Raw genomic sequence first — 57,671 nt, 5'->3', positions numbered from 1 at the left:
TTGTTAATCAAGACTGTCAAAATACCTATAAAGGTAAAGTTATTTATGGGAAAGATGCCTTTGCAGATTTACATTTTATGGACAAATTAATGGCGGCTAAAACTAACAATAATTGGGATAATTTTAAGGGCTTTTTAGATGAGAAAGAATCTCCCCTAGCTCCCCTTAATAATCATGAAATAGAGGAAAAAGAATCCCCCCTAACCTCCCTTAATAAGGGGGGAATAGAAGTAATAGATACCAGTCGTAGTGAAGCAGTAAGTTTAGAAATTGAAAGACCAAATCCTCCTTTTTGGGGTACTAAAATTTTAACTCCAGAAGATATTAATTTAGAAGAAATATTCAATTATTTAGACTTACAAGCCTTATTTGTGGGACAATGGCAATTTAAGAAACAAAGGGAACAAACTAAGGAAAAATATCAAGAGTTTTTAACTCAAAAAGTTCATCCTATTTTAGAACAATGGAAAGCCAAAATTATTGAAGAAAAATTATTACATCCAACGGTAATTTATGGTTATTTTCCCTGTTTAGCAGAGGGGAATAGTTTATTAATTTATGATCCAGAAAAACCCGATCAAAATCATCCTATTACCACCTTTGAATTTCCCCGTCAAACTAAAAATAAAAGATTATGTATTGCTGACTTTTTCCTACCAAAAGAAAACGCAAAATCTCATCAATTTGATGTATTTCCAATGCAAGGGGTAACGGTGGGAGAAATTGCCACAGAATACGCTAAAAAACTGTTTGAAAGTGATGATTATACCAATTATTTATATTATCATGGAATGGCAGTACAAACAGCAGAAGCCTTAGCAGAATGGATACATCAATTAATCAGAAAAGAATTAGGTTTTGGTCATCTTGAACCTGATAATATGAGAAATATTTTACAACAAAAATATCAAGGTTCACGGTATAGTTTTGGTTATCCTGCTTGTCCAAATATTGCGGATCAATTTAAACAATTAGAACTATTAAAAACTGATCGAATTAATATGTATATGGATGAGAGTGAACAACTTTATCCAGAACAGTCTACAACGGCGATTATTTGTTATCATCCTACTGCTAAATATTTTAATATTTAGTGAATAAAAAAGGTGGACAAAAATTTAAAATTTTTTATAAAAAAGTCTTAATTAATTTTGTCCACTTTAGTTGAATAATTCAAGTTACAATTTAAAATTATAATCATTCTATAAAATCGGGTATATCACTTGTTGGTTCATCTATATCTTCTCTCCAACCAAAAGCATTTAGTTTTGGTAAAAATTTAAACTTTCCTGAAATAAAATATTTATCATTATGAGTTCTATTAGAAAACGGTTTACAATCTTCTCTTTTCATTTTTATCGGTAGATGTATTGGCTTTATTTTCTCTTGTTTGTGTGAATTTTTATTTTGATATATTGAAAGTACAGGAAATTTATAATTTGGTATAAATTGCCAAATTCCTCTTAAAGTGAAGAAACTAATAGTTTCTTGTTCTCCGTTAGAATTTACAAAAGGTTCTTCTTGCCATTTTAATAAATGAAACTGAATATTCGGTAAATTATCAGACCAAATACATTGTGGGTATACCCGAAGATAAAGATAAATATAATCATTTAATGATCTTTTCAATTCTAACATTTTATGTAAATGAACTTTGATAATAGGATTATTAATTAATAATTCAAAAATTTGATCTTGCTGTTTAATCCAAAATGTTTCCTGAGAATAATAAACATAACCACCTAAATAACCTATTCCCTGAAAAAAATAATGCGATTTATCCAAATATTTTTTCTTTGATTTTAAATTTACATTTTTGTGTCTAGGAGTATGAGAATTATTAGATTTTGACTGAGATAAGCTATTTTTTACAACAGATGAACGTCTTTTATCTCTATTTTTTTTCTTTGGTAGATAATAAGTGTCACCATCATGATATTTTTGAATACCTTTATTTTCCCATCTATCTATAGTTTCTACATAGCTCTTGAGATTGTAGCTATTAAGATAAACTATATAAAGATTTTTAAAGCGCAGTCTAAAATCATCAACACAATACAAAAAAAATTGATGAGCTAACTTTTTTGTTAAATTTTGTTCTGTCGGATATTTAGTTTGATCTATAACTTTTTTTAAAATGTCTAATTTTTCCCAAATTTCTTGACCTTGTTTAACAATATTTTCTTGTTGTTTTATTGGTAATTCGTTAATTTTTAGACTATCTATAGTCAAATTTATCATTGTGTTTATAGAAATAGTTACATTATGGGCAATATCAGTGTTGTGAGATTTTTTTCGACTCCAATAATCTTGCCAACAAGAATGAATTTGCCAAGGGTATCCTAATTCATCGAATAAGACACAATCACCATAACCATTAGTATGATAAAAAACCTCAGCCCCACACCACCAACAGATAGTAGGATAAGTTTTTGACTCTCCAATTTCTTTACAACGATCAAGTTGTAATTGATCAAAAGATTGTTTTTGTGGTTTACTTACCTCAAAAATTTCAGGCTTGTTTTCTTGAATAAACTCAGTGAAATTTTCTGTGTAAAAATTAGAACTTTTATTGAGGAAATGCCCTCTATTATTATACCCTCCGTTTGTGGTGATTCTTCCTGAAGACCGTCCCTGTCCTCCCCACCCACAATTGCAATTGGGAGGATGATTATAAGCGTTACAACTCATATATCTATTTGAGATCATTTTAGATTACTTTAATACTACTATTATAATCTAAAAAACGGTAAAATGGCAATATATTTGATGTTTTGTTCCGTACACATTAATAATTTAGTGTTTAAAAAGCTTGTAGGTTTGGCAATCTAAATTTACATTTGTATTTTTATTAATAAATTTTATGATTGCTCACCATAATAAATATTATAATTAATATTGTACCTTATCCCTAGAAAAATATGAATTACAATCAAGAATTTTATGTAATTATTGAAAGAGACGAAGATGGCTATTATGTGGGGGAAGTTCCTCAATTAAAAGGCTGTTATAGTCAAGGTAAAACTATTGATGAATTAATAACTAATATTAAAGAAGTTATTGAAATGTGTTTAGAAGAATTAGAAGAAGAAGATAAATTAGAATTTGTCGGTGTACAAAAGGTGGTTTTATAATGCCAAAATTACCTATAGTTAACGCTAAACAAGTAATAAAAGCTTTAGAAAAAATTGATTTTCAAATTGTTAGACAAAGAGGAAGTGATATTCAAATGAAACATAAAGATGGTAGATTTGTGACGATAGCATCTCATAGTAGTCAAACTATTGGTAAAGGTTTATTACTTAAAATTTTGCGTGACGCGGTAAAGTATGACTAACTAATGTTAGGATAAAAGTCGGAGATTTTTGAGATAATTTGAGGAGAAACTTCATTTTTTATGAAAATCCCTGACTTTTAAAAATTAAAAAATCTCTCTGACATTTTTATATTCACGATTATTGGGGAGCTTTTTAACCCCAATTAGCTATTTGATCTGTCAGACAGTCGAATTGTCAATAGAATTGACCAATTACAAGTATAATTGATTCTTATAGTTAATTATAAAATAGAAAATGACTGATACTAATTTTGAAATTTTAACCCAAAATGATCCCGCCGTTGCCCAAATTATTAACCGTGAATTACAAAGACAACGGGATCACCTAGAATTAATTGCTTCAGAAAATTTCACCTCGGTGGCGGTGATGGCCGCACAAGGTTCAGTTTTAACCAATAAATATGCGGAAGGTTTACCCAAAAAGCGTTATTATGGCGGTTGTGAATATATTGATCAAGTTGAACAATTAGCGATCGATCGCATTAAAGAGTTATTCGGGGCAGGTTTTGCCAATGTACAGCCCCACTCCGGCGCTCAAGCGAATTTTGCGGTATTTTTAGCTTTACTTAAACCAGGTGATACCATCATGGGCATGGATCTGTCTCATGGTGGGCATTTAACCCATGGCTCCCCCGTCAATGTTTCCGGTAAATGGTTTAAAGTGGTGCAATATGGCGTTAGCCCCGAAACCGAACAATTAGATTATGATTTAATCAGAGAATTAGCCCTAAAAGAAAAGCCTAAATTAATTATTTGCGGTTATTCTGCCTACCCTAGAATCATTAATTTTGAGAAATTTAGAGCGATCGCTGATGAAATTGGAGCTTATTTAATGGCAGATATAGCTCACATTGCTGGATTAGTAGCCACAGGTCATCATCCAAGCCCCTTCCCCCACTGTCATGTGGTCACAACTACCACCCACAAAACCTTAAGAGGGCCTCGTGGTGGTTTAATTATGACCAATGATCCCGAATTAGCCAAAGACTTTAATAAAGCGGTCTTTCCGGGTACACAGGGAGGCCCCTTAGAACACGTTATCGCCGCCAAAGCAGTGGCTTTTGGGGAGGCTCTGAAACCGGAGTTTAAGGAATATGCCGGCCAAGTGATCGCTAATGCTCAAGCTATGGCCAATCAATTAGGGTCAAGAGGCTTTAAACTGGTGTCTGGTGGCACTGATAACCATTTAATGTTGGTGGATCTGCGCTCCATTGGCATGACTGGCAAACGGGCGGATCAGTTATTAGGGGAAATTAATATTACCGCTAATAAAAATACCGTCCCCTTTGATCCCGAATCTCCTTTTGTGACAAGCGGTTTGCGTTTAGGTACTCCTGCTATTACCTCCAGAGGCTTAAAAGAATCTGATTGTGCGCAAATTGCCAATATTATCGCCGATCGCCTCTTAAAACCTGAAGATGAGGGCGTTACAGCCGATTGCATTAACCGAGTCAAAGCTCTGTGCGATCGTTTCCCTCTTTATCCTCACTTATAAACTGAAATTATAATCAGGTGGGCAAAATTTTGTAATTAATCAATTTTTGCCCACCTTTGCACTTTTTTAATTGACGAAAAAAACAGAAATTAAAACAAAAAATCATTTCAAAAATAGATTTAATCAATTAATTTTGAATTTGTAAATTATTATCACCACTAGAATATAAATTAATTTCCCATTGTGTTAAAAATGGATCATCAAAATCACGAGTTAATTGATAAGTAGCTAAACATTCTTGATATTGATTAATAATTCTTAAATTATAATTATAATTTCTGGCAACTGTACCAAATTGATTAATAAAACGATAACGATCTAAATAATTCATTAATGACCAAAGTTGACGATTAACAACTAAATCAATTCTACGTTGATCGCCGTAGGCTAACCAATTTCTAATTAATTTTCCTTTAAAGGGATCAAATTGTTGTTTTGCCCACCATAAACTAGGAATAGATAATGATTCCTCTGAAATTGTATCGGCGGTAATAATATTTGAATTTTGATCTATTTGTTCATTTTCTAATAGTTCTAATTCGATTGGTAGATTACACAAATTTAATAAAGTGTCTATATCTTCTTCTGTTTGTGCTAAAATATTTTGATTAATACCAATGGCACAAAAACTTAAAGTAAGACAAAAAATAATTTTTAAGTTGAGTTTTTTTAACATAATAATTACCTACAAATCACGAATAACCAATAACTAATAATTAATCATAATAACTAAACAATATGACTCCATAAAGGGCTATTTGTTTCTTCTTCCCATAAACGTCTACGGGGTTTTCCATTTAATCTTTGATGGGTATTTTCTAATAATTTTGGGATGTCTAAATGCTCAGGGCAACGGGGTAAACAGTCTCCACATTGAGTACAGCGATCGCCTTTATTGCCCCAAAACCAATGGCCGGCATTTTCAAACATTCGATAACGATATTGACCATAATCTGTCATATCATAACCCACCGCTAAATTTCTTAATCTTAAGACTTCTGGAATATTTATCATTTCTGGGCAGGGTAAACATTGATAACATTGACTACATAAGTCAGGTTTCAGAGTTTTGTGAAGGTGATTTTCAAGTTTTGTGAAAACTTTAATTTCAGAGGGAGTCAGAGGATAATCTTTATCAGCCACCGTCAAAGGATCTTTTAATTCATCGGGGTTACTTGCCCCCACACTTAAGGTAGTAATACGGCGATCGCTCAGTAAAAAGCGATAATTTAACTCAAGGGGAGAAAAAGGATAACATAAGTGTTCAAGGGTAGGAGGGGGGGTATATAAACGCCCCCCTTTATCCGCCGGAGAAATAATAAAAATTCCTAAATCTTTTTGATTAGCCAACTCAATAGCTGGTAAATTTCTCTGAAAAAAATAATAGTAATGAAGATTGATAAACTCAAAAAGCTCTGTTTTAATCGTATTTAAAATTAAATCTAAAGAACCATGAGTAGAAAAACCTAAATGTTTAATCAGACCTTGATCTAAAGCGTTGATAACGGCTTTTAAATAATCTGAATTAGTTTGAAAAATGGTTAAATGTTCGGGGATATTAATGCCATGAATAGCTACAAAATCCAAATAATCTAACTGTAATTCCACTAAAGATTGATCTAAATTTTTACGAAAAACATCACCATTTTGATGGGGAATAAATTTAGTAGTAAGATAAACTTTATTTCTAGGAATAGATAATTGTTGAAGGGCATTACCTAAATAAATTTGACTTTTACCATAAGCCCTAGCAGTTTCAAAATGATTAATTCCCTGTTGAAAAGCTTGTTCAATGGTGTTTAAGGCTTGTGTTTCTGATGCCAAACAGCGCATCAGTCCAAGGGAAAAAACTGATAACAATTTTTCTGTTTTACCAAACCTTCGATAACGCATTGCAAGTTAAGTAATAAGTAATAATTAATAAGTAATAAGTGGGAAGTGAGAAGTGGGAAGTGGGAAGTGAGAAGTATTAATTATTAATTATTAATTAAAAACTATTGATCTAAATAACTTTTTTTCATCGTTCATACTTCATCGTTCATACTTCATCGTTTGTTCACTGATCACTGTTAAGTCCGCCTTTTTTAATTAAATCTTCAGGGCAAAGATTAGAGACAAAATCTCGAAAAGCCCGTCTTTCCCTCTCATCAGCCTCTCGATCCACCGGAATGGAAGCATCCGCCACCACTTCCTCCATCACCCAGATGGGGCTATTCGTTCTTAAAGCAACGGCGATCGCATCGGAAGGACGACAATCAATTTCCTTTTTAATTTCCCCTTTACTCATACATAAAACCGCATAAAAAGTATTATCCTGTAGAGCGTGAATAATAATGCGATCTAAATTCATTTCCCAAAGATCAAACAGATTAGCGATTAAATCATGAGTTAAAGGACGAGGAGGCTTTTGAACTTCTAAAGCATTAATGATAGCCCTTGCTTGTTCTTGCCCGATATAAATAGGTAAGGCACGGCGATCGCTACCATCTTTTAATAACACAATGGGACTGCGACTAACAGCATCAAGGGCAATACCAGCAACTTTCATTTCAATCATAATTTTAATTGTTTTGATTTGGGAATCTTAACTATAACAATTATCATCTTACCATTTTATCACTTTTTCGTCATTATATGTTAATTTAGAAAAATTTTGTAATCTAACTAATATCAAGATCAACGGTTATTTATGGTAAACTAACATCAAAATACCAAACAAAAATAATATTATCAATTGACAGTTAATAATTGACAATTAACCATTATTTAACCCACAGAAATTATCAATAAATAAGCTTTAACAATAAATAAGCTCTAATTTCAATCCATAACATTCTAAGCTAATCTTCCCCTTTTCCCATTTAGAGAAATCTTTTTTATTTTGTTCAACAAATTGATTAAATTTGATCAAATCTTTAGACAAATAATTCTATGGCTACTGAGTCCATCATCTAACTTTTAATTTGGAGAATTACCTTAACTATTGTAGGACAGACTAAAGGTTTAAGTAGCATCAAGCCCTAGTGATAATTATGAGCTTTCTTTGAAGACAAAATTGGCGATGGCCTGATACTTTTCCAAACCGTTTTTGATCTTTCTCAAAAAAATTGATTGTATATCTTGTCACAATAGCACAGAAACTGTTATAATGGCAGTTCGGTATAAAATTAACTATCACAATTAAAGATTAAATAGGGTAGGGCATACCCGAATTTACGCTTGGACAGTAGTTTTAGTAACATAAAACTAATGGAGATCAAAAGAAAAACTCTTATAGATCCTTCCAAGAATCTCCAGACTAATCAAATAGAATGGAGAATGTCAATGTCAACCTTATCAATAGTTAAAAGATCAGACTGTGGCTAATTGTAAATCTGCACTCAAAAGAATCCAAATCGCAGAGCGTAACCGTTTACGCAATAAATCCTATAAATCAGCAGTAAGAACCTTAATCAAAAAATATTTTACTGCGGTGGAAGCTTATTCTGCCAATCCTAACGAAGATAATATTAAGTTAGTGAATGAAAGAATGAGTGAAGCTTACAGCAAAATAGACAAAGCAGTAAAACGCAATGTTCTACACAAAAATAACGGTGCTAGAAAAAAAGCTCGTTTAGCTAAAGCCTTAAAACAAGTAACTGCTACTGCTAGTTAAAAACTGGTTCAATCTTCCTGCGTTAACTGTTAATTAATTACAGATAACTGTTAACTGATTACTGATTACTGAAAACTGTAAAAAAATGCAATTAATTGACACCCATGTTCATTTAAACTTTGATAATTTTCAAGGACAATTATCACAAGTGCGAGAACGATGGCAAAAAGCAGGGATTGTTCATTTAATTCATTCCTGTGTTGAACCGAGCGAGTTCCAAAGTATCCAAGCGATCGCTGATCAAATACCGGAAATTTCTTTGTCAGTGGGTTTACATCCCTTAGATGTGGACAAATGGACAGATGAAATGGCCTCGGAAATATACCGTTTAGCACAAAGCGATCCTCGGGTGGTAGCCCTTGGAGAAATGGGACTTGATTTATATAAAGGAGAACAAATTAAAGAACAAATAGAAGTATTAGAAACCCAATTAACGATCGCTCAAAAATTAAATTTACCTGTCATCATCCATTGTCGAGAGGGAGCGTCACTATTGCGAGATCTTTTCAAAAAAATGATCTCCCAAACAGGCACGTTAACAGGGGTAATGCACTGTTGGGGCGGAACAACAGAAGAAACTCAATGGTTTTTAGACATGGGTTTTTATGTTAGTTTTAGTGGCGTTGTCACTTTCAAAAAAGCCGAACAAGTACAAGCATCTGCTAAAATAGTGCCAAGCGATCGCCTCTTAATCGAAACCGATTGTCCCTTTTTAGCCCCCGTACCCAAAAGAGGAAAAACCAATGAGCCTTCATTTGTGCGTTATGTAGCAGAATATGTGGCTAACTTAAGACAAACACCTTTAGAAATTCTTGCTCAACAAACTACAGCCAATGCCTGTAGTCTTTTTGGCTTGAAATTAAGTTAAAGCCCATAAATCTGAACTTCTGAACTCCTGAACTCCAGTATTCTGTATTCTGATAAAATATGACTAAATTAATTCAAAATCCTCTGCCCGATCTAATCGAAATTCAACGTTCTAGTTTTCGCCGTTTCCTTGAAGAAGGATTGATCGAAGAACTCAATAGCTTTTCTCCTATCCGAGATTATACCGGAAAACTTGAGCTACATTTTATTGGAGAAGACTATAAACTTAAAGAACCGAAATATGATTTGAATGAGTCAAAAAGACGGGATAGCACCTATTCCGTTCAAATGTACGTTCCCACTCGCTTAATTAACAAAGAAACGGGTGAAATTAAGGAAATGGAAGTCTTTATCGGTGATTTGCCTTTAATGACCGATCGGGGTACATTTATTATTAATGGAGCAGAAAGGGTCATTGTTAATCAAATTGTCCGCTCACCGGGAGTTTATTATAAGTCAGAAACGGATAAAAATGGACGTAGAACCTACAGTGCTTCTTTGATCCCCAACCGAGGTGCATGGTTAAAATTTGAAACCGATAAAAATAATTTAGTTTGGGTCAGAATAGATAAAACTCGTAAACTGTCTGCTCAAATTTTATTAAAGGCCATCGGTTTAACTGATAATGAGATTTTTGACGCATTAAGACACCCTGACTATTATCTCAAAACCATCGAAAAAGAAGGTAATCCTAGTGAGGAAGATGCTCTTTTAGAATTATACCGTAAATTACGGCCGGGTGAGCCTCCCACCGTTGGCGGTGGTCAAAGTTTGTTGAGATCTCGCTTTTTTGATCATAAACGCTATGACTTAGGGCGAGTAGGGCGTTATAAACTCAATAAAAAATTAAGACTCTCTACCCCTGATACCGTCAGAATTTTAACCCCTGAAGATATTTTAGCGGCGATCGACTATTTAATTAACCTTGAATTTGATATTGGAGAAGTGGACGATATTGACCATTTAGGTAATCGTCGAGTCCGTTCTGTGGGAGAATTGCTCCAGAATCAGGTTAGAGTGGGTTTAAACCGTTTAGAAAGAATTATCAGAGAAAGAATGACCGTAGGTGAGGCCGAAAGTTTAACCCCAGCTTCCCTTGTCAACCCTAAACCCCTTGTGGCCGCTATTAAAGAGTTTTTTGGCTCATCCCAATTATCTCAGTTCATGGATCAAACTAATCCCTTAGCTGAGTTAACCCATAAAAGACGTATTTCCGCATTAGGGCCTGGCGGTTTAACCCGTGAAAGGGCAGGTTTTGCGGTGCGTGATATTCACCCCTCCCACTATGGGCGGATCTGTCCTGTGGAAACACCGGAAGGGCCTAATGCTGGTTTAATTGGTTCATTAGCTACCTATGCAAGGGTGAACGAGTTTGGCTTTATTGAAACTCCTTACTATCGGGCGGAAAATGGACGGGTTTTATTTGAGGAAGGCATTAAATACTTAACCGCCGATGAGGAAGACGATATTCAAGTAGCCCCCGGAGACGTGGCCACCGATGAAAATGGCTATATTGTAGGGGATATGATCCCTGTGCGTTATCGTCAGGAGTTTTCCACCACCACACCGGATCAAGTGGACTATGTAGCGGTTTCACCCTTACAGATCGTATCGGTAGCGACTTCCTTAATTCCCTTCTTAGAACATGACGATGCTAACCGTGCTTTAATGGGTTCTAATATGCAACGTCAAGCCGTACCTTTATTACGCCCTGAACGGCCGTTAGTGGGTACGGGTTTAGAAGCCCAAACCGCGCGTGACTCTGGGATGGTGATCGTCTCTAAAACCGCCGGAATAGTTACCCATGTAGATGCTACCTTAATTAAAGTACAGGTGAAAGAAGGTGAGGAGTTAACCGATCAGGTGATCGAATATCCTTTACAAAAATATCAGCGATCGAACCAAGATACCTGTTTAAACCAACGCCCCCTTGTTTGGGAGGGTGATGATGTGGAATATGGTCAAGTTTTGGCCGATGGCTCCGCCACAGAAGGAGGCGAGATCGCTTTAGGACAAAATATCCTTGTGGCCTATATGCCTTGGGAAGGTTACAACTATGAGGATGCGATCCTAATTTCCCAAAGACTGGTTTATGATGATGTTTACACCAGTATTCACATCGAAAAATTTGAAATTGAAGCCCGTCAGACGAAGTTGGGACCTGAAGAAATTACCCGTGAAATTCCTAATGTTGGGGAGGATGCCCTCAGAAACTTAGATGAACAGGGTATTATTCGCATCGGTGCTTGGGTAGAATCTGGGGATATTTTAGTAGGAAAAGTAACCCCTAAAGGTGAGTCAGATCAACCTCCTGAAGAAAAATTATTACGCGCTATTTTCGGTGAAAAAGCCCGTGATGTAAGGGATAACTCCTTACGAGTTCCCAACGGTGAAAAAGGCCGGGTGGTTGATGTGCGGGTCTTCACCCGAGAACAGGGTGACGAATTACCCCCTGGGGCTAACATGGTAGTACGGGTGTATGTAGCTCAGAAACGCAAGATCCAAGTGGGAGATAAAATGGCAGGTCGTCACGGTAATAAGGGGATTATTTCTCGCATTTTACCGATCGAGGATATGCCCTATTTAGAAGATGGTCGCCCCTTAGATATTGTGCTTAACCCTCTGGGTGTACCCTCACGGATGAACGTGGGTCAAGTCTTTGAATGTCTTTTAGGGTGGGCTGGTTTACATCTTAATGCCCGTTTTAAAATGACACCTTTCGATGAGATGTATGGAGAGGAAGCCTCCCGTAATAGTGTTCATGGCAAAATTGAAGAAGGTTCACATAAAGCGGGTAAAGATTGGATTTTCGATCCGGAAAATCCCGGAAAATTAACGGTTTATGATGGTCGAACAGGTGAAGCCTTCGATCGCCCCGTTACGGTGGGTATGGCCTATATGTTAAAACTGGTTCACCTTGTGGATGATAAGATCCACGCACGTTCCACTGGCCCTTATTCTCTCGTAACTCAACAGCCTTTAGGGGGTAAAGCCCAACAAGGTGGTCAGCGTTTTGGAGAAATGGAGGTATGGGCATTAGAAGCCTATGGTGCGGCCTATATTTTACAGGAACTCTTAACCGTTAAATCTGATGATATGCAGGGACGTAATGAGGCTTTAAATGCGATCGTTAAAGGTAAACCGATTCCTCGTCCGGGTACACCTGAATCCTTTAAAGTATTAATGAGAGAATTACAATCATTAGGTTTAGATATTGCAGTCCATAAAGTGGAAAGTACGGAAGATGGCTCAACTCAAGATGTGGAGGTGGATTTAATGGCCGATGATAGTCGCCGCCGTACTCCTTCCCGTCCAACCTACGAAGCCTTTAGTAGTGAGGATTTTCAACTTTATGAACCCGCCGGTTTTGATGATTAAATAAATTGTCATTGGTAAGTGGTACAGGCATCGTGCCTGTGACTGGTAACTGTAACAGGCAAGATGCCTGTATCACGGTTGACTGTAACAGGTAAGATGTGTGTATCACGGGTGACTGATGACTGATGATTGATCAGAGCTAACAAGTGATTTATTTTTAATTTTGAATTATAAATTATAAATTTCCAATGAAAAACCCGACAGAACAAAGATTTGACTACGTTAAAATTGGTTTAGCTTCTCCTGAAAGAATCCGCGCTTGGGGTGAAAGAACTCTCCCTAATAATCAAGTGGTAGGGGAGGTAACAAAGCCCGAAACGATTAACTACCGTACCTTAAAGCCCGAAATGGATGGCCTATTTTGCGAGAAAATATTTGGGCCTGCCAAAGACTGGGAATGTCATTGCGGTAAATATAAAAGAGTGCGTCATCGTGGGATCGTATGCGAAAGATGTGGCGTAGAAGTTACTGAGTCAAGGGTGCGCCGTCATCGCATGGGCTTTATTAAACTGGCCGCCCCTGTTACCCATGTTTGGTATTTAAAAGGTATTCCCAGTTATATGAGTATCCTTTTAGATATGCCCTTAAAAGATGTGGAGCAGATCGTCTATTTTAACTCTTATGTGGTCTTAAATCCGGGGAATGCGGAAAATTTAACCTATAAACAACTTTTAACTGAAGATCAATGGTTAGAAATTGAAGAACAGTTATATAGTGAAGATAGCGGTTTAGAAGGCATTGAAGTGGGTATTGGGGCTGAGGCGATCAGTCAGTTATTAATGGATCTGGAGTTAGAGGCCGAAGCTGAAAAATTAAGGGAAACCATCGCCACTTCTAAAGGGCAAAAACGCGCTAAATTAATCAAACGCTTAAGAATCATTGATAATTTTGTGGCAACCGGATCACGCCCTGAATGGATGGTATTAGAAGTAATTCCCGTTATTCCCCCCGATCTACGTCCGATGGTACAGTTAGACGGTGGCCGCTTTGCTACCTCTGACTTAAACGATCTTTATCGCCGTGTGATCAACCGTAATAACCGTTTAGCACGTTTACAGGAAATTTTAGCGCCTGAAATTATTGTGCGCAACGAAAAACGGATGTTACAGGAAGCGGTAGACGCTTTAATAGATAACGGCCGGCGTGGGCGTACCGTTGTGGGTGCAAATAACCGCCCCTTAAAATCTTTATCCGATATTATTGAAGGGAAACAAGGGCGTTTCCGTCAAAACTTATTAGGAAAAAGGGTTGATTATTCCGGTCGTTCCGTGATCGTGGTAGGGCCAAAATTACAGATCTATCAATGCGGTTTACCCAGAGAAATGGCGATCGAACTGTTCCAACCCTTTGTTATTCACCGCTTAATTAAAAATAATATTGTTAATAATATCAAGGCGGCTAAAAAATTAATTCAACGTAATGATCCCCTTGTCTGGGATGTGTTAAAAGAAGTGATCACTGGCCACCCCGTGTTATTAAACCGTGCGCCTACACTGCACAGACTCGGGATCCAGGCCTTTGAACCCATTTTAGTGGATGGCCGCGCGATCCAACTTCATCCCCTCGTTTGTCCCGCCTTTAACGCTGACTTTGACGGAGACCAAATGGCGGTTCACGTTCCCCTATCCCTAGAGGCACAAGCGGAAGCACGGTTATTAATGTTAGCTTGTCATAATATTCTTTCTCCTGCTACGGGTAAACCGATTGTTGCACCTTCTCAGGATATGGTATTAGGCTGTTATTATTTAACGGCGGAAAACCCCAACGCTACCAAGGGAGAAGGGATGTATTTTGCTAGTTTAGACGATGCCCTCAAAGCTTATACACAGGATCTAGTTGATCTTCATGCTTGGGTGTGGGTACGTTTTAACGGCAATGTGGACACCAAAGAGCCTGATCATGAAGTAGAGCGGGAGGAAATTTTAGAAGATGGAACGGTTACGAAATATTATAAATGGCGTACCGTCCGAGAAACTTCTGATGGCCAATTAATTACCCAGTATGTTAAAACTACTCCAGGCCGAATTGTTTATAATAAAACAATTCAAGACGCACTAAAATAGTTATTTGTTATTGGTTATTTTTCTTAATTCAAACTTAAACTGTGGAACGGGCATCCTTGCCCGTTACAGGCTATAAGCCCATTCCATAAGTTATTTAAAACTTAAATAGAATTATGATCAAAAAATAACTAATTACCAATAACTAATCACCAATAACTAATAATCAATAACCAAATATTTTTAATTATTATTATCATGGAATCTTTAACATTTTATAACCGCATCGTTGATAAAGGTCGTCTTAAAAAACTGGTAGCATGGGCTTACAGTAATTATGGTTCGGCTCGTTGTGCTGTCATGGCCGATAAACTCAAAGATCTGGGTTTTCGCTATGCCACTAAAGCAGGTGTTTCCATTAGTGTGGATGATCTAACCATTCCCCCCATCAAAAAGGAAATGTTAGCTAAAGCTGAAGCGGAGATCGCCACCACTGAAGAACGCTATTCTAAAGGGGAAATTACTGAAGTTGAGCGTTTCCAGAAAGTTATTGATACTTGGAATGGTACTTCCGAGGCTTTAAAAGATGAGGTGGTAGTTAATTTTGAAAAGACTGATCGCCTTAATTCCGTTTATATGATGGCCTTTTCGGGTGCGCGGGGTAATTTATCTCAGGTGCGTCAGTTAGTGGGTATGCGGGGCTTAATGGCCGATCCTCAAGGGGAAATTATCGCTTTACCCATTAAAACTAATTTCCGTGAGGGTTTAACCGTTACTGAGTATATTATTTCCTCTTACGGTGCGCGTAAAGGTCTGGTAGATACGGCTTTACGGACTGCTGACTCTGGATATTTAACCCGCCGTTTAGTGGATGTTTCCCAAGATGTGATCATTCGGGAAGTTGACTGTGGCACTCAACGTAGTTTAACCATTCGCCCCATGAAAGACGGGGAAAGAACTTTAATTGCTTTAGGCGATCGCCTATTTGGGCGGGTTTTAGCGGAAGATGTGGTTGATCCTCAAACGGGCGAAGTTATTGCCACCCGTAACCAATATATAGATGAGGATCTAGGTCATAAAATTGGTAAAGCAGTAGATGAAGTTAAGGTCAGATCTCCTTTAACTTGTGAGGCCGCGCGTTCCGTCTGTCAACATTGTTATGGTTGGAGTTTGGCACATGGTAAACCCGTAGATATGGGTGAAGCCGTTGGTATTATTGCCGCTCAGTCCATCGGTGAACCCGGCACCCAGTTAACCATGCGTACCTTCCACACTGGTGGGGTATTTACAGGGGAAGTTGCCCGTCAATTTAGTGCGGATTTTGATGGTACGGTGTCCTATACTAAAGGTTTAAGAACTCGTACTGTGCGAACTAATCACGGGGATGAAAGACAACAGGTAGAGGTGGCCGGGACTTTAGTGGTAACGGGTGCAGGTAAGAAAAAAGAGTCTTACCCTGTGGCTGTGGGAAGTTTACTCTTTGTGCCGGATGGTGCGGAAGTGAAAAAAGGTGATACTTTAATTGAAGAAGGTAGTAACCGCCCGAAAAGTACGGAAAGAGCCGCTAAAGACGTGGCCACTGATATTGCGGGAGAAGTTCTCTTTGCTGATGTTGTACCTGAAGAAAAAACCGATCGCCAAGGTAACATGACTCGGATCGCCCAAAGAGGGGGTTTATTATGGGTGTTGTCCGGTGATGTGTATAATTTACCGCCCGGTGCTGAACCTGTGGTTAAAAACGGCGATGAAGTTAAACAGGGTGATACATTAGCGGAAACTAAGTTAATTTCTACCCAAGGTGGGGTTGTACGCCGTCAAAATTTAGAAAGTCGGGAAATTGAAATTATTACCTCCTCCGTACGTTTGGATCAGGCTAAAGTCTTTTTAGAAAGTAGCGGTGGCACTGAACATTATGTGATCGAAGGTGCAACGGGCGATCGCTTCTCCTTAAAGGCTACCCCCGGCACGAAAGTGGTTAATAACCAAGTGGTGGCAGAATTAATTGATGATACTTACCGCACTAATACGGGAGGTATTATTAAATATGCGGGGATCGAAACTTCTAAAGGTAGCCGTAAGAGTGGCTATGAAGTGGAAAAAGGTGGAACTTTACTGTGGATCCCTGAAGAAGCCCATGAAGTTAATAAAGATAGTTCTTTATTAATAGTTGAACCGGGGCAATATGTGGAGGCAGGAACTGAGTTAGTTAAGGATATTTACTGTCAGTCGGCCGGTGTGGTGGAAGTGATCCAGAAAAATGATATTTTACGGGAAATTATTGTTAAACCTGGGATCTTACATTTAATTGACGGCGATCAATACCATGAACAATTAATCGAACCCGGCACCGAGTTGGGTGAAGGGGTGATCGTAGAAGAATTATACTATGGTGAGTCCGTAGATACGACCCTTGGTTCTGGTTTATTATTACGTCCCGTTAAGGAATATCCCGTAGCGGATCAACCTGCTGTTCCTTCCCAAAGTCCAATTAACCAAGATGGCGGTCGTAAAATTGAATTGCGATCGGTTCAACGCCTCTTTTATAAAGATGGAGAGCGAGTTAAATCTATTGATGGAGTTCAATTACTTAGCACCCAATTAGTGTTAGAAATTGAAGAAAAAGAAGGGGATCATTTTACTAATTTAAGTGCAGATATTGAGTTAAATCCCGATGTGGATGAACCCGATGTTTCCCGTTTACAATTAGTAATTTTAGAGTCTTTAGTGTTACGCCGTGACTTAGATAATGATCCTTTAGGTGGTCAGATCCAAACTAAAGTTTTAGTCAAAAGCGGTGATGAAATTCCCCCTGGGGCGGTAGTTGCTCGGACGGAAATTCAATGTAAAGAAGGCGGAATTGTGCGCGGTGTGGGCAGTGGTGAGATCGTGCGCCGTCTTTTGATCATGCGGGAAACTGATTTAATCAAAGTTCCCCTTGATGGTAAAAAAGCTCTAGTGGCCGAAGATGATCTGATTGTGGAAAAATCAGAGATTTGTGAGGGTGTGAAAATTGACCATTCTGCCCAAATTTTACAAGTTGATGACGAAACGATCACCATGCGTAAAGCCCGTCCTTATCGAGTTAGTGCGGGGGCGGTGTTACACATCAATCACGGCGATCTAGTGCAACGGGGTGATAACCTTGTACTATTAATCTTTGAACGGGCAAAAACTGGGGATATTATCCAAGGTTTACCTCGGATTGAGGAATTATTAGAAGCCCGTAAACCTAAAGAGGCCTGTGTCTTAGCACGTCGTCCGGGTACTTGTCAAGTGGTTTATGCTGATGATGAAAATGTGGATGTGAAAATCATTGAGGATGATGGCACATTGAGCGATTATCCTATTTTACCCGGCCAAAATCTGATGGTAACTGATGGCCAATGGGTTGATGTGGGTACGTCTTTAACCGATGGTCAAGCTAACCCCCATGAAATTTTAAGTAATTTCTTTGAATATTATCGTGAGGAAAAAGGCTCTTATGAGGCGGCCTTAATCGGTTTAGAGAAGGCTCAGTCTTTCCTTGTGGATCAAGTTCAGGCGGTTTATCAATCTCAAGGGATTGATATTAATGATAAACACATTGAGGTGATCGTGCGTCAAATGACCAATAAGGTGCGCATTGATGACGGTGGTGATACCATTCGTCTGCCTGGGGAGTTGGCTGAGTTACGGGAAGTGGAAAGGGATAATGTCACTATGTCCATTACTGGAGGCGCTCCGGTTTGTTTTACTCCCGTGTTACTAGGTATTACCAAGGCTTCCTTAAATACAGATTCCTTTATTTCGGCGGCCAGTTTCCAAGAAACCACCAGAGTGTTAACGGAAGCGGCGATCGAGGGTAAATCTGACTGGTTACGGGGCTTAAAAGAAAACGTCATTATTGGGCGTTTAATCCCAGCTGGAACGGGATTTAATAATAATGCTGATGAGGTGGCCGATGTTGAAAATAATCAAAATGGTTATGTCACCGAAACCCCAAGCCCAACCCCTGAAAAACAACAAAAAACACCTCGGCGGTCTCGTAAAGTTTTAAAAGAGGATGTGATTTTGGATGATCAAACCGCCCGAGAATTAGCAGGTGAGGCTATTTTAGACGATGATGATCTCAAATTAATTGATGATAATTCTTTTGATTTGTAATCTATTCTGAGTTTTTTTTTGATTATTAAATAAATTTAAACCCCTCTCTTTATCAAGGAGAGGGGTTTTTTTATAATTTTAGGTGATCTAAAAAATACGGTAGGGATCAACGGCCGTTGATCCCTACAAAATTAAGATTATCGCCATAAATAAGGAGAAACTTAAATTTTTATTTTTTAAGGCTTTAATTGTTAAGATTAATCATTATCCCAATCCTGAGCAGGAATTAAATCGCCGATTTGATCCCTTAATAAATAATCACATTGTTCTAATTGACATTCTACATAGACCCATTCACGAGCGGGAATATATTTACAAAGTGTATAAATTGGTTGATTACGACTAACCGTTCCCATTTCCACAAGATGACGAGCTTCATCTTGGATCATCTTGATGGTGTAATGACGTAAAGTCGGTTTGGTTAATGTTTGAACTGCCATAACTATGTACCTCGATTGTTAAGTTGATAAGTGGAATAATTGGAGTTTAAGTTGAAAACTTAAATATTCGGAGTAAGATTTTAAATTTAGATTTTCTTAATCTTAGCGAATTATGGCTAACTTGTGAAGATTGTTCTTTCAGTATACTAGATTACATCTAATTAATTTTTTTTGGAGTGAATTATCATATTTGTTTAAGTTTCGTTACAATTCATCATACTTTTACTTGATTTGAGAAACTGACAAAATGACCATCAATCTTTACAATAGTAACAGATCAGACCTTTATTTATTTTTATTATCCTTCCCTAAAAATCTTTATGCAAATTTATCTTGATTACAGTGCAACCACTCCTCCCCGTCAGGAAGTTATTGATAAAGTTCAAGAAATCATGACAAATCACTGGGGTAATGCGTCTAGTCTTCATGAGTGGGGCAACCGTAGCGCCACGATTTTAGAAATGGCTAGAATGCAGGTGGCACAGTTAATTAATGCGTCTGATCCTAATGGAATTATTTTTACTTCGGGGGGAACGGAAGCTGATAATTTAGCAATTATGGGGATCGCTGAACAATTTTCCACTCCTCAACATTTAATTATTTCGATGGTGGAACATTCGGCGATCGCCGAGCCTGTGAAATTTTTAGAACAAAAGGGATGGGAAGTTACCCGTTTACCCGTCAATAGTACGGGGCGAGTTGATCCGCTTGATCTTAAGGCCAGTATTCGGGATAATACGGTGTTAATTTCGATTATTTATGGTCAAAGTGAAATTGGTACTTTACAACCCATTGAAAGATTAGGACAGATCGCAAGGGAACATCAAATTTTATTTCACACTGATGCGGTGCAAGTGGCCGGAAGAATTCCCCTTGATGTGCAAAAATTACCCGTAGATTTATTATCCTTATCTAGTCATAAAATTTACGGTATTCAGGGTGCTGGAGCTTTATATATTAAGCCTCAATTATCTGTTTTTCCTCTATTGCGTGGGGGTGGCCAAGAAAGAAAATTAAGATCGGGTACGGAAGCAATACCTGCGATCGCCGCTTTTGGGGTAGCATCGGAATTAGCCTTAGAAGAATTAAAAACCGAAAGTCAAAGATTGATGGAACTAAGGGATCGTTTATTTGATTTATTGGCCAATTGTACTTATTTAAAGCCAACGGGCGATCGTTTACATCGTTTACCCCATCATATTAGTTTTTGTTTAACTAATTTACCCCCAAACTCAGAGATTACGGGAAAAACCTTAGTCCGTCAACTCAATTTAGCCGGAATAGGCATCAGTGCGGGATCCGCTTGTCATAGTGGAAAATTAAGCCCCAGTCCCATCTTATTAGCGATGGGTTATAATGATCAAGAAGCATTAAGAGGAATCCGTTTAACTTTAGGGAAAGACACTACAATTAAAGATATAGAATGGACTGCTGTGGTCATTCAACAAATATTAAACCGTTTAATTCCACAATTAGCAATTGTTAGTTAAAATTAAGTTGTAATCTGTTAATATCAAAATTGAAAAAATATAATATTAAATTTTAACAAAATATCAATGAGATTTAATCTCAAAAATTTTTTAAGTTTTTAATAAGGACTATTTTTAATAATGGACAATCATAACAATAATAAACAGTATCCCACAATTTTAGCAGTAGACGATTGTGATATTACTCTTAAACTGGTCAAAAAAGTTTTAGGGGATGATTACCGTGTATTAACGGCCAAAAAAGCAGAGGATGCTTTACAAGTCATTTATCGTGAACCTGTAAAATTATTATTATTAGATGTGGAAATGCCGGGGATAGATGGCTTAGAACTTTGTCGTACGGTGCGCAATTTATCTCAATTTAGTCATTTACCTATTATCATGTTAACGGCGAAAGATGGAGCTTTTGATAAGGTACAGGGTAAAATTGCTGGGGCGAGTGAATATTTAACAAAACCCTTTGAGAGAGATCAACTTCGTCAAATGATAAAGGATTTTTTAGTTGATCAAGCGATAATTTCGGTCAACGGTAATCAGTAATTAGTAAATAGTATTAAAGGTATTTTTCTTATTAATTATCAATGATCAATTATTTATTATTTATTATTTATGACTCCAGCACAAGAAGCGATCGCCACATTAACAGAATTAGCCGAAAAAGGGGAAATAGATCCTTGGAATATTCAAGTAATTGAAGTAATAGATCGTTTTTTAGAAGAATTGGGCTTAACAGATGATCAAAGTATACCTGAAAATTATCAAGAAACAGATTTACCAAAATCAGGTCAAGCCTTTTTATGGGCTTCAAAATTAGTATTATTTAAAGCAGATACCTTAGAAAGATTAGGCCAAATTGAAGAAGAAATATTTGAAGAAGAAATATTTGAAGAAGAAATTGATCCGATTACGAGATTACCTTTAAAATTAGAAAATCATCTTAAAAGAAGACCATCTGCACCCCCTTTAAAAAAAAGACGAGTTACGTTAGAAGAATTAATTGAACAGATTAAACAAATTGAAAAAGAACTTGAAGCTAAACCGATTAAACCTCGTCAAGTTCAAGCACGTCAACAGTCAAAAAGAGAAGCTACCCGTGTTATTACCCAGTTAGCTCATGATGAAAATTTAACACAAATAGCTAGTCATTTAGAACATTTTTTAGCCATCAAATTACCCCAATTAATACCAGGAGAAAATTCAATTAAGTTAGATCAATTAGTAGAATGGTGGGCAGATCCTCAATTATCTAGTGATCAAACTTTAGCCCTATCAAATGTTAGTAATTCGGAAATTAATCATCACCAAGGGAAAGATAAAGTTGGGGTTTTTTGGGCTTTATTAATTTTATCGGCACAGTCAAAAGTAGAATTATCTCAAGCTGAATTTTATCAAGATTTAACAATCTGTGTATTAAATTAACTGCATTAATCATTTGCGATTTTTCCATATTTAGGTAAAAAACGATTAGGTAAAATCTTAATAATCAAAAAGTCTATAAATTATGTAGGGGTCAATAGTTTTGACCCCTACATTTTAATTCAATGTTAAGCAATTTTAATTAATTTTGTCCTTCTATTTGATTGGTTGGAGTTTCGGTTTCCGTTGTGGTGTTAGTATTTTCCACATTATTATCAATATTAACCTCATTATTATTACCATTAACATTAACTTCAGTATTATTATTGATGGTGGTATTATTGATCGTAACATTAGTAGCCACTAAACCCTGATCTTGTAATACTTCTTCGAGGGCTTGGGCAAAACCTTGAGGTAAATCTTCAAGATTTATTTCAACGATCGAAACTTGACCCGGAAAGATACGAGAAGAAGGCCCGATCTGTTTAAACACCACCACTTGATCACGATCACGGCGACCTAAAGCCAGACCACGGCCGTGTCCCCGTCCCCGAGTACCAGGAACTGGGACAAAGTAGCGATCGCCCCCTAATAAAACCACCACAATACGAGGTTGATCAGCAGTGGTTAAACTTAATAAATAAATAGTTTGTCCAACTTCAGAGTTATCACCGCCGATCACTTCAACATTAGTATTATCATCATCTCGATCATCATCCCGAATGCGATCACGATGACGATGACGATCACGCTCATTAATGATAATACCAGAAGCATCGTCCTCCGATGCTTCGCCAATTAAATCAGAAAATTCAGGATTTAATTCTCCTAATGAACAAACCACACAATTATCGGGATCTAATGTACTAAGAACAGATTGGGCATCTAACGCTTCTAAACTTTGTCTGAAATTCTCGGTTTCGGGTAAACCAGCAAAGGCAACAAAACCATCACTACGCCCTTGTAAACTTGCACCTGTGGACAGTTGTTCAAAACTAAATTTAGTATCGCGCCGTGCGTTACCTAAAGTTGCGACAAAAGAATCATCTAAAAGATTGAATACGCTTAAAGCTTCCCCTTCAATTCTGTAATTTAAAGGTTGAGTTAGATCAAATTCCCCATTTAAGTTAGATTGAGAAATATCACCAATAGCGATCGCCACTGTTCCAGTGGCATTAGCAGGAGTTTTAAATTCTGGGATGCCTCTTGTGCCAACAGTTTGCACTTGGAATTTATCATTGGCTTCACCTATAAAGACGATCCCATTCTCTTGTTGTTCAGCTTCAGTGCCGCTCATGGGACTATTTGGGTCTAATTGAGTACCTTCTTCGGGGGTAACATTAGTACCTCTAAACTGAAATCTAACTCTTAAAGCTGAACCTTGAAGATTATTGTTATTACTAATAGCCGTACCATCAGAAAAACGATAGCTATTAGGTAAACCAATTGAACCACCATCTAAATTAGCTCCAAAATTACCCAATTGAAGAACACCTTGATCCCCTTCATATTGAAGAGGATCGGGTAAAAATAGTTTTGAATTAAAATTTTCGGGGGATGCTAAAGTTCCATTAAAATTTAAAAGAGAATCAAAAGAATTTAAAGTAAATTCTAACTCGGTGGGACGATTGGTAAAACCAACGGGAGAACCATTTAAAAAGGCAACTCCCGATAAATTACCCTGTAAAATGCCCGTATCGTTGCGATCGGGTAGTCCATTGGCGTTGACATCCGTAAAACTAGAATTAACTGCATTAAAAACAGCCCGACTGGTATGGCCTTGATCTGTTTGTAGGTTTAATCTTTGAACACTGACACCATAAAGACTAATACCATTGCCACCTGTAATTTGATTGGGTACAAAAAAAGCGGCTTGACCCGTCATTGAGCCACCCGTCACACTAATTTGAGCATTAACTCCCGTTAAACCAAAGGAAACAGAACTAATTAAACCTAAGCCTAAAGCGTAAACATTTGATTTAGAAAACATAATTGAAGACTCCAAATAACTATAAAAAATGCAAATTGAGTACAACAAAAAATCGGTGGCAATCAATATTTATTTAGTTTCAAATTGAACTTGCTCACTTTGTAAAAAGTTTTTTGTTAATTTTGATTAAGTGTTAAATTCTTGAAGGAAGAAAAACTTTTTACGATCTTTTTTTTTGTTTTCAGGAACTTATGATTCCGTATTTCTGTCTATCAGAATAACTTTTAACCGATTGCCTAAGTAAATTTACTGACTTGATTAAGTCTAATTAAAAGTTAATTAATCTAGCAGAAAATGATCTTGTCAGATGCAATTTAAAATTAATTTTTGTGAAGAAGCTTCCCTAACTTATTAGATCACCATTTAATGGCTAGGGACGTTTCTTTTATTTTTAGAGTTCCCTTTTTTGAGAAAAAATTTTTCATTTTATTCAATTTAAAACAAAACTACACATTTGAGAAACTGACTAAATTTGATTAAATCAAAATCAAATAGTCAGTTTAGGCAATTTTTAGAAGGTGAAAGTAGTGCGAATTGCACCAATGGTAATGGTATCATTCGCACTATTATGACCCGGATTTAAGACCACGATCAAACCGGGGGTGATACTAATATAATCACTAACTTTAAAACGGTAAAAGGCTTCGATGTGGGTAGCCGTAGAGGGTTGGCCTCCGGGAGCAGAAGCAAAATTACCATTATTGAGAAAATCAGGCACATTGACACCGAGGGGGAGGTTACTTTCGGTAATTTTAGGAGGTTGACCGACAAAAATCGCTCCGAGATTACCTTCGGCAAATAAATCAGGAAAAGTTAAATAACTCATCCAGTTGAAAGTATCCACATCTGCGGCGGCACTTTCTAAAGTTGAGGTGGTATAGCCTACCCAACCGCCTAAAGTGACTTGAGGGATGATGCGCCAGTCAACTGAGCCACCAAAAGCATCGGTATTAATGGGCGCACGACTGCCCCCTGTAGAATAGGCCACGGGATCATCTCCCACAAATGTACCCAGAAAACCCAAGGGTGAATAGGCATTGACATATTGAAAGGCAAGATCGAGATCATCCACAGGGGTGGCAATTAATTGTACGCCTAAAGTGGTTGTGCCGTTATCCCCTCCAAATAAACCTGCTTGGGTGGAATTATTAGCTGTTCCGGTGGAGTAAACCCCTTGCATACTCAATCTTTCGCCCATCTGCCAGTCAAAACCAACTCCCGCACCCCCCGATCCCACGTTAATGATCGGGTTTCTTTGGGCAAAACGGGATAAAGGCCCAAAACCTGAACTTTCCACTCGGTTAGGGCCTCGGAAGACGTTAACACTGCTAACTCCGGCCGCGCCTACTACCATTGAAAAGTCATTCCCGATTAAATGACGGTAAGTTAAATCACTAAGGCTAACTTGATTTCCACTATTTCCTTCATAACCTAAGCGCACAAAATTACCAAGGGCTGGCCCATTAATGACACTAGCACCCGATCCCCCACTTAACCCTGTTAATAAGATACTGCGAGGGCTAAATTGGGTAAATAAACTTAACTGGGTGTTGGTAATGGTGTTAATTTCGGTGTCGCCATCATCAAAGCGAAAAGCACTGGTAAAACTATTATCGGTGCGGCCTTGTAAGCCTAGAATGAATTGGCCAAATAGTTTAGTCGTAGTGGAAAATTGTTCTTCTTCAAGATTAGCGACTTTTTCTTCTAAATTATCTACTCTTGTGCCAAGGGTATCAAGTTCGCTTTGAAAAACTTGAATTAATCTAGTTAAAGTATCTAAATCTTGCTCTGAGACTCCTTCTTGGGATGGTTGAATTTTATCTAAACAAGCATTCAAGCCGGCCGCAAACTCATAACGGGTAATGGTGCGATCGCCTCTAAAGGTGCGATCGGGATAACCTTCTAAACAATCATAATTTTCAACTAAATTTCTGAGTGCTTGATAAGCCCAGTCTTGAGGGGTGACATCTCGTAACTGATTAACACTATTAACTTGAGCCATTGAATTGTCAGTTTCAAAAGCGTTAAGGGCTTCTTGTAAGGAAATAGGCTCAAAATTAAAGTTAAGATTTTCTGTGTTAACCGTTTTAATCTCAGAATTTGGGGTTAATTCTTCTGATGCACTAGCTAAATTGGGGAAAATCCCCAGACTAAAAAGAGAAAAGACGACAAGGGAAGATAATCGTTTTTCGATTAATTTTGATTTCTTCATAAAAAATGAACACTCCTCAATTTTAATTTAAGTGGATCAGCGTTTGATCTTACGTTACACCTTACTTACAATTAAATATATATAATAATTCTCAACAAGGATCAAAAATTATGGCCATTAAAAAAGAATTTTCTTCTTTTCACGAAATGATCTCCCAGTCTCAAATTCCTATCTTGGTTGATTTTTATGCAACTTGGTGCGGCCCTTGTCAAATGATGGCACAGGTATTAGAACAGGTTAACACCGTGATGGGATCAAAAGTACAGATTATAAAAATTGATACGGATAAATACCCGAAAATTGCTTCTGCTTTTAATATTAAGGCTTTACCTACTTTAGTTTTATTCAAAAATGGTCAACCGATTAATCAGATCGAAGGGGTGGCTCAAGCTCATCAGATTATTCAATATTTACAAACTTACATTTGATTGATTTGTTTTTTTTTCCCCTGATGCCAAGCCCCTCTTGCCTTAGAGGGTTTTTTTTGTGAGATGACCCCAAAAAAAATGTAAAGAAATGTTGCACTTTTTTTATATCTATGTTAAGTTAAATAACAACAACTTGACTTAGGTGACATTTAATAGTAACTCTTGGAGGTTCATCTCATGGATAATCAAAAAACCAAATTCGGCTTTACCGATCTTGCTGAAAATTGGAATGGCCGTTTAGCAATGCTAGGTTTTACCATTGGCTTATTAACTGAGTTAATTACTGGAAAAGGCATTTTAGCCCAATTAGGCATTATGTAATCTTTCCAAAGATGTTAAGAGTAAAGTGAAGAAATCGAACTTTGAAACCTTTTTAGGTAATTGTCATTATTCTCTTTTTATTTATTAATTTTTTCTTTACTTTTTCTTTTTTACATCTTAATTAACTATCAGTCGTCATAAATTTTTCATCAATAAAATTTTTCTCCTCTCCTATAAAAGGGTTTTGTTCAGGCAAAACTCTTTTTTTGTTGTTAATTGATAAGTCTGTTTTAAACTATCAGTAAATTGACGAAAATTAAGCTAAAATGTAGGGACTCAATCCAATTAAATTATTAGAAAAACTATCAACCAATGACTGTTTCTATTTCTCCCGTCACAGCAAATTTAGCTGAACTAAAAGAATTTTTATTAGATTTATTCATTCAAAAAGCTTATCAAGAAGGAGATTTTACTCTTTCTTCTGGTCAAAAAAGTTCTTATTATATTAATGGTAAACAAGTTACTTTAGAGCCTCAAGGGGCTTTAGCTTTAGGGCGTTTAATTTTAGCAATGTTACCTGAAGATACGGCGGCCGTAGCGGGTTTAACTTTAGGGGCTGATCCCATTGTCTCGGCGGTGAGTGTGGTTTCTGCCTATGAAAATCGCAATATTCCGGCTTTAATTATTCGTAAACAGGCCAAAGGCCATGGCACACAGGCTTATATTGAGGGGCTAACTCTGGCTGTGGGCGCGAAAGTTGTGGTATTAGAAGATGTTGTCACCACCGGCCAGTCGGCGTTACAGGCGGTGGAACGGTTACAGAATGCGGGTTATCAAGTAGAACAGGTGATCGCTTTAGTTGATCGTCAACAGGGAGGGGCTGAGTTATATCAGTCAAAGGGCTTAAAGTTTGAGGCTCTTTTTGCGATCACTGATCTTCAAGCTAGGGCAAAAACTTTGAAATAATTAATTAATAATAAGTAATAAGTATAGGAATTGACAATTAATTTGAAATAAGAAATAATTAAGATAATTAAATTTTTATTAAAAATAAATATAGAGAAAAATAAATGTTAGAAAATCAACCAAAAATAATTGTTCTTGATGATGATCCTACAGGGTCTCAAACTGTTCATAGTTGTTTATTATTAATGCAGTGGGATGTGGAAACTTTACAGTTAGGATTGAGAGATTCTTGTCCTATTTTTTTCGTGTTAACTAATACTAGATCTATGACTCCTCAACAGGCTGAAAGTACCACCAGAGAAGTTTGTCACAATTTAAAAATTGCGTTAGAAAAAGAAGCAATTAAAGATTTTTTAGTTGTTAGTAGATCTGACTCAACTTTAAGGGGACATTATCCGATCGAAACTGATGTTATTGCAGAAGAATTAGGTCAATTTGATGCACATTTTTTAACTCCGGCTTTCTTTGAAGGTGGTAGAATTACTAAAGATAGTATTCATTATTTGTTAATAGATGGAGTTCTAACTCCTGTGGAAAAAACTGAATTTGCTAAGGATTCAGTTTTTGGATATAATAATAGTTATTTACCGGATTATGTAGAAGAAAAAACGAAAAGTAGAATTAAATCTAATCAAGTTGAAAGATTTTTATTAAGTGAAATTCGTCAAGGAGTCAAAGAGCGTTTATTAAAATTAAATCATAATCATTGTGGGGTAGTTGACGGGGAAAAACAAGGTGATTTTGATCAATTTGCTAGTGATATTTTATCAGCTACGGCGCAGGGTAAACGCTTTTTATTTAGGAGTGCGGCCAGTTTATTAACTTCCTTAGCAAAATTAGGAAAACAACCCATTTCTGCGGAAAAAATGGCCGAATATAAACCCACAAATAAACCCGGAATTGTATTAGTTGGCTCCCATGTTCAAAAAACAACTAAACAGTTAGAATGTTTATTAAAAGAACCTGATGTAAGAGGGGTTGAAGTTGAAGTGATTAAACTTAAAGATCATCCTGAAAATAGACAAAGTTTACTCGATGAAGTTTTAACAAAAATAAATCAAGTTTATCAAGAAAATAAAACTCCAGTTATTTATACCAGTCGAGGAGAATTAACTTTTGAAAATATCCAAAAAAGGTTAGATTTTGGGGTAGAAGTGTCTAATTTTTTAATGGACATTGTGAAAAATTTACCTTCAGAAATTGGCTTTTTAATTAGTAAAGGAGGTATCACTTCTAATGATGTTTTAAGTACGGGTTTAAGCTTAAGAAAAGCCCGTTTATTAGGGCAAATTTTAGCAGGAGTTTCCGTAGTTCGTACAGAAAAAAATCATCCTTTATTCCCTAATTTACCTGTGGTTTTATTTCCGGGAAATGTGGGGGATGATCAAGGTTTAGCCACTGTTTATCAAAGGTTAAAATAGCTTTTTTTCAACGGTTTAAAACCCTTTGCCTCACTCAAAAAAAAATGCTATTATAAATTCATACCTTATGGAAAAAATATTATGACAACTGCCGTTTTAGAAAAACCAAAAACTTATACTATTAATGAATATTTAGATTTAGAAATTAATAGTAGTGAACGTCATGAATATATTAAAGGAGAAATTATTAAAATGACTGGTGGTACACCTAATCATAATAAAATAGCTGGAAACCTATATGCGGCTTTGAATTTTGCCCTCAAAAAACAGCCGTTTCAAGTATTTGTTGCGGATCAGCGTCTTTGGATTCCTGATTATCAAATTTATACCTATCCTGATATTATGATTATTAAGGATGATTTACAATTTCAAGAAGGTAGAAAAGATACTTTAATTAATGCTTATATTATTATTGAAGTTCTCTCTAAATCTACCCGTAGTTATGATAAAGATGATAAATTTTCGGCCTATCGTAGTCTTGATAGTTTCTCTGAATATTTATTAATTGATCAATATAAATTACAGGTAGAACATTATAGCAAAACTGACAAAAATCAATGGTTATTTAGGGAATATAAAACCGAACAAGATGTAATTAATTTTGATAAAATTAATTTTGAAATTTCTTTAATTGATATTTATGATAAAGTGGATTTTTCCTGATGAGTAAAATTAGTTTAGATCAAAATAAAATTATGATCTAAACTAATTTATCTAATTTTTTTGATCAGCAATGACCAATCATATTTGATCATTTTGTCTATTTAAAGTTATAATGATCATAATTCTTATTAATCCTTATTTAAAATTAATATTATGTCTTCAACTCTTTTAATCGAAAAGAAAAAACTAGAAAATCCCCCCCTTGATATGCACTATCTCGGCGATCGAGTTTTACGTCAACCAGCAAAACGGGTGGCAAAAGTAGATGATCAAATTCGTAAGTTAGTGCGCCAAATGCTACAAACCATGTATAGTCGTGATGGGATCGGCTTGGCCGCTCCTCAAGTTGGCATCAATAAACAAGTTTTAGTCGTAGACTGTGATCCCCAAAATCCTGAAAATCAACCTTTAGTTTTGATTAATCCTCAAATAGTTGGTTATAGTAAGGAAATGTGTGTAGTCGAAGAAGGCTGTTTAAGCATTCCGGGGGTTTATTTAGATGTTACTCGCCCTAAAGTAGTTGAAGTTAGTTATAAAGATGAAAATGGCCGCCCTTGTAAGTTAAAAGCGGATGATTTGTTATCCCGTGTGATTCAACATGAAATGGATCATTTAAATGGAATTATGTTTGTCGATCGAGTAGAAAATGACCTTCTTTTAACTCAAGAATTGACGAAAAAAGGCTTTTCAGTCAATGCGGTAGAAAAAGTAAAAAATTAAAATTAACATTTAACAAATAACCAATAACTAACCACAAATAACCAATTATTTAGGAGCAAAAAATTATGGGAATGACTCCCAAAAGTGGCCTTTTATTATTAATGTCTTGTATCAGTGCGATCGCCGCCGTTGGTTGTGTTTTTGAATTAACGTCTGGAACTCCAGATTTAGGAAGTAATAATACTATTTTCATCCTAATTATTACCATTCCTTTAACAATAATTTTCTTTTGGACTGCTGTTATGGATGCCAGAGCCAATCAGTAAACAGTAATACAGGCATCTTGCCTGTTCATTATTCTAAATAACCAATGACTAATCAAGACAGAATTTATTGGGTAGCATGGACGAAAATTAAAGGTGTAGGTGCGATTTTATTGCACCGCATCTATCAACATTTTGGTAATTTAAGTGAGGCTTGGGAGGCTGATCGTCATTCTTTGCGAGAAGTTGAAGGTTTAGGGGGTAAAATCATTGATAATATTATGACACAGCGATCGCAGTTAAATCCCCTGCAAATTTATGAGGCTCACTTAAAACAGAATCCTCATTTTTGGACACCAACAGACCCAGAATATCCCCGTTTATTATTAGAAATTCCCAGTCCGCCCCCCATTTTATATTATTTAGGTCAAGTGGATCCCCATGAAAATAAAGGGATGAGGCCAATGGTAGGAATAGTAGGCACTCGTTACCCCACAGAACACGGTAAAAGATGGACACAAAAAATTAGTTATGCCCTAGCCAAAAGAGGCTTTACCATCGTTTCAGGCATGGCTTTAGGCATAGACGGAGAAGCCCATCAAAGTGCTTTAAAAGGTGGAGCAAGAACCATTGCAGTGGTGGCAACAGGAGTTAATCAAGTTTATCCTTCCCAACACCGTCAACTCCATCAACAGATCCGGCAACAAGGGCTGATCCTCAGTGAATATCCCGATGGAGTAGCCCCGGCTCGAAATAATTTTCCTGCCCGTAATCGCATTATCGCCGCCCTTTCCCGTGCTATTTTAATTATGGAAGCCCCAGAGCGATCGGGAGCGTTAATCACCGCTCGTTATGGTTTAGAATTTAATAAGGATATTTACACTTTGCCCAATTCTCCTGAAATTGAGGAGGCTAAAGGTTGTTTGAGATTAATTCATGATGGTGCAACTATGATCATTCATGAAGATGAATTAATTGAAATGTTAGGAGATATTCCTAATTTAGACCCATTTAATCAGTATCAACAACTATCTTTATTAAATCATTTAGATAATTATGAAGACATAAAAACAGATTATACTCAGAAAAATCAAGTTAATTTACCGCAATTAGAGCCAAATTTACAAAAAATATTTGATAATTTAACAGAGGCAGAAACGCCATTTGATCTAATAGTAGAAAAAACGGGTTTTTCTTCAGGGGAGGTATCAGGAATGTTATTACAACTAGAATTGATGGGAATAGTAACCCAACTTCCCGGAATGCGTTACAGAAGAAATTAATCAATAATAATTATTCAATATTAGCTAATTTAAAACCCATTTGACACTGAAATAAAGCAGGGTGATTTTGATCTATTTTACCTAAAGATTGACCGCAAGAAAGTTTCCCATTACGCCAACGGGGTGAACCGTGATGATCGGCCATTAAACAACCTTGACATATTTTGTCTGGAGAAAAGATTTGTTGATCGGTGACAATTACTAACATAATTTTTCTTTCACTCCTGATCCTAATTATTAATTATATTTTAACTTTTTTGGTAAAGTTTAAAGAAATGTTTACACAGCTTAATAATTTTTTTCTTTAATCACTGTTAATTATGATACTGAATTATTACTTATGCCAATTTGATCAAGATTTAATTAACTTACGATCACCCCAAATCCCCCTTTTAAGGGGGATTTACTCCATTAATATCTATATCACAACTTTAGAAAAATGGTATTATTACTTATTACTTAAATTTAGTTTTCTGTGGAAACCATTGCGGCGATCAACTGTTCAGCATTAACTTTAAAAGGTAAACGATGAATGTCAGATTGGGGTAAACAAGTGATCTTGGCACAATGACGTAATTCTTCTAAAGTTACATTTTTTAAACCTAAATCTTCTAAACTTTTTGGTAAGCCTATTTCTTGGTAAAATTGTAATAATTGTTGACGGGTAGAAACGGCCAATTGATTATTTTGGATCATTTCTTCAAGGCGTAATTGTACTAAGATACCATAGGCCACCTTTTCACCGTGTAAAGCATGATGGGCGCTAGGAATATGGGTTAAACCGTTATGCACCGCATGGGCGGCCACGGTGCGACAATTTGCTCCTCCTAATCCTCCGATTAATCCTGCTAATAATACCGTTGCGTCTACTACTTCACACCAGTCTTGTGTGCCAATTTTTTCGAGGGCTTTAACTGATTCTTGAAAGAGTAGATCCCTTAAGACTCTGGCCTGTTGTACGGCCGCTACGGTCAAAGTTGCGGTAGAATCTCCACTACTGATTGAAGCTTCATACCATTTGGCGATCGCATCGCCGATCCCTGCGATTAAAGTTCTTTGGGGGGAGGTAGCGATGATACTATAGTCTAAAATTAAGAGATTGGGACAAGATTTTAAACCTACATCATATTGAAAAGCCCCTTGATCGCTATAAATATTAGATAGAGCAGTCCATCCGGCACAGGTAGCGCCAGAAGTGGGAATGGTGACAATGGGCAAATTTAACTGATGGGCGACTAATTTGGATAGGTCTAAAACCTTTCCTCCCCCTACTGCAATTAAAAAATCACCTTGATGGGCTTTAACCTCGGTTTTAATTGATTCTAGGGTCTGTTCAGAGCATTCTTGAACGGGGGTGCAGACCTTACCATTTTGTTGATTTTCTTTCAAAATTGCTTCTAAGTGGGGTTGAACTTGTGTTAAACTGCGATCGCCGCCAATGATCACGGGGCGAGAACCAAACACAGCCAATTGATCACTTAACTGTAATAAAATATCATGACCTTTAATTACTTGAGCGGGAGAAATAGCTAAATGGAAAGGAGTTGTGACGGTTTTATTATTAGTTTTAGTTTTAGTTTTAGTCATAGTAATTAAAATTTGAAATTTGATCCCTTAAAGCTTAATTATATTACATAATTTGTCGTAAACAAGAAACATCAGCTTGACCAAAATGAACACTTAAAGCAATATGTAAATTTTCTAAAGATTGAATTAACCAAGGTACACCCTCCTCCGTTGAAGACTCATAATGATTAAATAAAATCGAAAATCTTTTTTCTAAATAGGGTTTTACCTTATTACAAAGTAAGACAACTTTTAATAATAAACCAACGGTTGAAGTCGGGCCTAAATTAGTAATTAAATCTACAAAAACATAATGATTAGGATTAGTTTTACCCGTTACTACTAAAAAATTTAATAGTTGGGAAGATGTGCGCAAAAGTAAAAATTGATCTAACTTTTTATCATTACATTGGGGTAAAATATCTTGAATTACATGATAAAGACGCTCATTAAATTTTCTTTTGCCATAAACTGGATCAATAGATGTTACTAAATATTCATATAAATCATCTTTAAAATGTTCATAAGTGGTTAATTGAATTGAATGGGATAAAAAACTTTTAGAAAGATCCCGATAACTATAACCTCCCTGCACTCTGCCTGTAAACTGTTTTAAAGCATTTCCTAATTCCCTTTCTGTTAATAAAGTGGGATTATATAAAGGTTTTCCTTGTAATAATTGTTGAGCTTTTGGCACAGAATTAAGTTGACGTGCCAGTTGTGCTAATCTAACTTGATAAGCCACATAATGAGATAGATCTAATTCAAATTTATGTTGAATTTTAGCTTGAATTGTTCTTACTGTTAATTGATGTTCATAACTGCTATCTTCAGTTAATAAACAATGTTCATATAAATAGGGATAACGATTAATTAAATGACCAACTTGAGCTTTTTCATTATCTTTTTTACTCTTACCTTGATCAATAATTCTAGCCAATCTTTTTAAGGCTAAAAATTGCTCAGTATTAATAAAATCCTTTGCTAATTGACGTATTTGAGAAGTCGTGCGGGGTGTATTGGGGCGGGGTGGACGAATAACCTCAAATAAATTTACCAACTCAGGGATGGCACTTTGTGTATGAGTTTGCATTTGCCATCTATTAATTAAAATATGGCAACAACGATTTAAAATAAATTTATAATTTTGCTCAATATTTTCACCCTTTAACAGTTTTTCTAAAACACTATAAATTAATTCATTTTTCTGACTTGATCCATCTAAAAACACTGTGCGAAAATTATCTAAAACATCCTTAGGAGACTCATTCTGTACTACAAACATAAAATAATCATACAGTTGCTGTTCCTCCGTGCGATTTTTGTTAAGATAATTGCTATGATTTAATTGATTCACCCTCTTTTATCCTCCCTCATTTCCATAAGAAAATTAACTGAAAATTTTTAGCGATTGTCAGTTTTAAATTGATGATTAAAAAGATGGAGTTTATCATTATGATTATGATCCAATTGTGATTATGATCTAATGTTGATTCAACAATTGACGATTAACCTTTGACAATTAACCTTTAACAATAACCCCTACTTAAAAGTAGAAGATTGAAAAATCAGGAATTTTTTTATTTTTTTTCCCTTTTGGCTTTTTTTATCCTAATTCATTGTCAATTGTCAACAGATAAAAATTACCTATTCTTATTATAATCTTTTATTATACTTTTTTTTGTAATAGTTTGTTAATATTTTTTAAATTAAAGTTAATTTGATTAATTCAAATCTTCAACAAATTTTAAACAATGGTTTTAAGAAAAGATATAGCACTCACCAATTAGTCTTAGCAAATAAGCTTAAAAGTTTTTTAAATTTGTTATTGATTATTTGTTCCTCATAACAAGGCTTTAGCACTTTTTTTAAAATTAATTAATTTGCCATAACCTATTGGGATATACTATATCTTGGTATAATATTACTAATGTAATATTTGTTTAAGGTTAAAATATTTATTTTTGATCAATATTAAGATAACATGAATTTATTAATTTTACTGTGATCATCATCACTAATTATTATTAGATCTTTTAATTATCTAAATTTATTAGCTAAATGTTAAAATTAGATAATTTTTCTATTTAATTTATTAATTTGTAATTTTATTTATGTCTTTTCAAATTTCCCTAGCCCAACTTTGTCAAATTATCAAAGTTTTTCCTAAAAATTACCATCATCTTAATTTAGAACAAATTATTATTGGTATTAATACCGATAGCCGCACCATCAAACAAGGAGAGGTTTTTCTCGCTTTAAAAGGAGATAATTTTGACGGTCATAATTTTGTCAAAATCGCTCAAGAAAAAGGAGCAATCGCCGCTATTGTTGATACCGAATTACCCTTAGAAATTCCCCAATTAATAGTAGAAAATACCTTAATTTCTTATCAAAAAATTGGGACATGGTGGCGAGAACAATTCACTTTTCCGATCATCGGAATTACGGGATCCGTAGGCAAAACCACCACTAAAGAATTAATCTCCGCCGTTTTATCCACCCAAGGAAAAGTCCTCAAAACTTCTGCTAATTATAACAATGAAATTGGCGTTCCTAAAACTTTATTAGGCTTAAATCATCAGCATAATTATGCCGTTATTGAAATGGGCATGAGGGCAAAAGGAGAAATTGCCGAATTAACCCAAATTGCCCGGCCAACAATTGGGGTGATCACTAATGTGGGAACGGCTCATATAGGTCGTCTTGGCTCAGAATTGGCCATCGCTCAGGCTAAATGTGAGCTTTTAGAGCATTTAAACCCCTCTAGCGTAGCTATTTTAAACCATGATAATCCCTTATTGATCAAAACCGCTTCCACCGTGTGGAGAGGTGAAACCATTAAATATGGCTTAGAAGGGGGCGATCTCCAAGGGAAATTATTAGATCTTCACACCCTAGAAGTAGAAGGGCAAATTTTCCCCTTACCCTTACCCGGCCGCCATAATGCTTTAAATTATTTAGCCGCCTTAGCCGTGGCCAAAGTTTTAAACATAGACTGGCATTTATTAACCCAAGGAGTCAACATAGACTTGCTCAAAGGCAGATCTCAACAATATCAATTAAATAATGATTTAATCATTCTCGATGAGACTTATAACGCAGGTTTAGAGTCAATGTTAGCTTCTTTAGAATTACTAAAAAACACCCCCGGCCAAAGACATTTGGCGGTTTTAGGCACAATGAAGGAATTAGGGGATCAAGCCACCCAGTTACATTATCAAGTGGGAGCAAAGGCAAAAGCCCTTAATCTTGATCACCTTTTTATTTTAGTAGATGATCCGGAAACTTTGGCCATGGCTGAGGGATCTTCGGGTATTCCTACCCAGTCTTTTACGGATCAAGAGACTTTATTTGAGGCTTTATTAAATACAATTCAATCGGGCGATCGCCTTTTATTTAAAGCATCTAACTCTGTTGGTTTAAATAAATTGGTTGAAAAATTAATTATGTTTTTCAATCAAAAAAGGGATCAAGTTCAAGATTAAATTAACTTAAAGGCGGCACCCAGATTCGAACTGGGGGATAAAGGTTTTGCAGACCTCTGCCTTACCACTTGGCTATGCCGCCGTGATTTAACTCACTGGAATCTAACTATAACATAAAAGTTGTAATTTGTTAAGTTAAAATTAAAAAATTTTTAAAATAGATCAAAATTTTTAACTGAAAGGAACTTCCAAGGCTAGAATAAAGTCTATAAAAGCCATACTTGATCAAATTTTGCGTTAATCTACAGGATTGAAGATTTTTTGTTAAGGTTTAACAATTGACCATCAACAATTACCTCTACTTCAAAAGGTAGGTTTTAAAACGAATTAATCAATCGTCAATTGTCAACTAATAAAGGGGGCTTCTCTCAAACAAATATTTATTAAAATTTTTATAATCAGAAATCAAGAGGTATTATTAATCATGCAATTAAGTAAATTAATTCCAACTTTAGTCCTGACCACAACTTTAATTTTCCCCACGATCAAAACAGGAGCTTTTACCCTTTCAGAATTATTAAATTTATCAAATTCTGAGGCACAAATGATTAGTTTAGACCTGCCAGATGCTCCTTCTGATGGCAATATCACCACCGGAACGGTAGGCGGTGGGAGGAGAGCGCCTGATAATAGATGTACCGATAGCACTCAAGCACCTTTAACTGTGTTAATGTCCCGTCAAGTCAATCATATTGAGTCTTTGGACTCCGATGCTCAGAACTCAAATCTTTCTGTTTACTGGTATTTACCCGAAACTAAAGCCCTCAGAGCCGAATTTTTAATTTTAGGGAATAATACTCAATTTGTTTATTTTCAAGAGTTTGAGATACCTCAAAATAAAAAGGGTTTAGTTAGATTAGATTTACCTAATAATCTTAATTTGCAAGAAAATAATGTTTATAAATGGGAATTAGCGTTAGTTTGTCAAGAATTTGATCGCAGTAGTGATGAATATGTTTGGGGTGCGATCGAGCCTTTAAATAATAATCAAGAGTCTCAATTAAATAATGAATTAGAAAGTGCAAGAAATAATCCTAGTCAAGAAAATGCTTCTTCAATAGAAGAAGCAATGGCAAATGTTTATATTCGTCATAATTTATGGCATAAGGTTTTAAGTCTATTTTTAAATAATAGTAATAACAATGAAAATTCAGAATATTTAACTGAATTATTTGACTATTTTGGTTTAGATCCACAAACAAATTTAATCGGTGTGGTTGATGAAAATGGATTTAAAGAAATTCAATAATTAATATTATTGGTCATTCGTCATTAGTTATTTTAAAGCAAGTTTGATTTTTTATAATTAAGATGTTCTTTTATGTGGGGTAATTTTCGTGTGGAAAACCGTTAAAACTTGGTTTTGGGAATGGCGTGGCGTTTTGTTGACAGCCCCCACTATTTCCATCTTAATTATTGTCATTCGTTTATTAGGTGGTTTTCAAATACTTGAGTTAGCCAGTTTTGACTTATATATGCGACTCAGGCCTATGGAAAAACCAGATCAAAGAATTGCTATTGTGGGTATTACGCAAAAAGATATTCAAAGAAAAAATAGTAGCACTTTTTCCGATCAAGTTTATGCCAAATTATTAACTAAATTAAAAGCCATGAAGCCCCGTGCCATCGGCTTAGACATTTATCGAGATGTACCGATCGAACCCGGAACTTCCGAATTAAATAATATTTTTAAAAACTCACCTAATATTATTGGTATCACTAAAGTTATTGGTAATAAGGATATTGATGTAATTCCTCCCCCTCCTAATATTAAATATGCAGGTTCAAATGATTTATTATTAGATCCCGTAGATCAAAAAATTAGAAGAACAATTTTAACTTATCAACCTAAAAACGATAAAACTTATTATGCTTTTGGGTTGTTATTGGCCTTAATGTATTTAGAGGGAGAAGGAATTAAAGTTAAAGCTTTACCCCAATATCAAAAATGGTGGCAAATACAAGGAAAAATATTAAGAAAAGTTTATAAACATGATGGTGGTTATGTCAATGTAGATGATGGAAGTTATCAAATTTTACTCAATTATCGAGGTAGTAATAATCATTTTGATCTAGTGTCGATCAGTGATGTTTTAGAAGATAAAATTCCCCAAAAATGGGGCAAAGATCGCATAATTTTAATTGGTCACGTTGCCGAAAGTTCGGGAGATTTCTTCTTTACTCCTTATAGTATTACTCCTTCTCAAAGAATGTATGGAGTAGAAATTCATGCCAATATTGCCAGTCAAATTTTAAGTTTAGCCTTAGATAATCGCCCTTTAATTAGAACAACTAGCGATCTAATTTTTCTCTTTTTAAAAACTCAAAATAACCCTAATTTTGACGGCAAAATTAATCCTATTTTCCCTGAATTATTAGATGGAATTTGGACTTTTTTCTGGGCTTTATTAGCTTCAATTTTAACTTGGTGTTTACGTTACACCCAAAAAGCAAATTCTTTCGCTAGTTTTAGATTAATTTTTGTTTTTTTTGTGGCCATTGTCTTAATTTTAACAACCTTTGTGGCTTTTGTTTATAGTTGGTGGATACCAGTTATTCCTCCTTTATTTGCCTTGGGAGGCTCGGCGATCGCCATTACAGCCTATATGGCCAGAATGGCCGGAGATATTCGCAACACCTTTGGCCGCTATTTAAGCAATGAAATTGTAGCTACCCTTTTAGAGAGTCCAGAAGGATTAAAATTAGGAGGAGAAAGGAAAAAAATCACCATTTTAACATCGGATCTCCGAGGCTTTACCGCCACTTCTGAGCGTCTCCCCCCAGAGGAAGTAGTGAAAATTATAAACTTTTATTTAGGTTATATGGCAGACGTGATCACCAAGTATAATGGCACAATTGACGAATTTATGGGTGATGGTATATTAGTATTATTTGGCGCACCGATCGCACGTCATGACGATGCTAAAAGGGCGATCGCCTGTGCCATTGAAATGCAACTAGCCATGAAGCTCGTCAATGAACAGATGAAAAAATGGAATTTACCCCCCCTAGAAATGGGGATCGGCATCAATACGGGGGAAGTAGTCGTAGGTAATATAGGCTCAGAAAAAAGAAGTAAATATGGAGTAGTGGGCAGTCAAGTTAATTTGACCTATCGCATTGAATCCTATACCATTGGGGGGCAAATCGTGATTTCAGAAACCACGATGGAGGAAGCCAATGCTAATTTAAAATTAGTAGGACAAAGGGAGGTTTCCCCTAAAGGAGTAAAAAAAGCAATAACTATTTATGAAATCGGCGGAATTGAAGATGAATATAATTTATTTTTACCCGAAGATCAAGAAATTTATGTCAATTTAACAGAGGCGATCAAACTTCAATATTCAGTATTAGAAGGAAAAGATATTAGTCAAGAAATAACATTGGGCGAAATTGTCGAATTATCAGAAAAAGGTGCTAAAATTCAGATTAAATTAGCCCAATTAGATCAAGTACAATTATTAACTTGCCCAAAACCTTTAACTAATATTAAAATTAATTTATTAGACCAAAAACAAACAGTTAATAGTGAAGATCTTTATGGAAAAGTTTTAGAAAAACCTGCTGATCAAGGCTACTTTTTCATTAGATTTACCGCCGTTTCTCCTGATCTCAAACAACAATTAGGAGAAATTTATCAAGCTTTACTTAAACACAAATCCTAGATAATTAATTATGACTAAGTTACTTTTTTTAGGTTCTGGATCAGCTTTTACCGTTGGCACAGATAATTATCAATCTAATATTTTGATCATTAAAGATACAGGAGAAAAACTGTTAATTGACTGCGGTTCTGATCTTCGTTTTTCTTTATATGAAGCAGGTTTTTCCCATCTTGATCTAACAGATATTTATATTAGTCATCTCCATGCGGATCATGTGGGAGGCCTAGAATATGCGGGTATAAGTACCCTTTTTGATCCCCAATGTTCCAAACCGAATTTATATATTAGTCAAGAATTAGCCAGTGAATTATGGGAAACCAGTTTATCAGGAGGAATGAAATCTTTACAAGGAAAATTCGCCACTTTAGAAAGTTATTTTAATGTTAAAACTATTGATCACCAACGCTATTTTTATTGGCAAAATATTAAGTTTGAATTAGTGAGAGTTATTCATGTAGATAATGGTTTTTATTTAATGCCTAGTTATGGTTTATATTTTGAAATAGATGGAGTTAAAATCTTTTTAACCACCGACTCCCAATTATGTTTAGATTTGCATTTTAAATATTATGAAAAAGCTGATTTAATTTTTCAAGATTGTGAAACGGCTCTTTATCCCACCACAGTTCATGCCCATTATAGTGAATTAATTAATTTACCCCCCCAAATTAAACAAAAAATGTGGCTTTATGGCTATCAGCCTTTAGCTTTACCCGATGCCCTCAAAGATGGTTTTTTAGGCTTTGTCACAAAAGGTCAAACCTTTGCGATCGCACCGCATCACTGAAAACTGAAAGCTTAAAACCTGATTTTTTGATAAAATATTAAGTTTAGTTAAATTAAAATCCCACTAGATCCCTTCTATGACCAATCCCCAATCCCCTAAAACTAATTTTACTCAGATCGCCACCCAATTTGTTCAAAATATTCAAGTTAAATTAAAACCAAAAGCCACCGTAGCCGAGCTAAAAATTCAAGATGATCAAAATAAAACCCCTGAAATTCACCAATTAATCGGCGATCATTATACCCTCGGCCGCAGTTCCCAATCTAATATTAAAATTGAAAATAATTTGATCGGCCGTCTCCATTGTTCCGTAACTCGTTTTCCTCAGAATCCTCGATTATTTATGCTTAAGGATGAAAACTCGAAAAACGGAGTATTTGTCGGAAAACATCGTCAAAAATCCGTCATCCTCTATCATGGCACAAAAGTTAATTTAGGGCCACCAGAATTGGCCAATTCCGTTGAAGTAACATTCATCAACCCCCCTCCTTGGTGGATCTTGGCAATTCGTTATAGTTTATATGCCATCGGCGGTTTTAGCGGTTTTTTACTGATTTTATTGACTATTGCTTGGTCACAATTTTCCGTTAATGAATTGCCCAGAGTGGGGCGTGGCGGTGTGGTAGTTTATGCCAGAGACGGACAAACTACCCTCAGAAAAACCTCTAATAAAGTTCCAAGGGAAATGAAAACACTAAAAGAGTTTTCTCCCTATTTACCCTTAGCAGTGATCGCCTCTGAAGATAGTCGTTATTATTGGCATTTCGGAGTTGATCCCCTTGGTATTATGAGGGCGGTTTTGATTACTTTAAAGGGGGGTCAACAGGGTGCTAGTACGGTAACACAACAGTTATCCAGAAGTATTTTTAAAGAGGTGGGAAGGGAAAATAATCTACAACGCAAATTAAGAGAAATAATTGTTTCTACTAAATTAGAAACTTTTTATAGTAAAGATGAATTAATGTTAACTTATTTAAACCGAGTTTATTTAGGAATTAATTTAACTGGTTTTGAAGATGCGTCTCAATTTTATTTTGAAAAACCGGCCAAAGAGCTAACGATCGAGGAAGCGGCCACCTTAGTGGCGGTATTACCCGCGCCGAATGAGTTTAACCCCGTCAAAGATTATGATACCGCTTTAGGGTTAAGAAATCGGATTATTCAACGCATGAAGGATCAGGGCATGATCAACGCTCAACAGGCGGAAAACGCCCGAAGAACTCGGATCGTAGTCAGTAACCAAGCCAGAGATGCTTTCACCAATATCCTCGCCCCTCATTTTTATGCCTATATTTTTCAGGAATTAAAACAAGTATTAGGGGCAGAGTTAGCGGGAGAAGGTAATTTTATCATTGAAACAACCATTGATTTAAAAATGCAAGAAAAAGCGGAAAAATCCCTTGAACGTGGGATCAGGGAACAAGGCAGACAAGGAAATTTTTCTCAAGGTGCGTTAGTTTCTCTTAATACAAAAACGGGGGGAATTTTGGCTATGACGGGGGGCATTGAAACGGAATTTAATAGAGCTACCCAGTCTCAACGACAGCCGGGATCAACTTTTAAAGTTTTTGCTTATGCGGCCGCCTTGGAAGATGGCATTTCTCCCTATAAAACCTATTCTTGTAATGGTTTGGTTTGGCAAGGCCAACAATATCGCCCCTGTGAGCGCAGTGGCGGTAATATTGATATGTTTCGGGGTTTGGCTCAATCAGAAAATGTGATTGCTTTGCGAATTGCACAGGATGTAGGGTTAAAAAAAACAATTAAAAATGCAAAAAAATTGGGTATTAATTCTCCTTTAAAAGAAAATCCGGGTTTAGTTTTAGGAGAAAGTGAAGTTAATGTTTTAGAAATTACCGGAGCTTATGCTACTTTTGCCAATAATGGAATTTGGAATCGCCCTCATGGAATTGCGGTAATTAGAGACAGTAGTAATTGTGAGGATTTTAGTAATTATAAAACTTGTAGAATTATTTATTCCTTTGAAGATAATGCGGAAAATGAGGGTTTTGGGAATCAACAGGTAATTTCTCCGAGTACGGCTCAGATTATGACTCAAATGATGCAAAGTGTAGTCAGTAGTGGCACAGGGCGCAAAGCTTATTTAGGCTTAGGAGAAGCGGGAAAAACGGGAACGACTAATAAGGGCGTGGATCTATGGTTTATTGGCTATCTTACCAATCAAAATATTGTCACCGGAATTTGGTTAGGAAATGATAACAATTCTCCCACCAATAATAGTAGTAGTCAGGCGGCTAGTTTATGGGCTAAATATATGAAAGAAGTAATTAATTAAATTAATTAATTAAAGTTTCGAGAGAATTAATTAAAATTGGAAAATAATCCAAACTTTTAGCAATATTTTCTACATCAAAATTATCAATATGAATTAATAAATTATTACCATAATCAACTAAAGGTTGATATTGATATTTTTGGCCTAAATTTAACAGTTTATTCGCCAATAATTCTAAATTATTCATAAAACGAGTTTGACCTAAATCTTGATTTACTTTTTCTTGTTGTAGCCGTAGTTCAATGATTAATTTAGCTAAATTTTCTTTAATTTCAGGAGTTAAATTTTCTCTAATTTTTGGTTGATTTGTGATGATTTTACTTTTATTTTCAACCTTGCCATTAATCGGAAATATTTTTTTTAAAGTTTCAATTAATTGTTGACGATTAACGGGTTTAATAATAATACCTTCACAAATTTCTTTTAATTTTTGATAGTCTTCTTGACGAGTGGAAGCAGTAATAATAATTACAGGTAAATCTTTAGTTTCAGGATATTTTTTAAGTTCTTTAATGACCATTTCACCATCCATTTTTGGCATTTTTAAATCTAATAAAATTAAATCGGGACGATCTTGACGAGCCAGATTAATTCCCTCCTCTCCATCTTGAGTTAATAATAATTCATGATGAGTATATTCAAAATAACCTTGAAATAAAATTAAATTAGTAAAAACATCATCAATTGCTAATATTTTTAAAGGGAAAAATTGATTTAAACTTTGTTCTAAATTTGGTTTAACATAAGATTTTTTAGTAACAACATTTACCGTTTCAATGTTAGGAAAAAATAGGCGAAAATAACTACCTTGATTTTGATTACTTTTGACTTCAATTGTACCCCCTAACATTTCCGTTAAACGCTTAGTAATGGTCAATCCTAAGCCCGTTCCCCCATATTTTCTGGTACTTTGCCCCTCGGATTGATGGAAAGCATCAAAGATAAATTTTTGTTGTTCAGGGGCGATACCAATACCCGTATCTTGTACAACAATTTTTAAATTAATCTTATTATTTTGATCGGGTATTTTTTCGATTTTAACTTTAATTAAAATTTTACCTTTTTCTGTAAATTTAATAGCATTACCCACTAAATTAAATAAAATTTGACGTAAACGAATTTCATCAAATTTAATATTAATACTTAAAACTTCTAATAGATTAGTAACTAAAGAAAGTCCTTTTTCCTGTGCTTTTTGAGAGAAAATATTTTTAATATCAAAAATTAACTGTTTTAAATTAACTTCTTCATAATTTAATAATAATTTACCCGCCTCAATTTTTGATAAATCAAGAATATCATCAATTAAAGAAATTAAAGTATTACCACTAGAAATAATTGAATCTAAATAGGAAGCATAATGATCTTCTTTGATCTTTTCTTTTAATAAATTAGAAAAGCCTAAAATCGCATTCATAGGAGTACGAATTTCATGACTCATATTAGCAATAAATTCACTTTTTGCTTGATTAGCAACTTGAGCATTATGGGTAGCTTTTTCTAATGCTAATTGAATATTTTTTAAGGGATTAATATTAATAAAAGTTAAAACAATACCATCAATTTTATTTTCATGGGTACGATAGGGGGATATTCTCATTAATAAATATTCCCCTGTTTGCTTTATTAAAACTTCTTTTTCTTGACTTTTTCCCGTGATTAATACTGTTTGTAAAATCTCGATCAAATTATCACAATTCATATTATGGGAAACAGGGAAAATAGATTTTTTTAGATCAGTTTCTTTTAAATTAATGGCAACAGTAGAAGCGGAAGTAAATTTTCTAACGGTTAAAAATTGATCCAAAAATATAACACCTATTTCCGTACTATCTAGTAAATTATTAATATCATTATTAAGTTGGGTTAATTCTTGAATTTTTGACTGATATTCTGCATTAATTGTATACAATTCTTCATTGAGGGAATGTAATTCTTCATTGGTTGTTTGTAACTCCTCATTAGCGGTCATTAATTCTTCATTAGTTGTTTGTTTTTGTTCATTAATAATTTCTAATTTTCTAATAGTTGTTTCCAGATTTTTTTTAGTAATATCTAAATTTTTTTGTAATTCTTTAATACTTTTAATTTTCTGATCTTCCGTTAAATTATCTAAATCAATCTGAGAAAATTGCTCGATATAATTTTCGATAAAAATTAAATAAAAATCTTCTAAATCTTTTTGATAATAAGTTACTTGTAAATTAACTTTTCTATCTATTTCTTGATCTATTTCTTTTTGTTTAACATAAATATTACTATAGGAAATAGTCGGATTTTGTAAGTTAAGATAATTAAAAGCACTGTTGATTTTAAATTGTAATTCTTTAGGTAAAATTTGATCTATTTGCCAACTAATTTTTCCCTGATCAAGTTGAAGCATTTTAGCACCATCGGCAATAATATAAATAATTTCTTGACGTGGATTAATTAAAAAACAAGTAGCTTTTTTTTGTTCCATTAAAGTCGCAAAAGCATCATAAATAACTGTTTCCTGTAAATTTTGATCATTTTTTGGAGGTAAAATAGGAGAAGGAAAATGATATTCTGTAGGGGTAAAATATAAAGAAAGATGAACATTACGGCGTTTTTGATAAATTTTCCATTGGGGGTGAATCGAGATAAATTCATTAGTTAAATCCGCTAATGTTTCGGCTAATCCTAATAATAAAATCCCTTTATATTCGAGGGAAAAATGCAACATTTTTAAAATTTTTTGCTGTAATTTTGGTTGCATATAAATTAAAGTATTACGACAAGTAATTAAGTGCATCCTGCTAAATCCTGCATTTTTAGTTAAATCATGGGTTGCAAAAATAATCATTTCTCTTAAACTTTTAGAAACCATAAAATGTTGATCTTTTCTAATAAAAAATTTCTCTAAACGCTCAGGGGAAATATTATTAGCAATAGATAGGGGATAAATCCCTTCTGAGGCGATTCTTAGGGCTTGATGATCTATATCGGTAGCAAATATTTTTCCTTTAATTTTCTTATTAGTTTTAGCGATCGCTTCCGTAACTAAAATAGCCATTGAATAGGCTTCTTCTCCCGTAGCACAAGCTGTTACCCAGATTCTTAATTGATCTTCATAGTCAAGTTTAGAAAGAATCATCGGTAAAATTTCTGTTTCTAAATAATTCCAAACATAAATATCTCGAAAAAAACAAGTAACATTAATTAAAATATCATTTTTTAATCGAGATTTTTCCTCAGTAGAATTAGTCAAATAATCAATATAATCTTCTATATTTTGATAACCGCCTAAAGATGCTCGATAATTAATTCTTCTGATTAAAGTTGTTGGTTTATAAGCGGAAAAATCTAACTTTTCTGATTGGGAAAGTAACTGAATAATTTGCTCTAAATTGTTTAAAGAAATGGGAATTTTTGGCTGTAAATTATGTTTTTTTTCCACGAGATCTTTAATTTTTTGAACTAAATTGGCAGGGGAAAGAATATAATCAATAATACCTGTAGAAATGGCATTTTGGGGCATTCCATCAAATTGCGCCGTTTCAGGTGATTGTACACAACAAATACCCCCTTCTAAATGAATTGCTTGTAGCCCTTGAGTGCCATCACTGCCCGTACCTGATAAAATAATGCCAATCGCTTTTTTTTGATAATTAATAGCTAAAGATTTAAAAAATTTATCTATGATAAAACGGGGTAAATTTTGCGAATTTTTTTCCTTATTTTTAAGGGTTAGATGAAATAAATGATCTTTGATTTCGAGGGCATAACCTGGGGGTAATAAATAGATATAATTAGGTTTAATTTTCAATTGATCAGTAATAATACTAACGGGAATATTTGTATATCTGCTTAATAATTCTTGCATTAAGCTTTTAAAATCAGATGATAAATGTTGAACAATAATTAAGGCCGCATTTAGTTGGGAGGGAAGTTGTTTACAAAATTCTTCAAGGGCTTTTAAACCTCCAGCCGATGCACCAATTCCTATTACATAAAAATCATTATTTGTGATCATAAATTATCGGGGATTATTACAAAGCTTTACTTAACAATATAAAATTGAAAATAATAAGTAAAAAATTTATTTTTCGATTTAAAATTGATTAATAAACTATACATTTTCACTTATTAACTAATAAGGTAAATAAATCGTAAAACTTGTACCAATATTTTCTCGACTTTGAACCTCAATTTTGCCATTTTGTAGTTCAATATATCGTTGAATAATATTTAAGCCTAAACCTGTTCCTTGAATATCTTTAGCATTAGAAGCACGGTAAAATAAATCAAATAAATGTTTTTGTTCTTCCATCGGAACACCAATCCCCTGATCCGTGACTTTAACAATAGCATATTTGTTATTATAACTTAATTCTACAATTATTAAAGATTGTTTTTCCGAAAATTTAACCGCATTAGAAATTAAATTATATAAAGTATATTCTAACAATTTTTTATCTAAAATGATCGGTCGTGGTAACTGCTCAAAATTTTGGCTAATTTTCAATTCAATTTGATGATCATGAGCAATACTATCTTTCATTTCTAAAATTAATTTTTGACAAAATTCAATCACATTTAAAGTCACTGGATTAATATTAATTTTACCCGCATCAATATGACTTAAAGTTAATAAATCATCAATCATATTAGTAATTTTTTTCGCTGAAGTCTCAATACTTAATAAATACTTAGTAATCTTTTCTTGAGAAAAAACAGGATAATGTTTTAATAACAGTTGAGTAAAACCTAAAATCACAGTCATGGGGCTACGAAATTCATGGGAAGCAACAGAAATAATCCTATTTTTAAACTCACTAATTTCTTTTTCATGGGCTAAAGCTTGACTTAATTCTATTTCTCTAATTTTTAATTTTTCCGTTTGATGTTTTAATTTTAAATGATGCTTCACCCTCGCCAACAACTCCATTTTTTGAAAAGGTTTAGTCACATAATCCGCCGCCCCTTTTTCAAAAGCACAAATCAAATGTTTTTGATCATGGGAAGCAGTTAAAAAAATAATCGGAATTTGGGTAAATACAGGATTGGCTTTAATAATTTCACAAACTTCTAAACCGTCCATTTCTGGCATTAATAAATCCAGTAAAATTAGATCAGGAGCATTATGTTCAATCAAAGCTAAAGCCTCTTTTCCACTTAAAGCAAAAGCCAAATTATAACCTTGTTCCTGTAAAATTTTACCTAAAATTGAAATATTTTTACTCTGATCATCCACTACTAAAATAGTAGATTTTTGATGATAAAATGAATTAACCATGATCACAATAGGAGCAATAGAGGGTAGGGGTGAAATCTCATCAATTAACTGTCAACTGATAGTGATGTCAAGAAAATTTAATCAAAATCAAAAAGAATATTTGTTTGTAACAAGCAAATCCCTGATACATTAACCAGTAAAGTTAAATTAAATTGCTATAACTATAAAATAAAATCAGATCTTATGTTACTTAAAGATAAAACTCCTGCTATTTTAGTCTTAGCAGATGGTACAAGCTATAAAGGATGGTCTTGTGGAGCGATGGGAACAACCCTTGGCGAAGTGGTGTTTAATACCGGAATGACTGGTTATCAAGAAGTTCTCACCGATCCTAGTTATCAAGGGCAAATCGTCACTTTTACTTATCCAGAGTTGGGCAATACTGGAGTCAATCCAGAAGATGAGGAATCCCATCATCCCCATGTCAAAGGGTTAATCTGTCGTAATATTACCCATCGTCCAAGTAACTGGCGTTCTACCCAATCCCTACCCGATTATCTGAGTCAACATCAGATTATTGGCATTTACGGTATTGATACCCGTGATCTTACCCGAAAGTTAAGATCAGTGGGGGCGATGAATGGGGCTATTTCCACCGAATTTTTAGATCCTAAAGTTCTCTTAACCAAAATTCAAGAAGCCCCCAATATGACGGGCTTAAATCTGGTCAAAGAGGTGACAACGACTGAAATCTATGAATGGCAAGAAGGAACGGATCAACATTGGGATTTTACCACCTCTCAATCTCAAACCGATATTTTAACCGTTGTGGCCATTGATTTTGGGGTTAAACGCAATATTCTTAAACGATTGGCTAGTTATGGTTGTAAAGTGATTGTTGTTCCGGCGAACACTGCTCCAGAAGTTATTTTAAATTATAATCCAGACGGTATTTTCTTGTCCAATGGGCCGGGTGATCCAGCGGCCGTGACTGAGGGCATCGCTGTGACGAAAGAACTCTTAAAAGCGGAAAAACCGATGTTTGGTATTTGCATGGGACATCAAATTTTAGGTTTATCTTTAGGGGCGCAAACTTTCAAATTAAAATTTGGCCATCGTGGCTTAAATCAACCGGCCGGCTTAAAACAAAAGGTAGAAATTACCAGTCAAAATCACGGTTTTGCCATTGATGCCGACTCCCTCGCACCTGAAGTAGAAATCACCCATCTTAATCTTAATGATCACACCGTGGCCGGTTTACGGCATAAAAGTTTACCCTTTTTCTCGGTGCAATACCATCCTGAAGCCAGTCCCGGCCCCCACGATGCGGATTATTTATTTGAAAAATTTGTCAATTTAATGCGAGAACATAAGGCTTAATTTGGCGATCGATCATTATCTTAGAATAACAAATCGGGGATTTGATCAGTCCCCGATTTTTGAAACTATCTGTAATAAAAATTAGCAAAAATTAAAATTATTTAATATATAATGGCTGTAAACTGTTTTAAAGTGTAGATTTAGATTATTTTACCTTTTGTCTAAATTTTTTTTTACTAAGGTAAACTAAACTTTAATCATCTAATTTTTGATAAACCAAAGATTACCCCCTTAATTAAGGAGTTACTATTCAATGTCTCATTCAGTCAAAATCTACGACACCTGTATTGGTTGTACTCAGTGCGTCCGTGCTTGTCCTCTCGATGTATTAGAAATGGTGCCTTGGGATGGATGTAAAGCACAACAGATTGCTTCTTCTCCTCGTACTGAAGATTGTATCGGTTGCAAACGGTGTGAAACTGCTTGTCCTACCGACTTTATCAGTGTACGAGTTTATTTAGGAGCTGAAACAACCCGTAGTATGGGTCTAGCTTACTAATTATGATCTTTAAACTCTAGTTTTTGAGGAAGTACCTATAAAATAGGTACTTTCTTGGCAGTTTCTATCTGGATTACGATAGATTTAAGATTAGTTAATAATAGAAAATTTCAATTTAATTAAGAAATTCTGGGCGTAATTGTTGATTTTGAATTAATTTTTGTTGTAAATTTTGCCAATTTTTGTGTTCAATATCTAATATGATTTGATCTAAATGTTCTCGATATTCTAAGAGCGATCGCAATAATTCCTGTTGATTATATTGAGCCATCATTAAACCTAATTCGGGATTTCCTCCCCCTACTCTACTGGTATCTTTAAAGCCTGAACTGGCTAAATTTTTCGCTAATTCTAATACTTTTAAATTTTTTTCATTGACACAAGATTGAATTAAACTAGCACTAATCATCACAGGTAAATGGGAAATCCAAGCCACTGCTTGATCATGTTCTTCTGGTGAACAAAAATATAAACGACTGTTTAATAATTTAATAATTTCTGTCATTAAATCAATTGCTTTTGCTGATGTTTGATCAGTGGTAGTTAAGACATAGGGAGCATTCTTAAAAAGACCAATAAAACCTGATTCTACACCGCTTTCAGTCGTTCCGGCCATGGGATGTCCCCCAATAAAATTAGGCCATAATTGACTTAATTCAGGTACAATTTTTCCCTTAACTGAGCCAACATCAGTAATGATTGTTTCCGGTTTTAAATAGGGGATTAAATCTTTAACGGTGGGAATAATTGCATCAATGGGAGTACAAATAAAAATTAAATCACATTGATTTAAAAGGCTGTACCCCTCACTAATTTCGTCCACAATGCCCCTTTCTAATGCCCTCTGACGAGTTTTTTCCCTTTGTGACACTCCAAAAGTCCTAAAACCTTTTTCTCGCAGTTCTAAGCCTAAAGAACCGCCTATTAAACCTAAGCCAATAATGCCGATATTTTTCATATTATTATTTATTATTTGTTATTTGTGTTTCAGAAAGAGAATTTTCTTTATTTTCATTATTAATTGCTACATTTTGTTGCTGTTGAATCAAAGTTTCTTGTTGAGATTCTAACATCTGTGCTACTTGTATTTCATTTTCTAATTGATCAGTGGAAGAAACTAAATTACTTAAACCATTAACTAACCTTAAAAGATTACTTCTAAATTCAGGATCACCAGTTAATTCATCAAGATCAGAAGTTATTTTTTGAGTATTAGTAAAGGTAACTCTGGCCGCATCTAAAGTTTGTTGTAACATGACTAAATTAGTAGAATCATTTAATCTAGCTGATACATCTTTTAAATTACCTGAAGCATCGGCCGCATTAGCGGTTAAGGTTTCTAAATTATTAATTAAATTATTAATATCATTGGGATCAAAACTAGCATTTAATTCCCCTACCATTGGGCTTAAATCTGTCATAATCATTTTTAATTCTTGACTGGTACTGCTAATATTATTTAAAGTCGCTACTAATGTGCCTCTATTTTCAGAAACTAAACTATTCATATTAGTAACTAAGGCTGTTAATTCGTCAGCCGTATCACCATATTTTTTGGCAGTATTTGAAAATTGATTCGCCGTTAAAGATAATTCTTGAGAGGTATCTTTTGCTATTTGGGTAAAGGCATTGGCCGTGGTAGAAATAGAGCCTAATTCTTGACGTACAGACACCGATAAACGGGCTAATTCTTTACTTAAACTTGCAATTTCTTTGGCGGCTAAAGCGGTATTTTGTAAGGTATAATTGACATTCTCAGCAAAAATTGGTTTACTATAAGTCTCACTTAAAGCGGTGGCGGTGCGCACCAACTCATTAAAACTTGAGCCAACTTGCCCACTCAATTTATCACCATTACAAATAATTAAATTGGGATCACAATTATTTTTGTCAAGGGGATCCAGAGACATGGCGGCGGAAGCGACATCCGTTTGAGGCACAAGATCAAGACTGGTTTCACCAATTAAACCGCCTTGGTTGGCTTCTAAAATGGTATTTTTAGGGATACGCAGATCGGGCTGAGTAATTTCAACTTTAACTTCAATGCCATTGGCGCTACTTTTTACGCCGATAATTTTACCAACTTCAAAGCCACGATAAAAAACAGATCCCCCTTCCCTCAAACCGTTGGCATTAGCAAAATTAACATAAATACTATAGCTACTAGCATTCAATGTTAGACGTTTTAACCATACAATGCCACCAATTAAAATTAAAGTGGTAAAAATGATTAATAAACCTACGGATCCCTGTCTAAATGTTCTCGATCTCATTATTCCTCCTCTTGTCAGTGACTAGTTACCAATGATGAGTTGATCTAGTAATAACAATTATATAATAATATTATTATTTATCTAAAAAATAAGTAGGTAGTCAGAATTTTTATAATTAATAATATTAATTATCAATTATCAATTATTAATTAATCCTCATACCAACTCGCTCTCCATGCTAATTCAGCCTCAACAATAGATTTTTCTTGTTGCTTATTTTGATATTGTTTGCGCAAACTATTTAATTTTGGCAATAAATTGTGAATTTGATTGCGTTGGGAGCTTAATAAGGGATCTGCAAATTCAATTTCCGATAATTTTAAACGAATAGCGGTAATTTTTGTTAAATTACCATCTTCGGATAATTCAGGATTTTGAACTTCTACTAATAAATTTAAAATGTTAGGAGGCCCACTAACTGCTTCTTGACTTTCATGGGCTTCGATAGCCATATCTAATAATTGGGTTGGAATTTTGAGGGGAAACATCCCACTATCATGTAATATTAAATTGACTTGTTTTGAGATATTTTCTAATAAATTAGAAATATCTTTTTCTAAGTTTTGATACCATTCTACTAAACTTTCAGGATCCTTGGGTATTACTTCAGTGATTAAATTATCATTAACCAAATAATTATTGGTATTACTAACATTAATACCCCTTTCTTCAATGATAGTTTTATTAAACATTTGATCGGGCGATCGCTCCGTTAAATCGGGAATAATATCCCTTTGAAAAGATAAAGATTGAGGAGGATTAATTAATTCTGGCTCGGATAAATTTTGACTATTTTCAGAAGGATTATTAAGTAAAAATAACAAATCAGAAGCGACTTTTTTCCCCGCTTCTCTGAATTTGTGTTGTAAATTTTGACGTTGATTAACCGATAAATCTAAAAAAGTTTGGGGATAGGTTTGAGTACAAATTTGATAACCTGCTAAGATTAACTGTTTTTGCACAGAATCTTTTAATAAATCTAAATATTTACGGTACAATTGGCGCAATTGCACCGCTAAATTAACGGTACTTTCTTCTAAAGTGGCTAAATCTTGTTTGATCGTTTCAATGGATTTTGCCATAAACAACAATTAATAATTATTTAATAATTAACAATTTACAGTAGACAATAACTTTTTTAATTGTCAATTGTCCACTGTTAATTGTCAACTGTCAATTTATTTCGAGCCACCAACTTGAGCGGCCACTTCTTCAGCAAAATTAGATTCTTGTTTCTCAATACCTTCCCCTAAAACAAAACGGGTAAAGCGTCTGACTTGGATATTTTCACCTAATTGTGCGGTAGTTTGTTTGACTAAATCGGCCACAGTAATATTACTATCTCTAATATAATCCTGATCTAAAAGAGATAACTCTTTTAAGCGTTTTTGGATACGCCCTTCCACGATTTTAGCTTTAATATTATCGGGTTTACCCGCTAAATCATCACGCCCCATTTCAATCCCTGTTTCTTTATCAACGATTTGTTGGGGGATGTCTTCTACTTTAACATATTCCACATTGGGACAAGCAGAAATTTGCATGGCAAGGTTACGCGCTAAAGTTTGGAATGTTTCACCACGAGCCACAAAATCGGTTTCACAGTTAACTTCTACTAATACGCCGATTCTACCGCCTGTGTGGATATAACTAGCCACGATGCCCTCTGCGGCCACTCTACTGGCTTTTTTCTCCGCAGAGGTGATTCCTTTTTGACGTAACCACTCGATCGCTTTTTCAAAATCGCCATCGCTTTCTTTGAGGGCTTTTTTACAGTCCATCATACCTGCGCCTGTTTTTTCGCGCAATTCTTTAACCTGTTTTGCTGAAATGTCAGCCATGATTAATTTACTCCTTTAATAATATTTTTAATTATGTTGTAATACAAGTATCTTGGTTTTAGGTGTTAGGATACCCGTATTACTGATCAATGAAATGACAAATGATGAATAACTAAAAATTAGTCTTCAGAATCATCATCTTCATATTCTTCAACGACTTCTTCATCTTCGTAGTCATCGTTGCTTTCTTCTAATTCTTCCTCAAATTCTTCATAGTCAGCATCAGGTGGGGATCCCGCACCATAACGCCCTTCATAAATAGCATCGGCTAACTTACCAACAATTAATTTAATAGAGCGGATCGCATCATCATTGGCTGGGATAGGAAGATCAATACCATCGGGATTACAGTTAGTATCTAACATTGACACAAGGGGAATCCCTAATTTTTGACATTCTTGGATCGCATTATATTCCCGTCTTTGGTCAACAATTACCACAATATCGGGAACTTTACGCATATTTTTGATTCCGCCTAAGTATTTTTTGAGTTTACTTAATTCCCTGCGTAAAACGGATGCTTCTTTTTTCGGGCGGCGATCGATTGCACCACTAGCATCTAAAGCTTCTAACTCTTTTAAATGTTCAACTCTAGTTTTAATGGTTTCCCAGTTGGTTAACATCCCTCCAAGCCAACGCTGATTAATGTAATAAGCTCCACAACGGGTAGCTTCTTTCTCAATAATTCCGGCGGCTTGGCGTTTTGTACCCACAAATAAAACTTTTTTGCCTTTAGCGGATGCTTTTCTCATATAATCGTAAGCATCTTCAATTAATTCGGCAGTTTGAACCAGATCAATGATATGAACACCATTACGCGCGGTGAAAATGTAAGGAGACATTTTCGGATTCCAACGGCGAGTTTGATGGCCAAAATGAACACCAGATTCTAATAATTCGGCTAATGAAACAACGGACATATTAAAATTTTAACTCCTATTCGGGTTTAACCTCCATCTAAAGGGATTTCTGTTCAGTTACCAGTCAAATCTGTTTTCTGTTTGAGAAACACCCGAAGTTTTAGATGTGCGATTTTTAGACAACCTCGCTATTATACCACAAGTTGACTAAATTAAACAAGCTTTGATCTAAAATCTGGAAAAATTAAGGAAAAATACTTAATTGATCCCAATTTTTAAGGATGGTTAAAAAGGGGTGAGCAAGATGGGATTATGGCAAAATTTACCATAAAATTTACCATAGTTGATTGAGGCTTAATATATTATTGATTAGTCAATTAATTGTTTTAGAAATGTTTTAGAAAAGCTAAAAAAATAAGTTAATTAAATGATCATAAATCAGGGGATGTAATAATTAATTGATATTTTTTCATGGTTAAATTATTTTTTAACTTAATAAGAGTTTTTCAAGAAATTTTCATTTAATTTGTTGATCAATGATCATATTTTGCATCAATTGTTCATTTTATGCTATAATTACCAAAATCTTAAAATATATTAATTTAGATTAAATTTTTATGGAAATCAGAAGAAAACACCCTAATCCTCCTGTTAATGTTAGTAATTTACAATATCAAGTTAATTTACCTGATGCTAAACCTAATCATATTTTAGAAGAAATTGTTTGGCATAAGGAAAAAGAAGTTGCTCAAATGCGTGAGCGTTTATCATTATTAGAATTACAAAAACAAATTACTCAAGCACCTCCTGTTAAGGATTTTTATGGCGCTTTAAAACAGGGGAAAACTCAACCTGCTTTAATTGCTGAAGTGAAAAAAGCTTCCCCTAGTAAGGGTATTATTAAAGCGGATTTTAACCCTGTGGCTATTGCAAAAGCTTATGAAAAGGGAGGGGCTAGTTGTTTATCTGTGTTAACAGATGAAAAGTTTTTTCAAGGTAGTTTTGATAATTTGGCTTTGGTGCGTCAAACGGTTGATTTACCCCTTTTATGTAAAGAATTTGTGATCTATCCTTATCAGATCTATTTTGCTAGGGCGAAGGGGGCTGATGCTGTTTTATTAATAGCGGCTATTTTAAATGATCAGGATTTAAAATATTTCGTGAAAATTGTTAAAAGTTTGGGGATGACTCCTTTAATTGAAGTTCATACTTTAGAGGAATTAGATCGAGTTTTAGCCCTTGATGGTGTTAATTTAATTGGCATTAATAACCGTAATTTACAAAATTTTTCTGTTGATTTACAAACTACTATTAATTTAATTCAGGCAAGGGAAACTATTATTAATGATCGTGATATTTTAATCGTTAGTGAGTCTGGTTTACATAATAGTGATGATTTAAAATTAGTAAAAGATGGGGGTGCTTCTGCTGTTTTAATTGGAGAGTCTTTAGTTAAACAGGCCGATCAAACTATTGCTATTCAAAATTTATTTAATTAGTGATTTTTTCTT

The 57,671-nt window shown here is 35.0% G+C and carries 45 protein-coding genes and 1 tRNA gene (1 of these 46 running past the window's edge); 28 read left to right on the top strand and 18 right to left on the bottom strand.

Annotation, left to right across the window (positions count from 1 at the left end; all coding sequences use genetic code 11):
• Positions 1-1,094, top strand: partial view of a methionine synthase gene (gene metH / locus Anndu_RS08855; RefSeq protein ID WP_464104061.1) — the final stretch only. 2,455 nt of this gene lie to the left of the window's left edge; 1,094 of the gene's 3,549 nt are visible here — the last part of the coding sequence; its start codon lies off the left edge, out of view; the stop codon is at positions 1,092-1,094.
• Positions 1,095-1,197: 103 nt separating this feature from the next.
• On the opposite strand, the gene Anndu_RS08850 is transcribed toward metH, so the two are convergent.
• Positions 1,198-2,709: a hypothetical protein gene (locus Anndu_RS08850; RefSeq protein WP_464100859.1), complete on the bottom strand. Its 1,512-nt coding sequence runs from the start codon at positions 2,707-2,709 to the stop codon at positions 1,198-1,200.
• A 212-nt stretch (positions 2,710-2,921) separates the two neighbouring features.
• On the opposite strand from Anndu_RS08850, the gene Anndu_RS08845 reads away from it, so the two are divergent.
• The 3 genes from Anndu_RS08845 to glyA all read left to right on the top strand — a co-directional run bounded on the left by Anndu_RS08845 (position 2,922) and on the right by glyA (position 4,832).
• Positions 2,922-3,134 (top strand): type II toxin-antitoxin system HicB family antitoxin, encoded by a 213-nt coding sequence (locus tag Anndu_RS08845; RefSeq protein ID WP_464100858.1) that lies wholly within the window; start codon positions 2,922-2,924, stop codon positions 3,132-3,134.
• On the top strand, positions 3,134-3,337 hold the full coding sequence (locus tag Anndu_RS08840) for a type II toxin-antitoxin system HicA family toxin (RefSeq protein WP_464100857.1): 204 nt from the start codon (positions 3,134-3,136) through the stop codon (positions 3,335-3,337). The genes Anndu_RS08845 and Anndu_RS08840 overlap by 1 nt, the downstream gene beginning before the upstream one ends.
• A 235-nt stretch (positions 3,338-3,572) precedes the next feature.
• A complete protein-coding gene (gene glyA / locus Anndu_RS08835) occupies positions 3,573-4,832 on the top strand; it encodes a serine hydroxymethyltransferase (protein WP_464100856.1) in 1,260 nt (419 codons plus the stop codon).
• A gap of 127 nt (positions 4,833-4,959) precedes the next feature.
• On the opposite strand, the gene Anndu_RS08830 is transcribed toward glyA, so the two are convergent.
• The 3 genes from Anndu_RS08830 to Anndu_RS08820 all read right to left on the bottom strand — a co-directional run bounded on the left by Anndu_RS08830 (position 4,960) and on the right by Anndu_RS08820 (position 7,389).
• A complete protein-coding gene (locus Anndu_RS08830; protein WP_464100855.1) occupies positions 4,960-5,508 on the bottom strand; it encodes a hypothetical protein in 549 nt (182 codons plus the stop codon).
• A gap of 53 nt (positions 5,509-5,561) precedes the next feature.
• Positions 5,562-6,725: an aldo/keto reductase gene (locus tag Anndu_RS08825; RefSeq protein WP_464100854.1), complete on the bottom strand. Its 1,164-nt coding sequence runs from the start codon at positions 6,723-6,725 to the stop codon at positions 5,562-5,564.
• A 163-nt stretch (positions 6,726-6,888) separates the two neighbouring features.
• On the bottom strand, positions 6,889-7,389 hold the full coding sequence (locus Anndu_RS08820) for a bifunctional nuclease family protein (protein WP_464100853.1): 501 nt from the start codon (positions 7,387-7,389) through the stop codon (positions 6,889-6,891).
• Positions 7,390-8,190: 801 nt separating this feature from the next.
• Between Anndu_RS08820 and rpsT the strand changes: the two genes are divergently transcribed.
• From rpsT to Anndu_RS08795, 5 genes are all read left to right on the top strand, one after another.
• Positions 8,191-8,487, top strand: a complete 297-nt coding sequence (gene rpsT / locus Anndu_RS08815) for a 30S ribosomal protein S20 (RefSeq protein WP_464100852.1) — start codon at positions 8,191-8,193, stop codon at positions 8,485-8,487.
• An 85-nt stretch (positions 8,488-8,572) separates the two neighbouring features.
• Complete coding sequence (locus tag Anndu_RS08810) at positions 8,573-9,355, top strand: TatD family hydrolase (protein ID WP_464100851.1); 783 nt, start codon at positions 8,573-8,575, stop codon at positions 9,353-9,355.
• 59 nt (positions 9,356-9,414) lie between these two features.
• The gene (gene rpoB, locus Anndu_RS08805) at positions 9,415-12,732 is read left to right on the top strand and encodes a DNA-directed RNA polymerase subunit beta (protein WP_464100850.1); all 3,318 of its coding nucleotides are present in this window, start codon (positions 9,415-9,417) and stop codon (positions 12,730-12,732) included.
• Positions 12,733-12,920: 188 nt separating this feature from the next.
• The gene (locus Anndu_RS08800; protein ID WP_464100849.1) at positions 12,921-14,795 is read left to right on the top strand and encodes a DNA-directed RNA polymerase subunit gamma; all 1,875 of its coding nucleotides are present in this window, start codon (positions 12,921-12,923) and stop codon (positions 14,793-14,795) included.
• A gap of 195 nt (positions 14,796-14,990) precedes the next feature.
• The gene (locus Anndu_RS08795; protein WP_464104010.1) at positions 14,991-18,875 is read left to right on the top strand and encodes a DNA-directed RNA polymerase subunit beta'; all 3,885 of its coding nucleotides are present in this window, start codon (positions 14,991-14,993) and stop codon (positions 18,873-18,875) included.
• 197 nt (positions 18,876-19,072) lie between these two features.
• On the opposite strand, the gene Anndu_RS08790 is transcribed toward Anndu_RS08795, so the two are convergent.
• Positions 19,073-19,315 carry a DUF4327 family protein gene (locus Anndu_RS08790; RefSeq protein ID WP_464104009.1) on the bottom strand — a complete coding sequence of 81 codons (243 nt, stop codon included), beginning with the start codon at positions 19,313-19,315 and terminating at the stop codon, positions 19,073-19,075.
• Positions 19,316-19,635: 320 nt separating this feature from the next.
• Here Anndu_RS08790 and Anndu_RS08785 point away from each other — a divergent pair, with 320 nt between their 5' ends.
• The 3 genes from Anndu_RS08785 (at position 19,636) to Anndu_RS08775 (ending at position 22,224) form a co-directional block, all read left to right on the top strand.
• Positions 19,636-20,805, top strand: coding sequence for a cysteine desulfurase family protein (locus Anndu_RS08785; protein WP_464104008.1), 1,170 nt, complete (start codon positions 19,636-19,638; stop codon positions 20,803-20,805).
• A 120-nt stretch (positions 20,806-20,925) separates the two neighbouring features.
• Entirely contained in the window at positions 20,926-21,345 is a 420-nt protein-coding gene (locus Anndu_RS08780) for a response regulator (RefSeq protein WP_464104007.1), read from the top strand.
• 69 nt (positions 21,346-21,414) lie between these two features.
• The gene (locus tag Anndu_RS08775) at positions 21,415-22,224 is read left to right on the top strand and encodes a segregation/condensation protein A (RefSeq protein WP_464104006.1); all 810 of its coding nucleotides are present in this window, start codon (positions 21,415-21,417) and stop codon (positions 22,222-22,224) included.
• Positions 22,225-22,363: 139 nt separating this feature from the next.
• On the opposite strand, the gene Anndu_RS08770 is transcribed toward Anndu_RS08775, so the two are convergent.
• Positions 22,364-24,151, bottom strand: coding sequence for a hypothetical protein (locus Anndu_RS08770; protein WP_464104005.1), 1,788 nt, complete (start codon positions 24,149-24,151; stop codon positions 22,364-22,366).
• A 511-nt stretch (positions 24,152-24,662) separates the two neighbouring features.
• On the bottom strand, positions 24,663-26,363 hold the full coding sequence (locus Anndu_RS08765; RefSeq protein ID WP_464104004.1) for an iron uptake porin: 1,701 nt from the start codon (positions 26,361-26,363) through the stop codon (positions 24,663-24,665).
• 110 nt (positions 26,364-26,473) lie between these two features.
• On the opposite strand from Anndu_RS08765, the gene trxA reads away from it, so the two are divergent.
• The 8 genes from trxA (at position 26,474) to dprA (ending at position 32,308) form a co-directional block, all read left to right on the top strand.
• The gene (trxA, locus tag Anndu_RS08760) at positions 26,474-26,791 is read left to right on the top strand and encodes a thioredoxin (RefSeq protein ID WP_464104003.1); all 318 of its coding nucleotides are present in this window, start codon (positions 26,474-26,476) and stop codon (positions 26,789-26,791) included.
• Between the two features lie 177 nt (positions 26,792-26,968).
• Positions 26,969-27,112, top strand: coding sequence for a high light inducible protein (locus tag Anndu_RS08755; protein ID WP_464104002.1), 144 nt, complete (start codon positions 26,969-26,971; stop codon positions 27,110-27,112).
• A gap of 312 nt (positions 27,113-27,424) precedes the next feature.
• Positions 27,425-28,018 carry an orotate phosphoribosyltransferase gene (pyrE, locus tag Anndu_RS08750; protein ID WP_464104001.1) on the top strand — a complete coding sequence of 198 codons (594 nt, stop codon included), beginning with the start codon at positions 27,425-27,427 and terminating at the stop codon, positions 28,016-28,018.
• 104 nt (positions 28,019-28,122) lie between these two features.
• Entirely contained in the window at positions 28,123-29,439 is a 1,317-nt protein-coding gene (locus Anndu_RS08745; protein WP_464104000.1) for a four-carbon acid sugar kinase family protein, read from the top strand.
• Positions 29,440-29,520: 81 nt separating this feature from the next.
• Complete coding sequence (locus tag Anndu_RS08740) at positions 29,521-30,102, top strand: Uma2 family endonuclease (protein WP_464103999.1); 582 nt, start codon at positions 29,521-29,523, stop codon at positions 30,100-30,102.
• Positions 30,103-30,255: 153 nt separating this feature from the next.
• Positions 30,256-30,822: a peptide deformylase gene (def, locus tag Anndu_RS08735; RefSeq protein WP_464103998.1), complete on the top strand. Its 567-nt coding sequence runs from the start codon at positions 30,256-30,258 to the stop codon at positions 30,820-30,822.
• Positions 30,823-30,893: 71 nt separating this feature from the next.
• Positions 30,894-31,088 carry a hypothetical protein gene (locus tag Anndu_RS08730; RefSeq protein ID WP_464103997.1) on the top strand — a complete coding sequence of 65 codons (195 nt, stop codon included), beginning with the start codon at positions 30,894-30,896 and terminating at the stop codon, positions 31,086-31,088.
• Positions 31,089-31,132: 44 nt separating this feature from the next.
• A complete protein-coding gene (gene dprA, locus Anndu_RS08725; protein ID WP_464103996.1) occupies positions 31,133-32,308 on the top strand; it encodes a DNA-processing protein DprA in 1,176 nt (391 codons plus the stop codon).
• 10 nt (positions 32,309-32,318) lie between these two features.
• On the opposite strand, the gene Anndu_RS08720 is transcribed toward dprA, so the two are convergent.
• From Anndu_RS08720 to Anndu_RS08710, 3 genes are all read right to left on the bottom strand, one after another.
• Positions 32,319-32,516, bottom strand: a complete 198-nt coding sequence (locus Anndu_RS08720) for a hypothetical protein (RefSeq protein WP_464103995.1) — start codon at positions 32,514-32,516, stop codon at positions 32,319-32,321.
• A 257-nt stretch (positions 32,517-32,773) separates the two neighbouring features.
• Positions 32,774-33,895, bottom strand: a complete 1,122-nt coding sequence (locus Anndu_RS08715) for an iron-containing alcohol dehydrogenase (RefSeq protein ID WP_464103994.1) — start codon at positions 33,893-33,895, stop codon at positions 32,774-32,776.
• Positions 33,896-33,938: 43 nt separating this feature from the next.
• Entirely contained in the window at positions 33,939-35,231 is a 1,293-nt protein-coding gene (locus Anndu_RS08710) for a hypothetical protein (protein ID WP_464103993.1), read from the bottom strand.
• Positions 35,232-35,988: 757 nt separating this feature from the next.
• On the opposite strand from Anndu_RS08710, the gene Anndu_RS08705 reads away from it, so the two are divergent.
• A complete protein-coding gene (locus tag Anndu_RS08705) occupies positions 35,989-37,362 on the top strand; it encodes a UDP-N-acetylmuramoyl-tripeptide--D-alanyl-D-alanine ligase (protein ID WP_464103992.1) in 1,374 nt (457 codons plus the stop codon).
• A 10-nt stretch (positions 37,363-37,372) separates the two neighbouring features.
• Here Anndu_RS08705 and Anndu_RS08700 read toward each other — a convergent pair.
• Positions 37,373-37,444, bottom strand: a tRNA-Cys gene (locus Anndu_RS08700).
• Positions 37,445-37,786: 342 nt separating this feature from the next.
• Between Anndu_RS08700 and Anndu_RS08695 the strand changes: the two genes are divergently transcribed.
• From Anndu_RS08695 to Anndu_RS08680, 4 genes are all read left to right on the top strand, one after another.
• Entirely contained in the window at positions 37,787-38,611 is an 825-nt protein-coding gene (locus Anndu_RS08695; protein ID WP_464103991.1) for a DUF928 domain-containing protein, read from the top strand.
• A gap of 88 nt (positions 38,612-38,699) precedes the next feature.
• A complete protein-coding gene (locus tag Anndu_RS08690) occupies positions 38,700-41,027 on the top strand; it encodes a CHASE2 domain-containing protein (RefSeq protein WP_464103990.1) in 2,328 nt (775 codons plus the stop codon).
• A 10-nt stretch (positions 41,028-41,037) separates the two neighbouring features.
• On the top strand, positions 41,038-41,814 hold the full coding sequence (locus Anndu_RS08685) for an MBL fold metallo-hydrolase (RefSeq protein WP_464103989.1): 777 nt from the start codon (positions 41,038-41,040) through the stop codon (positions 41,812-41,814).
• 76 nt (positions 41,815-41,890) lie between these two features.
• Positions 41,891-44,110, top strand: coding sequence for a transglycosylase domain-containing protein (locus tag Anndu_RS08680; RefSeq protein ID WP_464103988.1), 2,220 nt, complete (start codon positions 41,891-41,893; stop codon positions 44,108-44,110).
• 1 nt (position 44,111) lies between these two features.
• Here the strand turns inward: Anndu_RS08680 and Anndu_RS08675 are convergent, their stop codons facing one another.
• Positions 44,112-48,104 (bottom strand): chemotaxis protein CheB, encoded by a 3,993-nt coding sequence (locus Anndu_RS08675; protein ID WP_464103987.1) that lies wholly within the window; start codon positions 48,102-48,104, stop codon positions 44,112-44,114.
• A 117-nt stretch (positions 48,105-48,221) separates the two neighbouring features.
• Positions 48,222-49,367, bottom strand: a complete 1,146-nt coding sequence (locus Anndu_RS08670) for a hybrid sensor histidine kinase/response regulator (protein ID WP_464103986.1) — start codon at positions 49,365-49,367, stop codon at positions 48,222-48,224.
• A gap of 183 nt (positions 49,368-49,550) precedes the next feature.
• Here Anndu_RS08670 and carA point away from each other — a divergent pair, with 183 nt between their 5' ends.
• Positions 49,551-50,687 (top strand): glutamine-hydrolyzing carbamoyl-phosphate synthase small subunit, encoded by a 1,137-nt coding sequence (gene carA, locus Anndu_RS08665; protein WP_464103985.1) that lies wholly within the window; start codon positions 49,551-49,553, stop codon positions 50,685-50,687.
• A gap of 253 nt (positions 50,688-50,940) precedes the next feature.
• Positions 50,941-51,186, top strand: a complete 246-nt coding sequence (gene psaC / locus Anndu_RS08660) for a photosystem I iron-sulfur center protein PsaC (RefSeq protein ID WP_464103984.1) — start codon at positions 50,941-50,943, stop codon at positions 51,184-51,186.
• 115 nt (positions 51,187-51,301) lie between these two features.
• Here psaC and Anndu_RS08655 read toward each other — a convergent pair whose 3' ends face one another.
• From Anndu_RS08655 to rpsB, 5 genes are all read right to left on the bottom strand, one after another.
• Entirely contained in the window at positions 51,302-52,144 is an 843-nt protein-coding gene (locus Anndu_RS08655) for a prephenate/arogenate dehydrogenase (protein ID WP_464103983.1), read from the bottom strand.
• 4 nt (positions 52,145-52,148) lie between these two features.
• Entirely contained in the window at positions 52,149-53,459 is a 1,311-nt protein-coding gene (locus Anndu_RS08650) for an MlaD family protein (RefSeq protein WP_464103982.1), read from the bottom strand.
• A 149-nt stretch (positions 53,460-53,608) separates the two neighbouring features.
• Positions 53,609-54,541 (bottom strand): hypothetical protein, encoded by a 933-nt coding sequence (locus tag Anndu_RS08645; RefSeq protein WP_464103981.1) that lies wholly within the window; start codon positions 54,539-54,541, stop codon positions 53,609-53,611.
• 96 nt (positions 54,542-54,637) lie between these two features.
• On the bottom strand, positions 54,638-55,300 hold the full coding sequence (gene tsf / locus Anndu_RS08640; protein WP_464103980.1) for a translation elongation factor Ts: 663 nt from the start codon (positions 55,298-55,300) through the stop codon (positions 54,638-54,640).
• Between the two features lie 119 nt (positions 55,301-55,419).
• The gene (rpsB, locus tag Anndu_RS08635) at positions 55,420-56,220 is read right to left on the bottom strand and encodes a 30S ribosomal protein S2 (protein WP_464103979.1); all 801 of its coding nucleotides are present in this window, start codon (positions 56,218-56,220) and stop codon (positions 55,420-55,422) included.
• Positions 56,221-56,777: 557 nt separating this feature from the next.
• Between rpsB and trpC the strand changes: the two genes are divergently transcribed.
• On the top strand, positions 56,778-57,659 hold the full coding sequence (gene trpC, locus Anndu_RS08630; RefSeq protein ID WP_464103978.1) for an indole-3-glycerol phosphate synthase TrpC: 882 nt from the start codon (positions 56,778-56,780) through the stop codon (positions 57,657-57,659).
• Positions 57,660-57,671: the final 12 nt, after the last annotated feature.

The sequence above is a fragment of the Annamia dubia NIES-4383 genome, from assembly GCF_055394725.1.
This window is presented reverse-complemented; position numbering and strand designations above follow the sequence as displayed.

Coding starts and splice junctions, on each gene's coding strand:
- Anndu_RS08850 (WP_464100859.1), bottom strand. CDS start 2,709: ATGATCTCAAATAGATATATGAGTTGTAACGCTTATAATCATCCTCCC.
- Anndu_RS08845 (WP_464100858.1), top strand. CDS start 2,922: ATGAATTACAATCAAGAATTTTATGTAATTATTGAAAGAGACGAAGAT.
- Anndu_RS08840 (WP_464100857.1), top strand. CDS start 3,134: ATGCCAAAATTACCTATAGTTAACGCTAAACAAGTAATAAAAGCTTTA.
- glyA (WP_464100856.1), top strand. CDS start 3,573: ATGACTGATACTAATTTTGAAATTTTAACCCAAAATGATCCCGCCGTT.
- Anndu_RS08830 (WP_464100855.1), bottom strand. CDS start 5,508: ATGTTAAAAAAACTCAACTTAAAAATTATTTTTTGTCTTACTTTAAGT.
- Anndu_RS08825 (WP_464100854.1), bottom strand. CDS start 6,725: ATGCGTTATCGAAGGTTTGGTAAAACAGAAAAATTGTTATCAGTTTTT.
- Anndu_RS08820 (WP_464100853.1), bottom strand. CDS start 7,389: ATGATTGAAATGAAAGTTGCTGGTATTGCCCTTGATGCTGTTAGTCGC.
- Anndu_RS08810 (WP_464100851.1), top strand. CDS start 8,573: ATGCAATTAATTGACACCCATGTTCATTTAAACTTTGATAATTTTCAA.
- rpoB (WP_464100850.1), top strand. CDS start 9,415: ATGACTAAATTAATTCAAAATCCTCTGCCCGATCTAATCGAAATTCAA.
- Anndu_RS08800 (WP_464100849.1), top strand. CDS start 12,921: ATGAAAAACCCGACAGAACAAAGATTTGACTACGTTAAAATTGGTTTA.
- Anndu_RS08795 (WP_464104010.1), top strand. CDS start 14,991: ATGGAATCTTTAACATTTTATAACCGCATCGTTGATAAAGGTCGTCTT.
- Anndu_RS08790 (WP_464104009.1), bottom strand. CDS start 19,315: ATGGCAGTTCAAACATTAACCAAACCGACTTTACGTCATTACACCATC.
- Anndu_RS08785 (WP_464104008.1), top strand. CDS start 19,636: ATGCAAATTTATCTTGATTACAGTGCAACCACTCCTCCCCGTCAGGAA.
- Anndu_RS08780 (WP_464104007.1), top strand. CDS start 20,926: ATGGACAATCATAACAATAATAAACAGTATCCCACAATTTTAGCAGTA.
- Anndu_RS08775 (WP_464104006.1), top strand. CDS start 21,415: ATGACTCCAGCACAAGAAGCGATCGCCACATTAACAGAATTAGCCGAA.
- Anndu_RS08770 (WP_464104005.1), bottom strand. CDS start 24,151: ATGTTTTCTAAATCAAATGTTTACGCTTTAGGCTTAGGTTTAATTAGT.
- Anndu_RS08765 (WP_464104004.1), bottom strand. CDS start 26,363: ATGAAGAAATCAAAATTAATCGAAAAACGATTATCTTCCCTTGTCGTC.
- trxA (WP_464104003.1), top strand. CDS start 26,474: ATGGCCATTAAAAAAGAATTTTCTTCTTTTCACGAAATGATCTCCCAG.
- Anndu_RS08755 (WP_464104002.1), top strand. CDS start 26,969: ATGGATAATCAAAAAACCAAATTCGGCTTTACCGATCTTGCTGAAAAT.
- pyrE (WP_464104001.1), top strand. CDS start 27,425: ATGACTGTTTCTATTTCTCCCGTCACAGCAAATTTAGCTGAACTAAAA.
- Anndu_RS08745 (WP_464104000.1), top strand. CDS start 28,123: ATGTTAGAAAATCAACCAAAAATAATTGTTCTTGATGATGATCCTACA.
- Anndu_RS08740 (WP_464103999.1), top strand. CDS start 29,521: ATGACAACTGCCGTTTTAGAAAAACCAAAAACTTATACTATTAATGAA.
- def (WP_464103998.1), top strand. CDS start 30,256: ATGTCTTCAACTCTTTTAATCGAAAAGAAAAAACTAGAAAATCCCCCC.
- Anndu_RS08730 (WP_464103997.1), top strand. CDS start 30,894: ATGACTCCCAAAAGTGGCCTTTTATTATTAATGTCTTGTATCAGTGCG.
- dprA (WP_464103996.1), top strand. CDS start 31,133: ATGACTAATCAAGACAGAATTTATTGGGTAGCATGGACGAAAATTAAA.
- Anndu_RS08720 (WP_464103995.1), bottom strand. CDS start 32,516: ATGTTAGTAATTGTCACCGATCAACAAATCTTTTCTCCAGACAAAATA.
- Anndu_RS08715 (WP_464103994.1), bottom strand. CDS start 33,895: ATGACTAAAACTAAAACTAAAACTAATAATAAAACCGTCACAACTCCT.
- Anndu_RS08705 (WP_464103992.1), top strand. CDS start 35,989: ATGTCTTTTCAAATTTCCCTAGCCCAACTTTGTCAAATTATCAAAGTT.
- Anndu_RS08695 (WP_464103991.1), top strand. CDS start 37,787: ATGCAATTAAGTAAATTAATTCCAACTTTAGTCCTGACCACAACTTTA.
- Anndu_RS08685 (WP_464103989.1), top strand. CDS start 41,038: ATGACTAAGTTACTTTTTTTAGGTTCTGGATCAGCTTTTACCGTTGGC.
- Anndu_RS08680 (WP_464103988.1), top strand. CDS start 41,891: ATGACCAATCCCCAATCCCCTAAAACTAATTTTACTCAGATCGCCACC.
- Anndu_RS08675 (WP_464103987.1), bottom strand. CDS start 48,104: ATGATCACAAATAATGATTTTTATGTAATAGGAATTGGTGCATCGGCT.
- Anndu_RS08670 (WP_464103986.1), bottom strand. CDS start 49,367: ATGGTTAATTCATTTTATCATCAAAAATCTACTATTTTAGTAGTGGAT.
- carA (WP_464103985.1), top strand. CDS start 49,551: ATGTTACTTAAAGATAAAACTCCTGCTATTTTAGTCTTAGCAGATGGT.
- psaC (WP_464103984.1), top strand. CDS start 50,941: ATGTCTCATTCAGTCAAAATCTACGACACCTGTATTGGTTGTACTCAG.
- Anndu_RS08655 (WP_464103983.1), bottom strand. CDS start 52,144: ATGAAAAATATCGGCATTATTGGCTTAGGTTTAATAGGCGGTTCTTTA.
- Anndu_RS08650 (WP_464103982.1), bottom strand. CDS start 53,459: ATGAGATCGAGAACATTTAGACAGGGATCCGTAGGTTTATTAATCATT.
- Anndu_RS08645 (WP_464103981.1), bottom strand. CDS start 54,541: ATGGCAAAATCCATTGAAACGATCAAACAAGATTTAGCCACTTTAGAA.
- tsf (WP_464103980.1), bottom strand. CDS start 55,300: ATGGCTGACATTTCAGCAAAACAGGTTAAAGAATTGCGCGAAAAAACA.
- rpsB (WP_464103979.1), bottom strand. CDS start 56,220: ATGTCCGTTGTTTCATTAGCCGAATTATTAGAATCTGGTGTTCATTTT.
- trpC (WP_464103978.1), top strand. CDS start 56,778: ATGGAAATCAGAAGAAAACACCCTAATCCTCCTGTTAATGTTAGTAAT.